Below are 42,861 nucleotides of genomic sequence, written 5' to 3'. Positions count from 1 at the left end.
TGGGCGCGGTGGGCGCGGTGGGCGCGGTGGGCGCGGTGGCCTCGGCGGGCTTCTCGGCCGGGGCGGGTGCGGCGGTCCCGGCGCTCTCGGCGGGAGCCGCGGTGGGCGCGGGAGCCGCGGACCTGGCGGCCCGGGCGCGGCGCGGCTTGGCGGGGGCGGAGTCCTCGCCACCGTCGAGCGGGAGCTGGTCGGCGGAGGCGGCCTTCCGGGAGGTCCGCTTCGCCGGGGCGCCCTGCTTCTCCTTGATGGCGGCGATGAGATCGCCCTTCCGCATCCCGGCGATGCCGGGGATGTTCAGCTCGCCAGCGAGCTGGCGCAGGTCGGCGAGGACCATTCCGGACAGTCCGCCCCGCCTCTTGGGGGCAGCACCCTCGTCCGTTGCCGGGGTGCTGACGAGATCGGTCTCGCTCACGAAGTTCCTTCCTGACCGGCCCGCGGGCGGTGCCGGGACCAGCGGATTCCACACATCACGTCCGGCTCCTCCGCCGGACAACGACGCCGGGGCGGCATGAAGAGAGCCGCCGTCGGCGAGTGCAGGGGCGGCGACCAGTGCGACGGTCGCGGGGAAGAGGCCGCTCGGTCCGGACCGGATTCCGACCACATGGGCTGCAGTGAGTGGGTTCCGGCTCGAGAGGCCACGCGGATGACGCGTGGATCGCCGTGCGAGGCCGAGGGTAGACCGTCGGCGGGCCCGCGGCAACAACACCCCCGGTCGGGCGCGGCGTGTCACGCCGGGGGACCCGCGGACGCGGCCGGTGCCGGCCCACGACCGCGACGCCGCCGGCGCCCGGGCGCCCCGGTGGCCGACGACGGTGCGGCTCAGCCGATCTCGACCTGCGCGCCGAGCGTGTCGACGGGCAGCGGGAGCGCGGTGAACCCGCTCGTGTCCACCGCCTCGGGCAGCGTTCCGCCCGAGGTCAACGCGAGGACGGTCGGTCCGGCGCCCGAGATGGCGGCGGGCACGCCGTGCGCGCGCAGCGCGTCGACGAGGTCCGCGGACTCCGGGTAGGCCGGGCGGCGGTAGCCCTGGTGCAGCCGGTCCTCCGTGGCCGCCATCAGCAGCTCGGGCCGCTGGGTGAAGGCGAGGACGGAGAGCGCGGTCCGGCTCCCGGTGAACGCCGCGTCGGGTAGCGGGACGAGCTCGGGGAGCAGGCCGCGGGTCGTCGTGGTGGAGGACTCGACCCCGGCGACGAGCGCGACCGGCGCGATGCCGGCGTGCACGTCGAGGCGGACGGCGTGGAACCGGGCGGAGGTGTTGCCCACCTGCTCCCAGGCCACCACGAACCCGCCGAGCAGGCTGGCCGCGGCGTTGTCCGCGTGCCCCTCCATCCCGGCGGTGACCTGCAGCAGCGAGTCCTGCTCGAGGGCCGGGTCGCGCCCGGACAGCACACAGGCGGCGACCGCGCCGGCCACCGCGGCGGCGGCCGAGCTGCCCAGCCCGCGCGAGTGCGGGATCGCGTTGCGGCACCGCATCCGCAGCCCGGCCGGCTCGTCGCCGAACAGCGCCCACGCCGTGCGCATGGCGCGCACCACCAGGTGCGACTCGTCACAGGGCACCTGGCCGGCGCCCTCGCCCTCGACCTCGACGTGCACGCCCGGCGCGCTCGTGCCGCAGACCTCGACGTCGTCGTACAGCCCGAGCGCGAGCCCGAGCGAGTCGAAGCCGGGGCCGAGGTTGGCCGACGACGCCGGCACCCGGACCCGCACCTCGGTCGGGCGGCCCATCAGGCCAGCTCCAGGGCCGCCGCGACGGCCGTGGGGTCGATCGGCACGATCTCGGGGGCCGGGGCGGTGGCCAGCACGCTGTCCGGGTCCTTCAGACCGTTGCCGGTGACGGTGCACACCACGAGCTGCCCGCGGTCCAGCCAGCCGTTCGCCAAGGCCTGCAGCAGCCCGGCGACGCTCGCCGCCGACGCGGGCTCCACGAACACGGCCTCGCGGGTGGAGAGCAGCCGGTGCGCGGCCAGGATCTCGTCGTCGGTGACGGCGGCGAACCGGCCGTCGGACTCCTCGCGTGCGGTCTCGGCGCCGTTCCACGAGGCGGGGGCGCCGATCCGGATCGCCGTGGCGACGGTCTCCGGGTTCTTCACCGGGGCACCGTGGACCAGCGGCGCGGCGCCCGCGGCCTGGAAGCCGAACATCCGCGGCAGCGACCCGATCAGCCCGTCGGCGTGGTAGCCGCGGTAGCCCTTCCAGTACGCGGTGATGTTGCCCGCGTTGCCCACCGGCAGGCAGTGCACGTCCGGGGCGCGGCCCAGCGCGTCGCAGATCTCGTAGGCCGCGCTGGCCTGGCCCGCGATCCGGGTCGGGTTCACCGAGTTGACCAGCGCGATCGCCGGGTAGTCCGCGGTGGTCTTGCGGGCCAGCTCGAGGCAGTCGTCGAAGTTGCCGTCGATCTGCAGGATCCGGGCCCCGTGCGCGACGGCCTGGGCCAGCTTGCCCAGCGCGATCTTGCCCCGCGGCACCAGCACCGCGCTGGTCATCCGGGCCCGGGCGGCGTAGGCGGCGGCCGAGGCCGAGGTGTTGCCGGTCGACGCGCAGAGCACGCTCTGCTTGCCCTCGGCCAGCGCCGCGGTCACGGCCATGGTCATCCCGCGGTCCTTGAAGGACCCGGTCGGGTTGAGCCCGTCGACCTTGAGGTACACCTCGCAGCCGGTGCGCTCGGACAGCACCGGTGCCGGCAGCAGCGGGGTGCCGCCCTCGGCGAGGGTGACGATCTCCCAGTCCGGCCCGACGGGCATCCGGTCGCGGTAGGCCTCGATCACGCCCGGCCAGGGGGCCAGCCGGTTCACGGCGGTGCTCACAGTCTCTCCCGTCATCGCGCGGCGTCGCCCGCCCGCGCGTTCATCCGGCCACGCCGAGGGTGCTGACCGGACGGCCCAGCCCCTCCACGCGCAGCACGCTCTCCACGGCGCGGACCACGTCGAGCCCCGCGAGCGCCTCGACCGTCGCGTGCAGCGCGGAGTCCGGCGCCCCGTGCGTCACGACGACCAGGCGCGCGGCCTGCGCCGCCTCGGCCGCACCGGTCTGCGGTACGTCCCCGTCCTCGCGCCCGCCGGTCTGGCGCACCGCGGCGATGCTCACCCCGCGCCGCGCGAACTCGCCCGCGACGGCGGACAGCACGCCCGTGCGGTCGGCGACCTCGAGGCTCACGTGGTAGCGGGTGTGCACGTCGCCGATCGGCAGCACCGGCAGGCTGGCGTAGGCCGACTCGCGCGGGCCGCGCCCGCCGCCGACCCGGTTGCGGGCCACGGCGACCAGGTCGCCCAACACCGCGCTGGCGGTCGGCGCACCCCCCGCGCCCTGGCCGTAGAACATCAGCTGGCCGGCGGCGTCCGCCTCGACGAACACGGCGTTGAACGCCTCGTTCACGCTCGCGAGCGGGTGGCTCAGCGGGATCATCGCCGGGTAGACGCGCGCGGACACGGACTCGGGCGCACCGCCGGAGCCGGGGACGCGCTCGCAGATCGCGAGCAGCTTGATCGCGCAGCCGAGCCCGCGGGCGGCGGCGATGTCGGCGGCGGTGACCCGGCGGATGCCCTCGCAGTGCACGTCGGCCGCGCTCACCCGGGTGTGGAAGGCGAGGGTGGCGAGGATCGCGGCCTTGGAGGCGGCGTCGTAGCCGTCGACGTCCGCGCTCGGGTCGGCCTCGGCGTACCCGAGCCGGGTGGCCTCTTCGAGGGCCTCCGCGTAGCCGGCGCCCGAGGCGCTCATCGCGGAGAGGATGAAGTTGGTGGTGCCGTTGACGATCCCGGCCACGCGGGTGATCCGGTCCCCGGCGAGCGACTCGCGCAGCGGGCGCAGCAGCGGGATCGCGCCGGCGACGGAGGCCTCGTAGTAGAGGTCGACGCCCGCGCCGTCCGCGGCCTCGGCCAGCGTGGCGCCGTCCTCGGCGAGCAGCGCCTTGTTCGCGGTGACCACGGACTTGCCCGACTTGATCGCCTGCAGCAGCAGCGAGCGGGCCGGCTCGATGCCGCCGACGACCTCGACGACGACGTCGACGTCCTCCCGGGTGACCAGCGCGGAGGCGTCCGTGGTGACCAGGTCCGGGTTCAGCGTGGGGTGCCGGTGCGGGCGGCGCACCGCGACCCCGGCCAGCTCGACCGGCGCGCCCACGCGGGCCGCGAGGTCCCCCGCCTGGTCCTCGAGCAGCCGGACGACCTCGGACCCCACGGTCCCGCAGCCCAGCAGCGCGACCCGGACGGGCGCGTCTGACGTCACGACGATCCTCCTGAGAGTGTGGTGCGGGCGGGGCCGGTGGCGCCGACGGCACGGCGGGCCCGGGCCCGACCGGGGATCATCCCTGCTCGGCCCCCCGCGCGACAGTCCGGGGTGCCCACCCTCACGCCCCTCGCCCGCCGGCCCTCACGGACCGACCTCGAGGCGGAAGAGGTCCTCGTCCGTCTCCCGGCGCAGGATCACCCGCGCCTGCCCCTCCCGGACCGCGACGACGGCCGGGCGGGGCAGCCGGTTGTACGCGCTGGCCATGGAGTAGCAGTAGGCGCCGGTGGCGGCCACCGCCAGCAGGTCGCCGGGTGCGAGGTCGGCCGGCAGCCAGCAGTCCCGCACCACGATGTCGCCGGACTCGCAGTGCTTGCCGACCACCCGGGACAGCGCCGGGCGCGCGCCGTCGGGCAGCGAGTCCAGCGCCGACGAGCGGGACACGAGCCGGCAGTCGTAGAGCGCGTCGTACAGGGCCGTGCGGATGTTGTCGCTCATCCCGCCGTCGACGCTGACGTACCGCCGCGAGCCGACGCCGAGCGGGACCTCCTTGAGCGTGCCGACCTCGTAGAGCGTGATGCCGCCGGGCCCGGCGACGGCCCGCCCGGGCTCCACGGCGATGGCCGGCACCTCGAGCCCCGCGGCCGCGCACTCGCGCTCGACGATCCCGCGCAGCTCCTTCGCGAGCGCCTCGACCGACAGCGGGTCCTCGTCCGGCCGGTAGGCGATGCCGATGCCGCCGCCCAGGTCGAGCGTGGTCAGGTCGGCGAGGGCGGCCGCGCCGTGCTCGCGGTGCAGGTCCGCCAGCAGCCGGACGACGCGGTGCGCCGCCACCTCGAAGCCCTCGGTCTCGAAGATCTGGCTGCCGATGTGGCTGTGCAGCCCGACGAGCCGCAGGTTGCCGGCCTTGAGCACGCGGCGGGCGGCCTCGGCGGCGTCGGAGTCGGGCCCGCCGGCGATCGAGAACCCGAACTTCTGGTCCTCGTGCGCGGTCGCGATGAACTCGTGCGTGTGCGCCTCGACGCCCACCGTCACCCGGATCATCACCGGCTGGACGACGTCCCGCTCGGCGGCCACCGCGTCGAGCCGGACGATCTCGTGGAAGGAGTCCAGCACGACCCGGCCCACGCCGTTGTCGACGGCGGCGGCCAGCTCGGCGACGGACTTGTTGTTGCCGTGCATCGCGATCCGCCCGGCCGGGAAGCCGGCCCGCAGCGCGACCGCGAGCTCGCCGCCGCTCGCGACGTCCATCGACAGGCCCTCGTCGGCGACCCAGCGCGCGATCTCGGTGCTGAGGAAGGCCTTGGCGGCGTAGTGCACGGACTCGGCCCCGAACGCGGCGGCGAACTCGGCCGCACGGGACCGGAAGTCCGCCTCGTCGATCACGAACAGCGGGGTGCCGTACCGCTCGGCCAGCTCGCGGACGTCGACGCCGGCGACCCGCAGGGCGCCGTCGGGGCCGCGGTGGGCGTTGCGCGGCCAGACGGCCGGCGCGAGGTGGTCGAGCTCGGCGGCGCCGGTCGGACGGGGGCCCGCGGTCTCCGGCGGCGCCTGGATGCCGCCGTGCAGGGGGCCGGCGGGGTGCGCTCTCACGAGGTGGTCCTCACATCCGTTCCGGTGCGCTCACGCCGAGCAGGCCCAGCCCGTTCGCGAGCACCTGCCGGGCGGCGACACACAGGGCGAGCCGGGCGCGGTGCAGCTCGGTGACCTGCTCGTCGCCCATCGGCAGGACGCGGCAGCTGTCGTAGAACTTGTGGTACGCGCTGGCCAGGGCCTCGAGGTAGCGCGCGACCCGGTGCGGCTCGCGCAGCTCCGCCGCCGCGCGCACGATCTCCGGGAACTCCCCCAGTGTACGGATCAGGTCGCCCTCGCGCGGGTGCTCGAGCAGCTCGTACTCCCTCCCCGGCTCGACGCCGAGGTCGGCGGCGTTGCGGGCCAGCGAGGCCAGCCGGGCGTGCGCGTACTGCACATAGAAGACCGGGTTGTCGTTGCTGCGCCTGACCAGCAGGTCGAGGTCGACGTCCAGCGCGGAGTCGACCGAGGAGCGGATCAGCGAGTAGCGGGCGGCGTCGACGCCCACGGCCTCGACCAGGTCCTCCATCGTGACGACCGTGCCCGCCCGCTTGCTCATCCGGACCGGCTGGCCGTCCTTGACGAGGTTGACCAGCTGGCCGATGAGCACCTCGACGACGGCGGGGTCGTCGCCGAACGCGGCCGCGGCCGCCTTGAGCCGGGCGATGTAGCCGTGGTGGTCGGCGCCGAGCATGTAGATGCACAGGTCGAAGCCGCGGGCCCGCTTGTCCCGCAGGTAGGCGAGGTCGCCCGCGATGTACGCCGGGCGGCCGTCGCTCTTGATCACCACGCGGTCCTTGTCGTCCCCGTAGTCCTTCGACCGCAGCCACCACGCGCCGTCCGCCTCGTAGAGCGCGCCGGAGTCCTTGAGCTGCTGGACGACCGCGTCCACCGCGCCGGACTCGTGGAGCGAGTTCTCGTGGAACCAGACGTCGAAGTCCGTGCCGAACTCGTGCAGGTCCTGCTTGATCTCGTCGAACATGAACCCGACGCCGACGCGGCGGAAGATCTCGTCCCGGTCCGGGGACCCCAGCGCCGCCGGCTCGGCCCGGACCACCCGCGCGGCGATGTCGGCGACGTAGGCGCCGCCGTAGCCGTTCTCCGGGGCCGGCTCGCCCTTCGCGGCCGCCACCAGGGACGCGACGAACCGGTCGATCTGCGCGCCGGCGTCGTTGAAGTAGTACTCCCGGGTGACCTTGGCGCCCCGCGCGGTGAGCACCCGGCCCAGCGCGTCGCCGACCGCGGCCCACCGGGTGCCGCCGAGGTGCAGCGGGCCGGTCGGGTTGGCGGAGACGAACTCGAGGTTCACGTTCCGCCCGGCGTACTCGTCGCCGGTGCCGTACGCCTCGCCGGCCGCGAGCAGCTCGCCCACCAGCGCGCCCTGCGCGTCCGCGGCCAACCGGAGGTTGATGAACCCGGGGCCCGCGACCTCGGCCGACGCGATCCCGGGGCGGCCCGTGAGGTCCTCGGCCAGCCAGCCCGCGAGGTCCCGCGGGGCGACGCCGGCCTTCTTCGCCGTGCGCAGTGCCACGTTGGTCGCGTAGTCGCCGTGCTCGGGGTTGCGGGGCCGCTCGACGCCGGCGTCGGCGGGCAGCGCGTCCGCGGCCAGGCCGCGCGCGGCCAGCACGTCCTGCGCGGCGACACGGACCAGGTCGGCGAGCACGTCGGGAGTCACCCCACGAGGATAGGAGGTGGCACTCGGGGGTTTCTCAGGCGGCGCTCCTAGACTGCGGGACCGCGACCACCGAGCTGAGCTCGCGAAGCGGGAGTTCTTCCCGAGCGGAGCGTGCGCAGCGCGCATCCGGCTCAGCACGGGTGAGGTCGCCCACGACCCCCGAAGCACCTGGACGGTTCATGGCCAGCGGCAAGAGCAGCAAGGCGAGCAGGAACAAGGCCCGCAACTCGGTCGTCACCCAGCGGTCGACGCCGTGGGGCCTGATCGCGGGCGTACTGGTCGTCGTGCTGTTCGCCGGCGCGATCTTCGGCTACGCGGTCTACAAGAACAACGAGAACAGCGCCGCCCAGGACGCCCTCGCCGCGTACACGCCGAGCGACACCAACCGCGACCCGTCGACGCAGATCCCCGGCGTGGTCACGGACAACTACACCGGGTCCGGCCAGGGCCACATCGCGAGCCCGACCCGGGTCGCCTACACCCACACGCCCCCGATCGGCGGGACCCACGACCAGTACTGGGCCGCGTGCACCGGGGTCGTCTACCCGACGGCGGTGCGCCAGGAGAACCTCGTGCACTCGCTCGAGCACGGCGCGGTGTGGATCGCCTACAACCCGGACCAGGTCACCGGCGCGGCGCTCGACACGCTCTCGGCCAAGGTCGACGGCCAGCCGTACACGGTGATGGCGCCCTACCCCGGCCTCGACCAGCCGATCTCGCTGCAGGCCTGGAACCACCAGCTCAAGCTGAGCGACGCGAACGACCCGCGGATCGACCAGTTCCTCACCGCGCTGCGCCGCAACCAGTACAACTACCCGGAGATCGGTGCGACCTGCCAGGCGCTCGGCCCGGGCGCGTTCGACCAGGACGCCCCGCCGCCGTTCGAGCCCACCCCGCCCGTCGCCGAGGTCGACGGCGGCACGGTCGTGACCGAGCGCGGCGCCGGCGCGACCGGCGGCACGATGGCCGACCCGACGAAACCGGGCCAGTGAGCCCCGTGGCCACGGACCTCGCCGAGCCGGACGCGGCGGCCGGGCCCGCCCGCCGCGAGCCGCGGTGGGTCCGCCCGCTCGTCGTGGTCGCGGCGGCCGTGGCGCTGCTGCTGATCGGCGGGGCGGGCGGGATGCTGGTCGGCCTGCCCGGCTCCGCGGGGACGACCACGCCGTCGGCGGACTCGGTCGACGTCGGGTTCGCGCAGGACATGACGGTGCACCACGAGCAGGCCGTCGAGATGGCCTCGTGGGCCCGGGACCACACCTCGGACCCGCAGGTCAAGCAGCTCGCCTTCGACATCGAGACCACGCAGCTGCAGCAGATCGGGCGGATGCAGGGCTGGCTGGGGCTGTGGGGCGCCCCGCCCTTCCCCACCGGCCGGCAGTACATGACCTGGATGGCCGCGGACAGCGGGCACGGGCACGGGATGTCCGACGGCGCGTCGGCCGGTGCCGCCCGGATGCCCGGCATGGCGACGGACGGGGACCTGAAGAACCTGCGGGCCTCGAGCGGCGTGCAGCTCGACACGCTGTTCCTCCAGCTGATGCTGCGCCACCACCTCGGCGGCGCGGACATGCTGCAGTACGCGGCCGGGCGGGCGGCGCTGCCGGAGGTCCGCAACCTCGCCGCGCAGGCGCTGGCGGCGCAGACCTCCGAGGCCGACCTCATGCGGCAGCTGCTCGCCGCGCGGGGAGCGCAGCCCCTCCCGCAGAACTGATCCAGGGGTGTTGTAGGGTTCCTCCTGCACGCCGCGGGAACGCGACGAGCGGGAGTCGCCCCCGTAGCTCAGGGGATAGAGCACCGCCCTCCGGAGGCGGGAGCGCAGGTTCGAATCCTGCCGGGGGCACCATCGGGACGACGGAAGCGGCTTCGGCCGCTTTTCGTGTTCTCGGGCCCGGTCGCACTCGTCGGGCGCCTCCTCCGTGCCCCGGGCCCGGTCGCACTCGCCGGGCGCCTCCTCGGTGTCCCGCACAACGGCCGCGGCGCCGCGGTGAGCGGGATGTGACACGGCGGACCGAATTCGCTGACCTGACGGCAATCCCCCGTTCCTAGCGTCGGCCCGGCGGGTCACCCCGACCCGCCCGGTTTCGGCGGCGCGACGGCACGGAGGACATGAGGCGTGGGCACACCGGATCCCGGCCCGCTCACCAGCGTTCGGACGGTCTGCTCCTACTGCGGCGTCGGCTGCGGGATGGTGCTGGACCTCGAACCCGGCCCGGACGGGGCGCCCCGGATCCGCAGGGTCCGTGGCGACGCCGACCATCCCGCCAACGCCGGCCGGCTGTGCACCAAGGGCGCGCACAGCGCCGAGATGCTCGTCGCCGACGGCCGGCTGCGCACCGCGCTGCGCCGCCCCGCGCGGGGTGCGGAGGCCGGGCCCACGCCGGTCGACGCCGCGATCACCGAGACCGCCCGCCGGCTGCGGGCGATCCTCGACGAGCACGGGCCGGACGCGTTGTCCCTCTACGTCTCCGGGCAGATGACCCTGGAGGCCCAGTACCTGGCCACCAAGCTCGCCAAGGGCTTCTGGCGCACGAAGTGGATCGAGTCCAACTCGCGGCTCTGCATGGCCAGCGCCGGCACCGGCTACAAGCAGTCCCTCGGCTCGGACGGCCCGCCCGGCTCGTACGCCGACCTCGACCACGCCGACGTCTTCCTGGTGGTCGGCGCGAACATGGCCGACTGCCACCCGATCCTCTTCCTGCGGATGATGGACCGGGTCAAGCAGGGCGCGAAGCTGATCGTCGTCGACCCGCGCCGCACGGCGACCGCCGCGAAGGCGGACCTGTTCCTGCAGCTCGTGCCCGGCACCGACCTGGCGCTGCTCAACGGCCTGCTGCACCTGCTCGTCGCGCAGGGCGCGGTCGACGAGGAGTTCGTCGCCGAGTTCACCGAGGGCTGGGAGGCGATGCCGGAGTTCCTCGCCGACTACTCCCCCGAGGCGGTCGCCGCGATCACCGGCGTGCCCGAGGCGGACCTGCGCGAGGCGGCCCGGCTGATCGGCGGCGCGGCGAACTGGACGAGCTGCTGGACGATGGGGCTCAACCAGAGCACGCACGGCACCTGGAACACGAACGCCCTGGTCAACCTGCATCTCGCCACCGGCGCGATCTGCCGCACCGGCTCGGGGCCCTTCTCGCTCACCGGCCAGCCCAACGCCATGGGCGGGCGGGAGATGGGCTACATGGGCCCCGGGCTGCCCGGCCAGCGCACCGTGCTCTCGCCCGAGGACCGGCGGTTCGTCGAGGAGCTGTGGCGGGTGCCCGAGGGGACGATCCGCGCCGACGTCGGCACCGGGACGATCGACATGTTCGCGCGGATGGCCGCGGGCGAGATCAAGGCCTGCTGGATCGTCTGCACCAACCCCGTCGCGAGCGTCGCGAACCGCGGCACGGTGCTCGACGGGCTGGCGCGCTGCGAGTTCGTGGTGACCCAGGACGTCTTCGCGGCCACCGAGACGAACGCCCACGCCGACGTCGTGCTGCCCGCGGCCATGTGGGCCGAGGTCGAGGGCGTGATGATCAACTCGGAGCGGAACCTGACGCTCCTGCGGCCCGCGGTCGCGCCCCCCGGCGAGGCGCTGCCGGACTGGCAGATCATCGCGCGGGTCGCCTGCGAGATGGGCTACGCCGAGCACTTCACCTACTCGTCGGCCGAGGAGGTCTTCGAGGAGCTCAAGGGCGCGTGGAACCCGGCCACCGGCTACGACGTCCGCGGGGTCACCTACGAGCGGCTGCGCGCCACCCCCGTCCAGTGGCCGGCCGCGCCGGGCGGGCCGGACCGCAACCCCGTGCGCTACCTCGACGAGGGGGGCAGCCGGCGTCGGCGGGGGGAGGCCCGGCCGTCCTTCGCCACGCCGTCGGGCAGGGCGCAGTTCCTCCCCCGCCCGCACCTGCCCCCGGCCGAGCTGCCCGACGACGACTTCCCGCTGGTCCTCACCACCGGCCGGCTGCAGCACCAGTGGCACACGTTGACCAAGACCGGCAAGGTCGCGGCGCTGACCAGGCTCGACCCCGGCCCGTTCGTCGAGCTCCACCCCGCGGACGCCGAGGCCGCCGGGATCGCCGACGGGGACCGGGTCGCGGTGACCTCGCGGCGCGGGCGCGCCGTGCTGCCCGCCGTGGTCACCGACCGGATGCGGCCCGGGACCTGCTGGGCGCCGTTCCACTGGAGCGACCTGTTCGGCGAGGAGCTCGCGGTCAACGCCGTGACCAACGACGCCGTCGACCCCGCCTCGCTGCAGCCCGAGCTCAAGGCGTGCGCCGTGTCGGTCGAGAAGGTCGCGTCCGCCGCGGTGAGTACGGACGGTCGCTCCGGCGACGACTCCCGCCCAGGAGGGGTCGGGGCGGCGCTCGGGCTCGACCTCACCCCGCCGGTACTGACGGGCGCCGAGCGGCGCTACCTCGCAGGCTTCCTCGCCGGGGTGGAGCGGGGCGGGGCGCCGGGCGTGCCCGTCCTGCCCGTGGGCGCACCCGTCGGCCGGGACACCGCGGCGTGGGTCAACGGCATGCTGGCCGGGACCTTCTCCCGGCTCGCCGGCGGGGAGCCGGACCCCGCCGCGGAGGACGGGCGCCCCCTGCTCGTGCTGTGGGCCTCGCAGACGGGCAACGCCGAGGGCGTCGCCTCGGCCGTCGCGGCGCGACTCACCGCAGCCGGACGCTCCCCACAGCTGCTCTCGATGGGTGACACCTGTCCGGACGCGCTGCCCCCGAACGCCGACCTCCTCGTGGTCACCAGCACGTTCGGCGACGGCGACGCCCCGGACGTGGGATCCGACTTCTGGACGGACCTCGCCGGCGACCGGCCGCCCCTGCGGGAGGTCCGGTTCGCGGTGCTCGCGCTCGGCGACCCCAGCTACTCGGAGTTCTGCGGACACGGCCGCCGGCTCGACGCGCGGCTGGCCGAGCTCGGCGGCACGCGGCTGCTCGACCGCGTGGACTGCGACCCCGACTTCGAGGGCCCGGCCGCGGCGTGGACCGACGAGGTGGTGGGCCTGCTGACCGACGGCGGCCGCCCGCGCCCACCGGCCACCACCCGCCCCGTCGCGCCGCCGGCCGCGCCACCGGCGCAGACGGCACCCGCCGCGGTCGACACCACGCTGCGGGAGGCCCGCCTGCTGAGCCTGCCCGGCTCGGCCAAGGAGGTCCGCCGGTTCACCCTCGCCGGCGACCGGGACCTCGCCTACGAGGCGGGGGACGCGCTCAGCGTCCGGCCGGTCAACCATCCCGACCTGGTCGAGGAGTGGCTGGAGCTCACGGGCCTGCCCGCCGACGAGGCCGTCACGCTGCGCGGCACCGACCTGGCGTTCGCCGAGGCGCTGGGCCGCCATCTCGACATCACCCGGATCTCCCCGGCCTTGCTCGCGTTCGTCGCCGAGCGCACCGGCGACCGGATGCTCAAGGAGCTGCTGCGGGCCGGGCACGGCACCGACCTCGCGCGCTGGACCTGGGACCGGCAGGCCCCGGACGTCCTCACCGAGTTCCCGGTCCGGGCCTCGGCGCAGGAGTGGGCGGAGGCGCTGACCCCGCTGCAGCCGCGTCAGTACTCGATCTCCTCCAGCCCGCTGACCAGTCCCGACGCCGTCTCGCTCACCGTGTCGGTGGTCCGCTTCACGAGCCGGCACGGCCGGTCGCGCCGCGGGGTGTGCTCGACCTTCCTCGCCGACGCGGCGGGCGAGGGTCCGACGCCGGTGCTGGTGAGGTCGTCGCCCCGGTTCCGGCCGCCCGCCGACCCCGCCACCCCGATGATCATGGTGGGTCCGGGCACCGGCGTGGCCCCCTTCGTCGGGTTCCTGGAGGACCGGCGGGCCCGTGGGCACACCGCACCGAACTGGCTGTTCTTCGGCGAGCAGCGGTGCACGACGGACTTCTACTACCGCGAGGAGCTGGAGGCGATGCGGGCCGACGGCACGCTCACCCGGCTCGACCTCGCCTTCTCCCGCGACCAGCGGCACAAGGTCTACGTGCAGGACCGGATGCGCGAGCACGGCGCCCAGCTCTGGCGCTGGCTCGCCGACGGCGCCCACTTCTACGTCTGCGGCGACGCGACGCGCATGGCCAAGGACGTGGACCTCGCGCTGCGGGACGTCGTCGCCGCGCACGCGGGCCTGGACGCCGACCGCACGGCGGCCTACGTGAAGCAGCTGGTCGCCGACGGCCGCTACGTGCGCGACGTGTACTGACACCGAGGGGGCACGGGCCCGACCCGCGAACGTCGACGCCGGGTCAGGGGTCTTTCACCGCGAGTTCACCTCACCCGTATGCTCGCCCCGTCCGGCCGACGGTTGGGCCGATGGGGGGACGATGACGATCGACGACGCACGCGACGCGGTCACACCGCCGCAGGGCCTCGCGGCCGCCCGGCCGGCCGCCGCGATCCCGGCCTGGCGAGGGCTGGTGGTGTTCGTGGTCCGCGAGGCCGCGGCCCACCAGATCGACGAGGCGGTGGCCGGCATCGCGCGCGGCCTGGAGATCCTCGACGTCGTCGAGCTCGACGCGGCGCAGCGCGCCGCCGCGCGGACCGGGCTGACCGGCGCCGACTGGGGTCCCGGCGGCAAGCCGGTGCCCGGGGGCGGACCGCACACCTTCGTGATCGCCTGCGACGTCGCACCGCCGGTCGGCGTGGTGCACGGCGTGCGGAGCATGGCCGAGCGGATCGACGAGGTCCGCGCGCGCACCACGCACCGGCTGCTGCACACGTTGCCGCCGCAGCAGCACTACGAGCCGCTGCACGTGTCCACGGGGCCGCAGCAGGCCCTGGACTTCCTGGAGGTCCTCGGCGACCTCGACGTCCAGGCCCGGCTGCTCCCGCGCGTCACGGCCCTCATCGAGGCCTGCTCGGTGCCCTTCCCGCTGGTGCGGATGCTGGCGCCGGACTCCCCCGGCTACCGGGCGCGGGTCGCGCTCGTCGACCACCCCGTGCACGGGCGGTCGGTGTGCAAGATCTTCCGGCCGGGCGCGCTCGAGTTCTTCCGGCGCGAGCTGAGCGCCCGCCAGGAGCTCGCCGACCTGCCGGAGGTGCCCGAGCTGCTCGAGCACGGCCCCAACTGGCTGCTCACCCCCTTCTACACGGACGTCGGCCGGCACCTCGTCCGCCCGCTCTCCGGGGTGAAGGAGATGCACCAGCTGCGCCCGGACGTCGTCCGGCAGCTGGCCCGCTTCGCCCGCGACCTGCACGAGCGCGGCAAGTTCGTGCTCGACCTCTCCCCCCACAACCTCATGTGGGACGCTCACGCGGGCCTCAAGGTGCTCGATCTCGAGTTCGTGCTCGACTACCCCGGGCCCGTGCCGCCGTTCGAGGAGTGCTGGAGCCTGCACGGGGTCCCGAGCGAGCTCCGCCGCGTCGGCGACGGCCTGCCGGACCTGATGCTGACGAAGGGGGTCGGGAACTCGGTGTTCCATCCCGCCGTGTCCGGGCTGCCGCCGGAGAGCCTGTTCTCGCCGCCCCGCCGCGGCGAGACCGTGCGCCGCACCGCCACCCAGCTCGCCTGGTACGCCGGGCTCGCCGTCGCCGGCCGCGTGCACCCCGCGATGCGTCGATGACGGCGCTCCCGCCGGAACCGCCCACGGAGCCGCTCCCGAACCCCGGACGCCCGGCCCGTTCGAGCCTCACCGCCCGGACGGTGCGCGGCTTCGCCTGGTCCTTCACGGGCTCGGTCGGGCAGGCGGTGCTGCAGATCGCGGCGACCGTCGTGCTCGCCCGGCTGCTCACCCCGGAGGAGTTCGGCTCCGTCGCGGCGGCGCTGCTCGTCGTCGGGCTCACCCAGCTGGTCACCCAGCTCGGGGTGGCGGCGGCGCTGGTGCACCGCCGCGAGCTCACCGACCGGGACGTCGCGGCCGCCTTCTGGTTCTCGGTCCTGCTCTCCGCGGTCTTCGCCGCGCTGCTCTTCCTGCTCGCCCCCGCGCTGAACGGGCTGGTGGGCCTGCCGGCGGACTCCGGGCTGCTGCGGATGCTCTCGGTCACGCTCGTGCTGGCCGGCGCCACCGCGGTGCCCACCGGGCTCCTGCAGCGGGACCTGCGGTTCCGGCCGACGGCCGTCGTCGACCTGGTCGCGGCCGGGCCGGGGATCATCGGGGTGTCCGTGGTGCTGGCCCTGCTCGGCTTCGGCGCGACCGCGCTGGCCTGGGCGGAGATCGCGGCGGCGCTGATCAAGTGCGTGGGTTACCTGGCGCTCACCCGGCCGTCGGTGGCGGTGGAGGCGCCGTCCGCCGCCTGGAGGCGGCTGCGCCCGATGCTGAACTTCGGGTCGGGGTACTCGCTCACCCAGCTCGGCAACTGGATCGCGCTCAACGCGGACAACCTCGTCGTCGCCAACGTCCTGGGCACCGGGCCGCTCGGCGTCTACACCCGGGCCTACAACCTGCTCTCCGAGCCGGCCAACGTGATCGGCGGCGCCGCGGACAAGGCGCTGTTCCCGGCGATGGCCCGGGTGCGGGACGACGGCGCCCGGCTGCGGCACGCCTACGTCCGCACGTCCTCGCTCGTCGCCCTGGTGACGGCGCCCGCCGCGGTGCTGCTGTTCGTGCTCGCGCCCGAGGTCGTGCACATCCTGCTCGGCGCGCAGTGGGACGCGGTGATCCTGCCGGTCCAGGTGTTCGCGCTGGTGCTGCTGCCCCGGACGTCGTACAAGATCAGCACCTCGTTGACGCGCGCCACCGGCGCGGTGTTCCGGGCGGCGTGGCGGCAGTGGCTCTACGCGGCCGAGGTCGTGGTGCTGTGCTCGGTCGGCGCGCGGCTGTGGGGCGTGAACGGCGTGGCGATCGGCGCCTCGGTCGCGATCCTGCTGCACTTCCTCGTGATGCTGCGGTTCTCCGCACGGGTCTCCGAGGGCCTGATGGGCGCGGTGCTGCGGATGTACGTCAAGCACGTGCCCGCGGTCGTGGCGGTGGCACTGGCGAGCTGGGCGGTGGCCGCCGCGGTGCGCCCCGTCGGGTCGGACGTGCTCACGCTGGTCGCCGCGGCCGCCGCCGGGGGCGTCGCCGCCCTGGGCGTGCTGGTGCTGCTGCGGGGCCGGTTCGCGGAGGAGCTGGCGGTCGTCGCGAACCTGCGGCGGGGAAAGAAGGTGCCGGTCCCGGCGTGATCCGGTAGGACGCACCTCATGGGTCCGAAGGCGGAGCTGCACCACTACTTCCGGCAGGGCCGCGAGGCCCTCCTGTGGAAGCTCGACGGCGTCTCCGAGTACGACGCGCGGCGCCCGCTCACACCGACCGGCACCAACCTGCTCGGGCTCGTCAAGCACACCGCGATCGTGGTGGCGGGGTACTTCGGGGTGGTGTTCGACCGGCCCTTCCCGCATCCCCTGCCGTGGGCGGAGGAGACCGCGGAGCCCAACGACGACATGTGGGCCCTGCCGGGCGAGACGCGGGCGCAGATCGTCACGCTGTTCCACGACGCGAACGCGCACGCCGACGCGACCGTCGAGGCCCTCGACCTCGACTCCCCGGGCCACGTGCCGTGGTGGTCCGGGCCCGTGACGCTGAGTCGGATCCTCGTGCACGTGGTCGCCGAGGTGCACCGGCACGCCGGCCACACCGACATCGTCCGCGAGGCGGTCGACGGCGTCGCCGGGCTGCGGGCGGACAACGCCAACCTCGCCGAGGGCGACGCCGCGTGGTGGGCGGGGTACCGGGCCCGGGTCCAGGCGGAGGCGGAGCGGTACCGCGAGGACCGACACCCGTCGGGGCTGCACGGCCCGTCGACGGGGTGTGCGACGGACACGCGGGTGTGAGGACGCGCGCCCCGAGCGGGTGCCGGGAACACGAGCGGGTGGTCGGGGTCCGGGCGGTCGACGACCGCCGACCCGCCGTCCGCAAGGGCTCCGAGCGACCGTTCCGCCCGCCCACGGATCGGCGGTCGGACGCCTCGCCCGTACGCCGATAGCAGGCTTCCGTTAACCGGTTCGCAACGACCCTGCCTGTCACCTCGCGTAGTCGGAGCACTACTTTCGCGGCCACAGCTCCAGGAGGTGACAGTCAGTGGCGCTTGCGTCGATCTTGTCCGGTATGCCCGACCTGTTGCAGCGCACGCTCGCGCAGCACAGCCCCGACCAGCACGGGTACTGCCGGGAATGTCGCGAGGCGTCGGGCATCGCGGCCGCCTGGCCGTGCGCCACCCGCGAGGTCGCCGAGGAGGCCGAGTACATCCAGCGCGGCGGGCTGCCCGGCACGCTCGGCGGCCGGCACCGCAGCAGCCGGGCCTGAGACCCGGCCGGATCGTCCGGAGCGGGACCCGGGCCCGCGCCCGCCGGAACCACCGCGTGGACGGCGAGCGCCTGTGGCCGGGCACCGGCTCCGTAAAGGACACTCCTCCGAACGGGCGGCGCACTCCCGATCATCGGCCGTGCGTTCGGAGGAGGCCCGCCCGCAACCGTCGCGAACGGCGCGCCGAACGGCACCGCACCTGTGAACGCGACCACGCGCGGACCGCCCGGCGAGACCCTCGCCACCCGAACGGCCGTTCGTCGCTCGGCCCGATCCGATCGTCTCACCAGGGGCAACCTCCCCCGCTGCGAGGAGCCGGAAGCCCCTAGCGTCGGTCTCGACCGGATCACGGAAGGGTCACGAACGACCCTGGGCGACCCCGAACGCCCGCCTCCCCGGCAGGGCCGACCCCGTCGGGACCCTCCGCGGCCCGGTCGCCGTCCGACAGCCGAACACGAGAGGTCGCAGTGGCCCGGCATCGCTCCCCACGAGGCCGCACCGCGATCCCCCACCAGCAGCCGGCGCCGAGCTCCCCACGGCGTCGTCGCGCACGGGTGGGGGACGCGGTCCGGTCGGTCCCCGGTCCCGTCCGTCACGGGTCCGCACTCGCACTCGCCGCGGGCGGCGTCGTCGCCGTCCTCGCGGCCGCGGCTCCCCTGGCGGGGTCGCTCGACGCCGCCCTCCCCACGGGTACGGCGTCCGAGGCACGGCTCGCCGCCGAGTCCGTCCCCGCGCCGGCGTCCGTTCCCGGATCCGCCTCCGCCGTCCCGGCCCCGCGCCAGGCACCCGTCGTCGAGATGACGGCGTTGGCCGACGCCGCCCGCATCGCCGGCGAGCACGCCACCGCCGAGGCCGGGCGGCAGCAGGCCGAGGCCGCCCGGGCCGCGGAGGCGGCTTCCGCGGCCGAGGACCGCGCGAAGCAGGCGCTCGCCGGCCGGACGCTGCAGGCGGGCTCCGGCAGCAGCACCTCCTGTGGGATGAGCACCGCGGGCCTCGGCGCCGTGAAGCCGTGGGTGACCGACGCCGTCGAGTTCCTGGGCTGCCGGTTCGGCGAGCCGCAGACGCTCGGCGTCGGCAGCCGCGGCAACGCCTCCGACCACCCGTCCGGCCTCGCGGCGGACTTCCTGGTGGGCAGGGCGACCGGCGACGCGATCGCGGAGTGCGCGGTGCAGAACAGGCAGGCGCTCGGCGTCTCGTACGTGATCTGGCAGCAGCAGATCAACGACGGCAGCGGCTGGCAGCCCATGGAGGACCGCGGCAGCGCCACGGCCAACCACGAGGACCACGTGCACGTCTCGTTCGAGAGGTCCGCTCCCGCCGGTCGGCCCGCGACCTGCTGACCCCGGGGCGCCGACACCGGTAGAACTGGTGGATGGGCGACGGTCTCCTCCGGCTCGAACGACAGGTCGAGCTCCGGTTCGCGGGCGACACCGTCCGCACGGGCAACCACGTGAACCTCTCGGCCGTGCACGTCGAGGGGTCCACCGTCTGGCTCGCCGGCGACGAGACCGCGACGGTCGAGCGGCTCGAGCTCGATCCCGCGCTCGCCGTCGCCGGCAAGCCGGTGAGCTTCCCGCTCGCCGAGCTGGTCCGGCTGCCCGGGCCGCCGGAGCAGGAGGCGGACGTCGAGGGTCTCGCCCGCGGCGGCGGGTTCCTCTGGGTCGTCGGCTCGCACAGCCTCAAGCGCCGGCGGGTCAAGCCCGACCACGACGCGGCCCGCGCGCTGAAACGCCTGGCGAAGGTCCGCCGCGAGGAGAACCGGTACGTCCTCGCGCGGCTGGCCGTCGAGGCCTACACCGAGGGGCCGCCCGAGCTCGTGCTGCGCACGGCCGCGGGCGTCTGCTCGGCGCTCGTCGGCGCGCGGGGCGGCGTCGGCCTGGCGGACCTGCTCGCCGACGACCCGCGGCTCGGCCCGTTCCTGCACATCCCGGGCAAGGACAACGGGTTCGACGTCGAGGGCCTGGCCGTGCACGGCGAGTCCGTCTACGTCGGCCTGCGGGGCCCGGTGCTGCGCGGCTGGGCGGTCGTGCTCGAGCTGCTCCCGCAACCGGACCCCGCGGACGACGGCCGGCTCCTCCTCGGCGCCTTCCCCGGCGGGGAGCGCTACCGCACCCACCTGCTCGACCTGGGCGGGCTCGGCGTGCGCGACCTGTGCCCGCACGGCGACGACCTGCTGGTCCTCGCCGGGCCGAGCATGGCACTCTCCGGGCCGGTGCGGCTCCACCGGTGGCGGGACGCGGCCACGTCGGACGCCCCGCTGCTCGTCCGCCGCGACCGCCTGCCGCTGCTCGGCGAGCTGCCGCACGGGCAGGGCGAGGACCACGCCGAGGGCATCGCGCTGCTGCCCGGAGCGGGGCCGCCGCGGCTGCTGGTGGTGCACGACAGCCCGGGACGGGACCGGCGGCCCACCCCGTCGTCGGTGCTCGCGGACGTCGTCGCGCTCGACGGGTGAGCCGACCGCTCGCCGCGCACGCGGGCACGCACATCTCACGGTGAGTCACCGACCCGCGATCCTTCGTGACCTCTCCGCTACATTCCTGGGCACGACGCGACGGCCCGGCTCCCCGACGGACCCGGAGACCCTCCGCCCGGTGCCCCTACACCGGCGGTCCGCCCGGGCCTCGCACCGAGAAGGCAGGACGTGTCGCGGCACCGCTCCCCCGCCGCGGGCGCGCCCGGTCGCGGGACGGTCGACGTACGCCGGCGGCTCGCGGCCACCGGCGCCGCGCCGCCCCGGACCCGTCGGCAGGCGCTGCGCCGCGGCACCACGGCCGGCGCCGTGTCCGGCGGCGCGCTGGCCGTGGTCGCGCCCGCGGCGTCGATGCTGGCGACCGGGCCCTCCGCCGCGGTGGAGTCGGCCGAGGTGGGCCTCGCCTCCTCCGACGTGGTCGACGACGAGCTGTTCGCCACGGACGGCGCCACCCTCGCCGCGAGCGTCCTCCCGGTCCGCCGCGAGGCCGACCCGCCGGGGCTCGCCGCGGCCGAGAACCTGCTGAAGTCCGCGGTGCTCAACGACGCCGCCCGCCGGGCCGAGGAGGAGCGGCTGGCCCGCGAGGCCCGCACGAACTGCGCGGTCGACCTGTCCGACCTCGGCGCGGTCAAGCCGTGGGTCCGCGACGCCGCCCGGTTCCTCTCCTGCCTCTACGACCAGCCGGACCTCATCGGCGTCGCCGGCCGCGGGCGAGTCTCCGACCACCCCACCGGCCGGGCCCTCGACCTCATGACCACCGGCGCCCACGGCGACCGCATCGCCGCCTGCGCCCTGGCCAACCGCGAGGCCCTCGGCGTCTCGTACGTGATCTGGGAGCAGCGGATCAACTACGGGGACGGCTGGGAGGCGATGGAGAACCGGGGCAACGCCACCGAGAACCACTTCGACCACGTGCACGTCTCGTTCGAGCAGGGCGCCGGCTCCGGCGATCCCGACCCCGACCTCTGCACCTGACCTCTTGATCCACCCGCCGGAGCCGTCGAAGGCCCGCGTGTTCAGTTCGCGCTGTCCGGGGTGGCGGCGTGGTGCGGGTGCCCGTGGGTGCGCCGGCCCTGCTTCATCTCGGCCTCGAAGACGTGTCGCTTACCGTCCATGAGGTCGTTGCGCATCTCGCGTTCGGTGCCCTTGAGCGGCTCGTAGTAGTTGTCGTCGAAGTCCTCGACGATCTGGAAGCTCCAGCGCCCCTGCAGGACGTTGCGCCCGACGAGCTCGCGCTGGATCCGGTCGGCCCACTCCTCCTGGCCGCAGGCGCGGAGCTTGTCCACGACGTCGTCGAGCATGGCGTCGGCCCCGCCGAGGAGCTGGTGGAACTCGTACAGCGCGCCCCGGGCCCGCTCGATCCGCTCGAGCATCTCGGAGAACTTGCCGGCGGCCTCGACCAGCTCGTCGGAGGCGCCCTCGGGGCGGGCGTGGGTCTCGTCCACGGACAGGTCGGCGGGCGCGGCCTCGTTCGTCGTGCTCATGCCCGTCGGTACCCGGGCTTTCCCGCGCCGAACCCCGGCGCCGGCGCGTGGGCCCGACCGACCGCCGTCCTGTGACGGCGGTAACATGCCGCGGGTTCTGCATCGATGGAGAACGGAGGCGCGCGATGCGTGTCGGGGTCCTGACCGGCGGGGGCGACTGTCCCGGCCTCAACGCCGTGCTGCGGGCGATCGTCCGCAAGGGCGCGGCCGCGTACGGGCACGAGTTCGTCGGCTTCCGGGACGGCTGGCGGGGGGTGCTGGAGGGCGGTGACGAGTGGGCCCGGCCGCTCGGCGTGCCGGACGTCCGCGGCCTGCTCCCCCGGGGCGGCACGATCCTCGGCTCCTCGCGCACCAACCCGTTCGCGATCGAGGACGGCGTCGCCCGGATCCGCGGCACCCTCGAGGCGCAGGGCGTCGACGCGCTGATCGCGATCGGCGGCGAGGACACCCTCGGGGTCGCGACCAAGCTGCACGACGACGGGGTGCGGGTCGTCGGCGTGCCCAAGACGATCGACAACGACCTGGGCGGCACCGACTACACGTTCGGCTTCGACACGGCGGTCTCCATCGCCATGGAGGCCATCGACCGCCTGCACACCACGGCCGAGTCGCACCACCGCGTGCTGATCGTCGAGGTCATGGGCCGGCACGCGGGCTGGATCGCGCTGCACGCGGGCATGGCCGGCGGGGCCAACGGCATCCTCATCCCCGAACAGCCCTTCGACATGGACCGCGTCGAGGCGTGGGTGGAGAGCCGCTTCCGGGACCGGTACGCGTCGATCATCGTCGTGTCCGAGGGCGCGATGCCGATCGGCGGCGCGGAGGTGCTGCAGAGCGCGCAGAAGGACGCCTTCGGCCACGCCCGGCTCGGCGGCGTCGGCGACTGGCTGGCGCACGAGATCGAGCGCCGCACCGGCAAGGAGGCGCGCACGACGGTGCTGGGGCACGTCCAGCGCGGTGGGACGCCCACGGCCCGGGACCGCTGGCTCGCCACCCGCTTCGGCCTGCACGCGATCGACGCGGTCGAGGCCGGGGAGTGGGGGATGATGACGGCGCTGCGGGGCACCGAGATCCGGATGGTCCCCCTGCTCGAGGCGACCAAGCAGCTCAAGACGGTCGACCCGGCGCTCTACGCCGAGGCGGAGGTGTTCTTCGGCTGACGTGGTCCTCGGCCGGGCTCTCCGACCGGGCGCCCCGCGGCTCCTTCATCCGGACGAAACAGTTCGGCAATCACCCGGTGCCGCGCGGGATCTAGAACTGGGGTGTCCCCAGCGCCCGCCGGATCGGAGGCCCGCCGTGCCCGAGCAGCCCGCACGTGAGCAGAGCGCCCTCCCGGCCCGGCTCGCCTGCCCCGCGGAGTGCCGGGCGGACCCCGCGCGCCGGGCCCACCACGACCGGCTGCTCGACGTCGAGACCGACCCGGACGCGCTCGTCGAGCTGTTCGAGACCGCGGTGACCTGGGCGGAGCTGGAGTACCCGGAGGAGACGACGATCCCGCCGGCGCGCTGGGTGGAGTTCGCGGAGCGGCACCGCTGGCAGGACCCGGAGCGCGCCCTGCGGATCTTCTCGCTGGCCGCCGACGCCGCGCTGCGCGGCGCCCGCACGGTCGCTCCCGTCGCCGCGTTGGGCCGGGCGGTGGGGATGGACGCGGGGATCGGGGCCGGGGACGGGATCTGCCCCACCCTCGCCCCCACCACCCCCTCCCGCCACCTCCGCGTCGCCCCCTGAGGCAGGCACGAAGTCCAGGTCCTGCTCACGAGAGCCCGGCGCCCGACTCGCGCCGCCAGAACTCCCGACTCGCGCCACCAGAACTCGCCTCGCGGGGCGACGCAGCCTTCGTCCGCGAGTCGGGGTTGGGCTCCGGTGAGATCAGCGGGGGAGGCCGGTGATCGCCGTGGTGCGGAGGTCCAGGACCTCCACCCGCTCGTCGCCCCGCGTCAACGCGAGCACCGCGGAGTCGTCGAGGGTCCCGACCACCCCGGCCGCGAGGTCCCGCCCGGCGAAGGCGGCGAGGCACTCCTCTTCCCGCCCGGCCGGGACGCACAGCAGGAACCCGAAGCTGGGGAAGCAGTTGAACCACCGCACCAGCGGCACCCCGGTGGGCGTGGGGACGGCGGCCACGTCGACCGTGACCCCCAGCCGGCCCGGCTCCAGCAGCATCGCGAGCGACCCCACGAGCCCGGCCATGCTGATGTCCTTCGCCGCCACGACCACGCCGTCCTCGGCGAGCCGGCCGAGCAGCCGGACGTCACCGGCGCTGCGCCGCCCGCGCGACTCGAAGGCGGGGAAGAAGGGGAAGTCCTCGCGCATCCGCCCGTCGAGCGCCGCGGCCACGACCAGGGACTGCCCCGGCGCCGCGCGGGTCACCGAGAGCGGCGCGGCCGTGGCCCCGACGGCGAAGGCGGAGATCGCCGGGTCGCCCTCGTGCAGCGTGAGGTGCCCGCCGACGATCGGGACGTCGTAGAGCTCCGCCGCCTCGCGCATCCCCGCCAGCGCCTTTCGCGCCAGCTCCTCCGATGCCACCACGGTGTCGACGATCCCGAGCGGGACCCCACCCATGGCCGCGACGTCGTTGACGTTCGTCAGCACGGCCGCGAACCCGGCGCCGTACGGGTCCGCGGCGACGAAGGGCGGGAACAGCGCCTCGCCGCACGCCACGACCGGACGGCCGTGCGCGGTGACGACCGCCCCGTCGTCGCCCGGGCCGCCCTGCCAGTCCGTGTCGCCCAGCACCTCGCCGACCAGCGCGATCTCGGCCTTGGCCGCGAGCCCCGGGTTGGCCAGGCAGGCCGCGGCGATCTCCGCGAGGGTCTCGGTCGCCGGGGCGCTCATCGCAGGACCACCCAGACCGCGCGCACCGGGACCTCGCCGGCGTTGCGCCAGGAGTGCCCCCGGTCCGTGGGGTAGTGCAGTACGTCCCCGGCCTCCACCTCGTACGTCTCCCCCGCGACCTCGACCGACAGCGTGCCCTCCCGGACCAGCACCAGCTCCTCGCCCGGGCGGCGCGGCCTGGTGTCGCCGCTCTCGCCCCCCGGTTCGACCACGACCTCCACCGCCGCGGCCCGCAGCGCGTCGGTGGGCGCGGCGAGCCCCTCCACCGCCACGCCGAGCGCTCCGGGCGCCCAGTCGCGCGGGGCGGGCAGCCGCTCCGTCGCCCGCACGTGCACCGCGACCGGCGGCTCGAGCCCGGTGTCGTCGACGAACGCCGACACCGGCTGCCCCAGCGCCCCGGCCAGCTTCAGCAGCGTGGTGATCGTGGGGACCATGTCGCCGCGCTCGACCTTGTGCACCGCCGCGGCCGAGACGTCCGCCCGGACCGCGAGCTGCTGCAACGACAGCCCGAGCCGGGTGCGGGCAGCGCGTACCTTCGGGCCGATCGCGTCGACGATGGGCTCCCAGGTCGCGGGGCTCGGCCGGCTCACGTTGACCATCCTAGACGGCGTCCACCTATGGTGAACACCCACAGCACCGCCGAGCCCATGATCGCCGCGTGCGACCGGGAACCGACGATTCCGATCGGTTCCCGGTCGCACGCGGCGATCTTCGAGTGGCTCGCCGGGGGCGGCTAGGAGAGGGGCAGGACCTTCACGATCCGGGCGGCGGTGCGGCCCGCGGTGCGCAGGTCGGGGCGCGGGGAGCCCGCCTCGACCCGGTGCACCGGGGCCTCCGGCGGCAGCGACGCGTGGTGCACCACCACCCCACCGGCCCCGTCGATCCCGATCCCGGTCTCCAGCGGGGAGTCGAGCGCGGCGGCGTGGGCGAGCGCGAGCACGTCCGCCTCGCGGACCTGCTCCACCCGGGTCGGCACGCCCTCCTCCTCCGCCCCCGCGCACACCTCCCGCAGCACCGCCGGGTCCGGGGACCCGCCGTGCCGCAGGACGATCGCGGGCTTCTCGGTCACGACCCCGCCACGTACGCGTCGACCAGCCCCGAGGCCACCGCGTTGCGCGGCCCCTCGCTCCCGTGGACGTTCCCGATCCCGCAGACCACGCCGTACCCGGCCAGGGCGTCGGCGATGAGGTCGGGGATCTCGAAGTCCAGCGCCGAGCCGCCGAGCAGCACCACGAAGTCGAGCATCCGCAGGCTGCCGCCGGGCGCGACCTGCCTGAGCGCCCGCACGGCGTTGACCGCGAACACCTTCCGCTTGGCCTCCCGGCGCACGCGCCGCACGTGGTCGACCGAGTGCCGGGTCGCGACGGGCGCGGGGCCCTCGGGCGTCATCGTGACGACCCGCGCGAACACGTGCGAGGGCAGCGGCTCGGCGAAGAACTGCACCGTCCCGTCCTCGTGCCGGACGTGGAAGAAGCTCTCCACCTTCGCCAGCGGGTACCGCTTGACGGCCTCCGCCTGCTCCCGGTCGTCGAGCGCGAGCTCGGAGCCGATCAGCTTGGTGACCAGCTCCCCCGCCCCGGCGACGTGCACGGCCGAGCTGACGCCGTCGCGGTCGAGCAGCGCCGCGTCGGTGGACCCGCCGCCGAGGTCGAGCACCGCGATCGGGACCGCCGTGCCCGGCGTGGTCAGCGCGCCGCGGACCGCCATCTCGCCCTCGACACCACCGATCTCGGCCCGGCAGCCCAGCGCGGCGGCGACCTCGTCGGCCACCACCTGCATCCGGCTGCGGCTGGTGCGCACCATCGCCGCCAGCGCGACGGCGTTCTCCGGCGCCACCTCGCCGGCCAGCCCGCCCCGGACCTCCTTGGGCACGAAGGTGTCGACGGCGAGCACGTCCCGGATCCGGATCTCGGCCGCCGGCTGCCCGGTCACGTCCGTCATGGTGTCGCGGACCTGCGCGAGCATCCCTCCGACGTGCGTGCCGGCCTCGCCGGTCGCGTCGTCGAGCGGCTGCACCCGGCCGAGCACCTCCATGATCGCCTCGGCGCCGGCGTCGACGTCGATCTGCAGGGTCTTGCCCGCCCCGGTGAGGGTGAGCGTGCCGACCGGGATCCGCCGGTCGGTCACGTCACCGCTGGGGGTCCGGACGACGACGGCGGACCGGTTCCCGGTCAGCGCCCGCGCCACCGGCGAGACCTGCTTGGTCTGGTCGGGGTCGAGCTCGAACACCGACGCCAGACCGTAGGAGTCCGAGAGCGTGCGGATGGTGCGGCCGGGCGGCGCGACCTCCACCGCCGCCCGCATCCCGAGCGGCACCTTCTCCACCGCGCCGACCTCGTCGACGACCGGGATCGGCGCGCGCAGCCGGTTGACGACCAGCACGGCGTCGTCGTGCGCCAGGACCGCGGCCACGATCTCCAGGCCGCGGTCCGTGGCCGCGTCGAGCTCCGTCGCGACGTCGTCGAAGTCCCAGCCCGGCCCGACGACCGCGATCGTCGGGCCGGACGCGCCGGACAGCGCGTCGATCGCCACCGTGGTGCCGACCCCGAGCCCCTCCCCGCCCGGTGTGGCGGGGTTGTGCCCGATCATCGTCGACTCGGTGATGATCGTCTCGGAGATCGTCTCCATGGCCAGCCCGGAGATGACGGGCGTGGCCTCGTTGAGCAGGACGGTCGCGACCTCGGACTCGGTGCGGCCGGCCCGGTCGAGTGCGCGCCGGACCGCCGACACCGCGCCGTCGGTGTTGTCCGGCGTGCCCTTGACCCCGGTGGTGTGCGTGAGGGCCGTGCCCAGGTACTCCACGGAGCCCCCGGACACGGCGGCCACGCACGCCTCCGTCGTCGAGTTGCCGATGTCGACGCCGACGACGAGCTTCGTGCCCGGCGCCGTCCGGCCGGCTCGCGAGCTCACCGGCGTGAGATCACCGGCTCGACCTCCACCGGCTTGCGTCCCGCCACGATGCACTCGTACTCCTTGAGGTGCAGCAGCGCGGCCTTGGCCTGCCACCGGGGCCGGGCCATCTGGTCGTTGCGGGTGGGCACCGGCGCCGGGGACTCGCCCTTGGCGTACTGGGCCGCGTTGGACCCGATCCGGCGGAACACCTCCGCGTCGAGCAGCGGCGACTGCGGGAACAGCTCCAGGTTCGACAGCCGCGGCAGGTCCCGCTGGTGGATCATCGCCGTGCCCCGGGAGAGCAGGCCGATCGAGATGCCGGAGCCGGACAGCCGCGCCCCGGTGTGCGCGACGGCCGCGAGGTCCGCGGTGTCCCACACCTTGATCACCCGCGCGTGCACGCCCTGCTCCTCGATGCCGGCCAGGATCTGCCGGATCACCTCGGCGTGCGGGACGTCGACGATGGTCTTGGTGAACGGGTCGGAGAAGGCCGGCGAGACGGCGACGACGACCTCGTCGGGCCGGGACGCCCGCTTGGCCGGACCGACCTCGTTCAGCGTGAGCGTGCGCTCGGCCTGTGTCGACGCTGTGGTGGGCGCGGACATCACGACACCTCCGTCTCGGGGTTCTCGGCGCTCGTCACGTGGCGCAGCTTCTTGAGCTGCTCCCACCGCTCGCCCTGCAGGCGGTAGCCGGAGCCCGGGCCGCCGTAGTCGTTGGCGTCGTTGATCGCCGAGAGGGGCACGAAGTCCTCGGTGAGGATCGCCGAGGTCTGCAGCAGGTCGCCGGAGACGCGCTGGCGCAGCACCGTCAGCAGGTTCTCGGCCACGTCGTGGAAGCCGCTGCGCTCGAGCGCCTTGACCAGGTCGAGGCCGGTGACCCCGCGGTCCATGACCGACTGCGCGCCCTTGAGGTCCTCGAGCACGTCCCGCTCGGGGTAGTCGCCGCTGCCGTTGGCGTAGACGGCCGCCTCGACCTCCTCGTCGGTGATCCGCGGCAGGTCGAGCTCGGCGAACACGGCCTGCAGCGCGCGGGCCGCCTTCTCCCGGACCTGCAGGATCTCCGGCTCCCGGACGTGCCGCAGACCGCCGTCGACCTGCAGGTCGCGCTGGATTGTGTTCCAGTCGTCGAAGTCCTCGGTGTCGAGGTTCGAGCCCGCGAACATGTTGTCCGCGTTGGGGACCGCCGAGTAGCCCGAGCACACGAAGTCCGTGCCCGGCAGCATCTGCGGCAGCAGGCGCGCGGTGCGCCGCATGGCCGAGTGCGAGAAGGACTGGTCGTTGCCGGAGGCGCACTCCAGGTCCATCCAGCTGGCCACCAGGTTCTCGGCGGCCACCGCGCGGATCCCGCCGGGGACCGCACCGGGGACGCCGATGCAGGAGATGGAGCCGTTCTGCAGGCCCTGCACGCCGGCGCCCTTGGCCATGAGGATGCACCGGATCTCCAGGTACAGCATGGACCGCCCCTCGGCGTTGCCCATCTGCACCTCCGAGCCGGTGCCCGAGGTGAACCGCATCTTGATCCCGCGCGAGGCGTACGCGCTGGCCAGGAAGGCCTTGGACCAGGGGGTGTCGTCGCCGTCGACGAACACGGACTCGGTGCCGTAGACCGAGATCGTCTCGGCGTAGGCGGTGATGCCGCGCATGCCGAGCTCGAGCTCGGTGGCCTCCTCCAGGGCGCACTGGGTGAGCACGCCGCCCCGGCCGACCTGGCCACCGACCTGCAGCGCGATCGCCACGAGCGGGGCGTAGCGGACCACGCCGAGGGTGGTCTCCAGCTCGGCGAACCCGCGCAGCGCGCCCTCGGCCGCGTCGGCCGCGACCTGGATCGGGTTGTCCTTGGCGCTCGTGGAGTGCGCCTGGTTGGCGGGCGTGCGGCGGGCCCGCATCTTCTGCATCGCCATCATGATCTCGACGACGTTCATCAGCTTGACGACGTCGAGGATCTTCGCCGGGGTGAGCCCGCGCCCGATCCGGGTCAGCTCGTCCCGCGAGGCCCGCGGGTCGACGAGCGCCCGCGCGATCTCGACGGACGGGATCGCGTTGACCTCCTCCGCCGTCTCCACGTCGATCGCGTGGTCGGCGATGAAGGTGTCCATGAAGTCGAAGTCGGCGCGGGCGCGCCCGTCGAGCTCGACGATCCGCCCGTCCTCGACCCGCACGCTCGGCGCCGGGTCGAAGTCCGACTCCATGGCGACGAGGCCCTTCTCGGGCCACTCCTCCACGAACCCGTCGAGGTTGACGGGCCGGTCCTCCAGAACCTCGGTCCGCTTGGACCGGCGGTTCTCCGTCGTCGTCATCAGTCCTCCTCCTCGCGGGCCAGCAGGTCGCGGCGCTCGTAGACCTCGGCGGCCTCACGGACCAGGGCACCGCACACGGTGGCCTGGTACTTGCTCTCCAGGTTCTCGGCGATCTGCAGCAGCTGCGCCTTGCTCGAGGCGCGCGGGCGCAGCGCGTTGTACATCGCCAGGACCTCGGCGTCGGGTACCGCGGTGAGCTCGGCCGCGCGCCGGAAGTTCGCGGCGAGCTGCCGGCGGTGCACCGACTCGGCGAGGGTGGCCTGCAGCTGGAGCGTCTCGGGGGCGATCCGCAGGTCGTCGGCGACGATCTCGCCGGCGACGACGGCGTTCATCGTCAGCGCGGAGATCGGCTTGCCGGTCGGGGTGCGCAGCAGGTCCTGACGGTTGACCGAGAGCGGGTAGTCGGCGGCCCCGAGGTCGGGGCCGGACCCGGTAGCTGGAGCGGACACGCGCATCACCTCTCGTCGTTCGCCGGGACGCGGGCCGCGGGGCACGGTCGACCGACCGCGGCACCCGCGCCGCCCACCCACCGTTGCGCAGGTGCGCAGGTAGCGGGAACCCCTCCGCGCACCGGGCACCCGAACGGCGCCTCTCCTGCCGGTGAGGTCACGAGACACCCGCGCTGAGCAGGCCCGCGAGCACCGCGCCGAGGAGCGGGCCGACGATCGGCACCCAGGCGTAGCCCCACTCGGCGCTGCCCTTGCCCCTGATCGGCAGCAGGGCGTAGGCCAGCCGGGGGCCCAGGTCGCGGGCCGGGTTGATCGCGTAGCCCGTGGGCCCGCCGAGCGAACAGCCGATGCCGATGACGACGAAGGCGACCGCCGCGTACCCCAGCGCGCCGTTGCCGAACTGGGGCACCCCCGCGCCGTCGGGCGCCTGGGCCGCCGGGTTGCTGAGGATCCAGAAGACGAGCACAAAGGTCGCGACGACCTCGGTGACGACGTTCCAGCCGGACCGCGCGACGACGGGGCCGGTGCAGAAGATCCCTCGGGTGTCGCGGTTGCCCTCGGCGTCCTCCTCGACGTTCTTGTCGAAGTTCGCCTTGTAGGCGAGCCAGCCGACGCAGGCGCCGACGAACGCGCCCACGAGCTGCCCGACCAGGTAGAAGGGGACCATCGACCACGGCGTCGAGCCGGCCACCGCGAGGCCGATCGTCACCGCCGGGTTCAGGTGCGCCCCGGAGGGCTCGGCGATGCTCGCGCCCGCGAAGACGGCGAAGCCCCAGCCGAAGGTGATCATCAGCCAACCGCCGCCCGTGCCGAGCGTCGGGCGCAGCACCACGTTGGCCACCACGCCGACACCCAGGAGGATGAGCACCGCCGTGCCCAGGCCCTCCCACAAGATGATCGATCCCGCTGTCATGCGGACCTCCCTGTCCCGGCCGCCCTGCGCGGCCCGGCGATACGGTCCACAGTGCTGGCCGGGTGACGGAAGAGGTTGAGGCGCAACGGCCGACGAAGTCTCACCCTCAGCGGGGGTTCCTCCTCACCGCGCGGCGAGGGGGAACCTGACCCAAGGCGGAGCTGTCGGCGGCGGCGCCCGTCCGGTTGGCTGGAGGGGCCCCGCCGGAGCGGCGGGGCCGCGGTACGAGAGCGCGAGAGAGGACCCGACGATGAGTGGTGGCCTGACCTACGCCGAGGCGCAGAAGGCGATCGAGGCCGGCCTGGCGAAGGCCGACGAGATCGGCCAGCCGATGAACATCGCCGTCGTCGACGCGGGCGGCCACCTGCTGGCCTTCGCCCGCCAGGACGGCGCGATCCGGGCGAGCATCGACATCTCCCAGCGCAAGGCGCGCACGTCGATCCTGATGAACCTGCCCACGGGCGACCTCCTCCCGCTCGTGCAGCCCGGCCAGGAGCTCTACGGCCTCGAGCAGCTCTCCGGCGGCATGGTCGCCTTCGGCGGCGGCCTCCCGGTGCACCGCAACGGCGAGCTGGTCGGCGCGGTCGGGGTGAGCGCGGGATCGGTGGACCAGGACACCCAGGTGGCGCAGGCCGCGGTCGACGCGCTCACCTGACGCACCACGGATCCCCGACGCCGCGTTCGAGCCCTCCTGCGCGCGTCAGGGAACCACGATGCGCTCACGAGGCACGAGCTCGGGCGTCACGGATCCGGAGTGCGGCCCGGCCGCGCACGTGCGTCACGCGGCCGGCGGCCCGTCGGCACGCCGGCCGCGTGGGTCCTAGACGATCCCCTGACGGGTCGCGGTGTAGACGATCTCCGTGCGGCGGCGGACGTCGAGCTTGTCCCGCAGGTTCCGGACGTGGAACTTCACGGTCGCCTCGCTGATCACCAGCTCGGTGGCGATCTCCCGGTTGGACATGCCCGTGGCCAGCAGCTTGAGCACCTGGTTCTCGCGCTCGGTGAGCAGCGGGCCGCGCGGGGCGGACGGCGCCGCGGGCTCCCGCGGGTCGCGCAGCGCGTCCATCATCATCGTGGTGATCCGCGAGTCGAACACCGCGTCGCCGCGCAGCAGGGTGCGGACGGCGGCCACGATGTCCGCGGTGTCGGCGCCCTTGCGCAGGTAGCCGTGCACCCCGAGGCGGACGGTGCGGAGCATCGTCTCGCGGTCGCGGCAGGCCGTCAGCACGAGGATCCGGGTGCCCCGGTGGCGCTGCAGCAGCGCACGGGCCACGTCGATGCCGGCCGAGTCCCCGCGGCCGAGGTCCACGTCGAGGAGCACGACGTCCGGGCGCAGCCGGTCCGCCGCGACGAGCGCGTCGCGCGGGGTGGCGGCCTCGCCGACGATGCGCAGGTCGGGCTCGGCGGCGAACAGCTGGCGCAGGCCGAGGCGGACGATGCCCTCGCCGTCGACGACCAGGATCCGGCCGGTGCGGACGGTGGCGAACGGGGAGTCCCCGCGGCCGGTGTCCGAGGCCCCGGCGACCGTGGGGATGCGCGTGGGCTGGGCCGGGCGCGCGTCGAGGACCCTGATATCGGCGAGTTCTGCGGTCATCGCTGAGCCTTTCGAACGTCGACGGGTCGTTGTCGCGGCGACGGTAAGGTGAGTCACGTTGCCCGTTCGTTGCACGCTCACGCTGCCCGCTCGGACAGGCGCAACCTCGCCTTGCTGATCCGGGTGGGGGTGAACGATGATGGGTGCCGGAAGCACGCGGACAGTCGGGGAGCCGATGCCAGTCGACGGGGTGGTCGAGCGCGAGCCTGGGTCCGGTCTGTCCGCCTCCCCGTCGCGCCCCGCCCACGCCATCGACGAGCTGTTCGAGGCGGTGCTCGACGACACGGGGGACGCGACCGTCCGCCGGCTGGTCTCCGAGTCGTGGGAGCGCAGCCTCGCCGCCGCGATCGACCCCGCCACGGCGCTGCCCCCGTTCCGGTTCGACCCGTCCGAGAGCGCCGCCCGGCTGGCCGCGCACCCGCTGCACAACGTCATGCCGCTGCTGCGCAGCAACCTCGTCAGCATCGCCGAGGAGGCGATGCACGTCGTCGTGGTCACGGACGAGCAGGGCATCGTGCTGTGGCGCGAGGGCGCCAACGCGGTCCTGCGGCCCGCGGACCGGGTGGGCCTGGTGGAGGGTTCCTGCTGGTCGGAGGAGGCCATCGGGACCAACGCGATGGGCACGACCCTCGCCGTCGGCCAGCCCGTGCAGATCCACTCCACCGAGCACCTCGTGCGGGCCGTGCACGCGTGGACGTGCGTGGCCGCGCCCGTCCGGGACCCGGACACCGGCCGGATCGTCGGGGCCATCGACATCACCGGCCCGCGGCGCACGATCCACCCCGCCATGCTCGCGCTGGTCGGGGCCACCGCACAGCTCGCCGAGAACCAGATGCGGATGCAGCTGGCGATCGCGGACGAGCGGCTCCGGGCGCGCAACCAGCCGCACCTGCTGAGCCTGCGCGGCACCCCCGGGGCCCTGGTCACGCCCACCGGCCGGATCATCGCCGGCGAGCCGTTCGGCGAGTGGCCCGAGCGCGTGGACCTGGAGCAGATCGCCGCCGGGGCCGACCGGGTCCGGCTGGCCGACGGGCGGGAGATGCACGTCGAGCCGCTGGCCGAGGGTTACCTGCTGCGCGCTGCCCGGCGCCGCGGCCGCGCCACCACCGTCGAGGCGCCCCGGCACGCGCTGTCGTTGCGGTTCCTCGGCGACGGCAGCCCCACCGTGGTGCTCGACGGCGAGAGCCACGCGCTCACCCTGCGCCCGGCCGAGATCCTCACCGCGCTCGCGCTGCATCCCGAGGGTCTCACCGCCGAGCGGCTCGCCTTCCTCCTCTACGGCGAGGACGGCAACCAGACCACCGTCCGCGGCGAGATCCACCGGCTGCGGGCGCTGATCGGCACGGACGTGCTCAAGACCCGCCCGTACCGGCTCGACGCGGTGGTCGACACGGACTTCGGCACGGTCCGCCGGGCGCTGCGCGACGGCCGGATCGGCGACGCGCTGCGGGCCTGCGCGGGACCGCTGCTCCCCCGGTCCGACGCGCCGGAGGTCCGCGGGGCCCGGGACGAGCTGGAGGTCGGGCTGCGCCGGGCCGTCCTGGAGTCGGACGACGTCGAGCTCGTCCACGCCTACGCCACGCACCGCCTGGGCCGGGACGACCTCGAGGCGCACGAGCTGCTCGTCGACATGCTGCCCGCCGGGGACCCGCGGCGTGCGGTCGCCGAGTCCCGGGCCGCGCGCCTGCTGGCGGAGTAGCGCCGACCGAGCGAGCGGCGCGTCCGCTCAGCAGGTGTGCGCGAGGGCGCCGTTCGTGCGGGTGAGCTCCGCGTAGATCCCGGCGTGGACCTCCGCCGAGCGCTCCCAGGTGAACCGCCCCGCCGTGCGCCGACCTTCCGCGGCGAGTGACGTCCGCAGGTCCGGCTCCGTGATCACCCGTCGCAACGCGCCGGCCAGGGCCTCCTCGTCGCCGACGGCCGGCAGGAGCGCGTCGACCCCGTCCGTGAGGTGTTCGCGGAAGACGGGCAGATCGCTCGCGACGACCGGCAGCCCGAGCGCCATCGCCTCGATCGCGACGAGCCCGAAGCCCTCGGCGGTCGACGGGTAGCAGAGTGCTCCGCCGTCCGCGGCGGCGGCGTACCACCCGGCCAACTCGGCGTCCGTGAGCGTGCCGAGCTCGACCACGTCCCGGCCGAGCTCCAGCCCCAGCTCCGGCAGCTCCGCGAGCGCGGCCTCGCGGTACGGCGCGAAGTCCTGGAACGAGTGCCCGCCGACGACGGCCAGCACCGGGTCGAGCCCCTCGCGGCGCAGCCTGCCGAGCGCGCGGAAGGCGTGCACCGTGCCCTTGCGCGGCTCGATCCCACCCACCGCGAGCAGGAGGGGACGCCCGTCGGTCCGCCGCGGCACGGGCGCCGGGTCCGCGAACCGGCGCCGGTCCACGCCGTTGGGCACGGCCGTCGTGGCGACCCCGAAGTCCCGGGCGAGGAGGGCGCGCCACTGCTCCGACACCACGAGCACCCGGTCCGGTTCGGTGATCGCGCGCCGCTGGCACTCCACGAGGACCGGGGTGGTGAAGTCGTCGACGTGGTGGGCGGTGCGCAGTACGGCCACGGGGGCGCCGGTGCGGGCGCGCGCCTCGAGGGCGGCGCGGGCGGCGATGCAGTCCTGCGCGTGCAGGAGGTCGAACTCCCCGATGCGCGCGGCCAGCGCGGCCGCCAGCCGCTCGATGCCGTCGAGGGTCCGCTCGGTGAGCGTGGTCCCCTCGCGCCGTGGCCCCGGCACGATCGCGTGCGGCAGGTCGACGGACCGGTAGAGCCCCTTCGTCGGGTCGCCGAGCGCGAACAGGTGCACCGGCAGGCCGCTGCGGTGCAGCGCCTCCCCCAGCCCCAGCGTGTGGACGTGCCCGCCGCGCGGCGACGTCGAGTGGGTCAGCAGGGCGACCCGCGTGACCCCGGACCCACTCGCGTTGACGATGTTGCGCACGCGTCCACCATAGTGGATTCTCTGATGGGAGACGACCGTGTCCGATAGTGGAGGAGCTCACGCATGACCGTGACCGACGAGCGCAGCCCCGGCGAGGTCGTCGAGGCCCCCACGGGCGACACGGCCGCGCTGATCATGGAGCTGCAGAGTGTCGGGCTGCGGGTCGAGACCGAGCTGGAGACCTCCCGCAGGGGCGGCGCCGGCCCGTCGGACTCCGGGATGCTGTGGATCGAGGGCGTCCCCGTCACCGTCCCGCCGAGCACCACCTCCCCCTACTCCCTGCGCGCCGAGGACGAGGGTCAGGGGATCTACCGGGACGGCGTGAAGGTCGCGTCGGCCTCCGGGACACGGCGCCCGCGCTTCTACGACCTCGAGACCGCCGACGGGATCCCGTACCACCGGATCGCGCTGCTGCACCTCGACTCGCTCGCGTCGACCGTGGTGCAGGCGTGCAACTACTGGGGCAACTCCGACCAGTGCGGGTTCTGCGGCATCGGCGTGTCGCTCGCGGCCGGCGCGACGATCGCGAAGAAGACACCCGAGATGCTGGCCGAGGTCGCCGTCGCCGCCCGGGACCTCGACGGCGCCGTCGACGCCACGCTGACCACCGGCTCGTCGGTCGCGCCCGACCGCGGTGCGCTGTACGTCGCGCGCTGCGGGCAGGCGGTGAAGGAGGCCGCGGGCCTGCCCGTGGAGGTGCAGTTCGAGCCACCACGCTCGCTCGACGTGCTGCACGAGGTGCACGACACGGGAGTCGACTCGGTCGGCATCCACGTCGAGTCGTTCGACCCGGCCGTGCTGGCCCGCGTGGCGCCCGGCAAGTTCCGCACCGGCGTCGACACCTACTTCCGCACCTGGGAGCGGGCGGTGCAGCTGTTCGGCGAGGGCCGGGTGTCCACCTACGTGATCCTCGGCATGGGCGAGGACCCGGACCTGACCGTGGAGATGTGCCGGCGCGCGGTCGACATCGGCGTCTACCCCTTCGTCGTGCCGCTGCGGCCGGTCGCGGGCTCGCTCATGGCGGACGTGCCGGCGCCGGCCCGCGAGTACACCGAGCCGATCTACCGCAAGGTCGCCGGGTTCCTCGCCGAACGCGGGCTGGGTGCCGACACCGCCGTGGCCGGGTGCGCGCGCTGCCAGGCCTGCTCCTCGCTCAACCTGGTCCAGCAGTCGGGCGGGGCGACGCCGTGCGGCTCCGGCGGGGCCGGCGCCGGTGCGCCGCTGCTGCAGATCGGGAAGCGCCCGGGCGCGTGACGGCGGTGCTGCCCGTGCGGGTCGCGGGCCCGTCCGGCCCGACGTCGGGTCGTGTGGCGCGGCCGGCCCGGATCCGGCCCGTGCGGCCGGTCAACGTGCTGGTCGGCGTCGATCCCGTCGTGTGCCGACCGGCCGCGGACCCGGCGGCGCGGGCCGCGCACCACGCGATCCGGCACGCGGTGTTCGTGGAGGAGCAGGGCGTGTTCGCCGACTCCGACCTCGATCCGCGCGACGCCGGTGGCCCCCGTGACACCGGGGTCGTCCACGTCCTGGCCACCCACCTCGGCCGCCCGGCCGGCACGGTCCGCCTCTACCCGACCGGCCGCCCCGGCGAGTGGATCGGCGACCGCCTCGCCGTCCTCCCCGAGTTCCGCTCCGCCGCGATCGGCGGCCCGCTCGTCCGCTTCGCCGTCGAGACCGCCGCGGCGCGCGACGGGGTCCTGATGCGCGCCCACGTCCAACTGCCCAACGAGCGCTTCTTCCACCGGCTCGGCTGGACCACCGACGGGCCGGCCGAGACGTACGTCGGCCACCCGCACCTCCCGATGAGCATCGCCCTCTCCGGCCCGACGACGCCCTGGCTCGCGGGACCGGGGCGGGTGGCCTGAGGCCGTCGCGCGGCGGGCGGGCTCGACCGCGAGCCGGCGTGCGGCGGCGCACCTGCCGACCATGATCGCCACCGTGGACCGCTGGTTGCCGGATGTGGCGGGGTTCGGTCACGAACGACGATCATCAGTCTCGCCTCGATCTCGCCCTCCTCCACAGGCGGGGGTTATAAGTGGGGTTATAACCCCACCCAGGGAGCACCCCGTGCCGAAGATCAACGTCTATCTGCCCGACGACCTGGCCGCCGCCGTGAAGGAGGCCGGCATCCCGGTGTCGTCGGTGTGCCAGCAGGCCCTGGCGGAGGCGGTCGCGGCGGCCGGTGGCGCTCCCCCTGCCGGAGGAGCGGACATGACCGGAACGCCGGGCTGGAACAGGTTCACCGCACGGGCGCGGACCGCGGTGCGGGCCGCGCTGCAGGAGGACCGGCCGAGCACGGTCGACCTGCTCGCGGCGGTCGTCGAGGAGGGCGGGAACCTCGCGCTGACGGTGCTGGCGACCCTCGACGTCGAGCCGCCGGACGTGCTCGCCGAGGCCCGCGGGCTCGGCGAGGGCACCGACCTGGCGGCCGCGCTCGAACGGGCCACGACCGAGGCGCTGCGGCTGGAGCACAACTACATCGGCTGCGAGCACCTGCTGCTCGGGCTGGCCGCCGGGCCGGAGGACGACGCCGTCGTCCGGGCACTGCTGTCCACGGGTGCCGATCTCGAGAAGCTCCGCCTCGCGGTGGGCTCCGCGGTCGCGGGCGTGGCGTTCACACGGAGCCAGCAGGCGGCGTCGGGACTGTCCGCGCCGGTGCGGACGATCCTCGAGGACATCCGCGCGCGCCTGACCCGCCTGGAGCGCGGCACCGCCTCCTGAGCCTCGCGCGGCCGACGCGCATGATCACTGCTTGCGACCGGCCCGCCGTCACAATCGTCGGCAATCGGTCGCGAGCGGTGATCACGAGCTCGCCGGACAGCAGTGCGAGGGACAGCTGCTACTCCACCGTCACGGACTTCGCGAGGTTGCGCGGGCGGTCGACGTCGCGCTCCAGCGCCACCGCGGCGTGGTAGGCGAGGAGCTGGAGCGGAACCGACATCAGGATCGAGTCGAGCTCGGGCTCGCTGCGCGGTAGCACGACGGTGCGGTCCGCGAGATCGGCGGGGAGCTCGCGGTGCGCCAGCGCGATCACCGGCCCCTTGCGGGCACGGATCTCGGCGAGCGTCGAGACGTTCTTCTCGTACAGGTCGTCGTCCGGCACGCAGGCGACGGTGGGCAGCTCCGGGCTGACCAGGGCGAGCGGGCCGTGCTTGAGCTCGGCGCTGGCGTAGGCCTCCGCGTGGACGTAGGAGACCTCCTTGAGCTTCTGCGCGCCCTCCTTGGCCACCGGCCAGCCGCGCCGGCGGCCGATGAACAGCACGCTGTGGTGCTGCGCGACCTCACGGGCGACCGCCTCGATCGTGCCGGTGCGCTTCTCGGTGTCGAGGATCTCCTCGATCTGGCCGGGCAGGGCGACGAGGCCGTCGAGGATCCGGCGGCCCTCGGTCGGCGCGAGGTCGCGCATGCGGCCCAGGTGCACGGCGAGCAGCGCGAACGCCACGACCGTCGAGGTGAAGGACTTGGTCGCCGCGACCGACATCTCCGGGCCGGCGTGGATGTAGATGCCGCCGTCGACCTGGCGCGCGATCGTCGACCCGACGACGTTGACGATGCCGATCACCCGGCCGCCCTTGCGCTGCAGCTCCTGCACCGCGGCGAGGGTGTCGACGGTCTCGCCGGACTGGCTGACCGCGACGTACAGGGTGTCCGGCTCGACGACCGGGTTGCGGTACCGGAACTCCGACGCCGACTCCGACGTCGCGGGCATCCGGGCCAGGTCCTCGATCAGCTGGGCGCCGAGGTCGCCGGCATAGCAGGCGGAGCCGCAGCCGAGGATCTTGACGCGGCGGAACTCGCGCGCCTCGCGCACGGTCAGGTTGAGCCCGCCGAGGTGCGCGGTGTTGAAGCGCTCGTCGATGCGCCCGCGGATCGCCCGCTCGATCGAGCGCGGCTGCTCGCCGATCTCCTTGACCAGGAAGTGCGCGTGGTCGCCGATCTCGGCGCCGACGACGTCCCAGTCCACCTCCGACGGGGTCTTGGCGGTGGAGCGGGCGTCGAGGGTGAAGGTCCGGTAGCCGCCGGCGGTGATGGTGGCGAGCTCGCCGTCGTCGAGGTAGACGACCTGGCGGGTGTGCCCGACCAGCGCCGCGACGTCGCTCGCGACGAACATCTCCTTCTCGCCGATGCCGAGCAGCACCGGCGAGCCGTTGCGGGCGACGACGATCCGGTCGGGGTGCTCGGTGTCCACGACGGCGATCCCGTACGCGCCGACGGCCTGGCGCAGCGCGATGCAGACGGCCTGCTCGAGGTCCTCCGCCCCGCCGGTCGCGAAGGCCGCGGCGACGAGGTGCGCGACGGTCTCGGTGTCCGTCTGCGAGACGAACTCGACGCCGTCGGCCTGCAGCTTCGCGCGCAGCTCCTCGGCGTTCTCGATGATCCCGTTGTGCACCACGGCGATCCGGTTCGCGGTGTCGACGTGCGGGTGCGCGTTCACGACGGAGGGCTCACCGTGCGTGGCCCAGCGGGTGTGCCCGATGCCCGGGGCGCCCTTGAACCGCGCGGGCAGCTCCGCCTGCAGGTCGGCGACCCGGCCGCTGACCTTGCGCACCTTCAGCTGGCCGCGCTGGATCACGGCGATGCCGGCCGAGTCGTAGCCGCGGTACTCGAGCCGGTTGAGGCCCTCGATCAGGATGGGGGCGGCGTCCTGCGCGCCCACGTACCCCACGATGCCGCACATCGGTGTTCCTCCTCGCTTCTCGCCGGCGCTGCTCGGTGCTGGTGCTCGCTCCGCGAGCTCCGCTCAGCCGTACACCAGCCGCCGGAGCTGACGCGCGGACAGCGGCGGGGGCGCCACGCGTCGCGCGTCGAGCTCGTCCCGGATCACGGTGAAGATCCGGTCGTTGCGGAGCCCGCGGGTGCGGAGCTCGGCGTGCCGCCGCCGCACGAAGTCCTCGGTCGGCTCCGCGAAGTAGGCGAGCACCTCGTCGACGACGCGGGCGGCCTCGCCCGGGTCGAGCGCGGTGCTGCGGACCAGGTGGGCCACCAGGTCCGGGTGCGGGCCGGCGTACGCATCGGGGTGCGTCGAGCGGTCCGGGGCGGCGTGCACGGACGGAACTGTGCCCGATCGACCCCGGAACTCCAAATTCCTGCCCGATTTCGGGCAAGAAACGAGGGGAATGCGTACGGACGGCGTAGCAGGGCTCACCCACAGTGGGAATCGGACGGCGAGGGGCCGCCCGTTACGCCCGACGCGCCCGCGCCCGGGCACCCCGGTCGAGGGGCGCGTTCGGGCGAGCGGGCGGTCCGGCAGAGCGCGTCAGGCCGAGCGGGCGGCCGAGAGGTCCTCGATCTCCGCGTCGGCCGCGGGCTCCAGCTCCCCCGCGCGCCACAGCGCGGCGTACCGACCGTCGGCCGCGAGCAGCTCGGCGTGCGGCCCCTCCTCGACGATCCGGCCGCCGTGCAGCACGACGATCCGGTCCGACGCCGCCGCGGTGGCCAGCCGGTGCGCCACGACGAACGCGGTGCGGCGCGCGGTCAGCCGGTCGCCCGCCGCGAGCACGGCAGCCTCGGTGGCCGGGTCGAGCGCCGCGGTGGCCTCGTCGAAGATCAGCAGGTCCGGGTCGACGAGCTCGGCGCGGGCGAGCGCGACGAGCTGGCGCTGCCCCGCGGACAGCCCCTGCCCGCGCTCGCCCACCGGGGTCCGGAAGCCGCCGGGCAGGGCCCGGATCATCTCCAGCGCCCCGACGGCCCGCGCCGCAGCCTCGGTCTCCGCCTGCGTCGCGTCGGGGCGGCCGTAGGCGATGTTGGCCGCGACGTCCCCGGTGAACAGGTGCGGCTCCTGCGGCACGAACCCGAGCCGGCGGCGGTAGCCCTCGAGCGGGTAGCGCCGCACGTCGACGCCGTCGACCAGCAGCTCGCCCTCGCCGACGTCGTAGAACCGGGCGAGCAGCTTCACCATCGTGGACTTGCCCGCGCCCGTGGCCCCGACCAGCGCGACCGTCTCGCCGGGGCGCACGCGCAGGTCCACGTCGGCGAGCGCCGGCTGCTCCACGCCCGGGTAGCGGAAGGTGATCCCGCGCAGCTCCACCTCGCCGCGCAGCCGCTCCGGGACCGCGGCCGCCGCGGACTCCGGCGCGGCCGGCACCGAGGTCGGGGTGCGCAGCAGGTCCGCGATCCGCAGCAGCCCGATGCGGGCCTGCTGGTAGCCGTCGAACACCTGGGACAGCTGCTGCACCGGCGAGAAGAACAGGCCGAGGTAGAGCAGGAACGCGGTGAGCACGCCGGGCGTGAGGTCGCCCGCGGCCACCCGCGCGGCGCCGACGCCGAGCACCGCCGCCTGGGCGACGTCCGACAGGAAGGCGACGCCCGGGAAGTAGGTCGCGATGTAGCGCTGCGCCCGCATGCGGGTGCGCCGGTAGGCGTCGCTGCGGGCGCCGAACGCCTCCGCGCTGCGCTCCTCGCGGACGAACGCCTGCGCCACCCGCACCCCGGTGACGTTCTCCTGCATGTCCGCGTTCACCACGCTGACCCGTTCGCGCGCCTCCGCGTACGCCCGCGAGGACAGCCGCCGGAACACCACGGTGGCCACCGCCAGGACCGGCAGCACCGCGAGCGCCACCAGGGCGAGCTCCGCGTCCGTGACCAGCAGCGCGACGGCGACGCCGAGCAGGGTGAGCAGGCTGACGACGGCCTGGGCGAGCCCGGTCTGCAGGAACGTCGACAGGGCGTCGACGTCCGTGGTCATCCGGGTCATGATCCGCCCGGAGAGCTCGCGCTCGTAGTAGTCCAGCCCGAGCCGCTGCAGGTGGGCGTAGCTGCGGGTGCGCAGCAGGTAGAGCAGGCTCTCCCCGGCGCGCGCGGTGACCACGGTCTGCGCGGCCACCACCAGCGCGTCGGCCAGCACGATCCCGATCCCGATCAGGGTCGCGACCAGCAGGACCCGCGTGGACCCCGCCGTGATCCCGCCGTCGACGGCGAACCGGGCGACCGACGGGAAGGCCAGCGTGGCCAGCGCGTCGAGCGCGACGAGGGACATCCCGAGGGCGAGGGTCCACCGGACGGGCGCGAGCAGGCGGGCGAGCCGGAAGCCCGGGTCCGGCGCGGTGGGGTCGACCCCGCCGAGCCGCGGCGTCTCGGTGGCGGGTTTCAGCTTCGCGACGGCCTCGAGCAGCTCCGGGGTCGCGGCGATCCCGCCGACCATGCCGGAGGTGCCGGGACCGGTGCGCGGCGGCGCACCGCCGCCGGGAGCCNGGGGCGGGGGGGGGGGCGCCCCCCCCCCGCCGGGAGCCGTGCCCGCCTGCGCCGCCGCGGCCCGCACCGCCCGGTCCGACTCCGTCTCGGCGGTGGCGACCTCCGGCCACAGCCCGGGCGTGACGCCGCCGGCCGGCACGGCCACGGCCGGCGCGG

At 74.8% G+C, this 42,861-nt stretch carries 37 protein-coding genes and 1 tRNA gene; 18 read left to right on the top strand and 20 right to left on the bottom strand.

Annotated features, from left to right (window positions below; genetic code table 11):
• The 6 genes from ACFQH9_RS15545 to argS form a co-directional block, all read right to left on the bottom strand.
• Nucleotides 1-412, bottom strand: a 412-nt coding sequence (locus tag ACFQH9_RS15545; protein ID WP_379566813.1) for a Rho termination factor N-terminal domain-containing protein, incomplete at its 3' end; no start/stop codon positions are given.
• A gap of 407 nt (nt 413-819) precedes the next feature.
• Nucleotides 820-1,725: a homoserine kinase gene (gene thrB, locus ACFQH9_RS15540; protein ID WP_379566812.1), complete on the bottom strand. Its 906-nt coding sequence runs from the start codon at nt 1,723-1,725 to the stop codon at nt 820-822.
• Nucleotides 1,725-2,741, bottom strand: a complete 1,017-nt coding sequence (gene thrC, locus ACFQH9_RS15535; protein ID WP_379566816.1) for a threonine synthase — start codon at nt 2,739-2,741, stop codon at nt 1,725-1,727. The genes thrB and thrC overlap by 1 nt, the downstream gene beginning before the upstream one ends.
• 103 nt (nt 2,742-2,844) lie before the next feature.
• Nucleotides 2,845-4,221 (bottom strand): homoserine dehydrogenase, encoded by a 1,377-nt coding sequence (locus ACFQH9_RS15530; RefSeq protein WP_379566811.1) that lies wholly within the window; start codon nt 4,219-4,221, stop codon nt 2,845-2,847.
• A gap of 144 nt (nt 4,222-4,365) precedes the next feature.
• Nucleotides 4,366-5,814: a diaminopimelate decarboxylase gene (gene lysA, locus ACFQH9_RS15525; protein ID WP_379566810.1), complete on the bottom strand. Its 1,449-nt coding sequence runs from the start codon at nt 5,812-5,814 to the stop codon at nt 4,366-4,368.
• Between the two features lie 10 nt (nt 5,815-5,824).
• On the bottom strand, nt 5,825-7,468 hold the full coding sequence (gene argS / locus ACFQH9_RS15520; RefSeq protein ID WP_379566809.1) for an arginine--tRNA ligase: 1,644 nt from the start codon (nt 7,466-7,468) through the stop codon (nt 5,825-5,827).
• 179 nt (nt 7,469-7,647) lie between these two features.
• On the opposite strand from argS, the gene ACFQH9_RS15515 reads away from it, so the two are divergent.
• The 11 genes from ACFQH9_RS15515 to ACFQH9_RS15465 all read left to right on the top strand — a co-directional run bounded on the left by ACFQH9_RS15515 (nt 7,648) and on the right by ACFQH9_RS15465 (nt 21,106).
• Nucleotides 7,648-8,460 carry a DUF3105 domain-containing protein gene (locus ACFQH9_RS15515; RefSeq protein ID WP_379566808.1) on the top strand — a complete coding sequence of 271 codons (813 nt, stop codon included), beginning with the start codon at nt 7,648-7,650 and terminating at the stop codon, nt 8,458-8,460.
• A gap of 5 nt (nt 8,461-8,465) precedes the next feature.
• Entirely contained in the window at nt 8,466-9,179 is a 714-nt protein-coding gene (locus tag ACFQH9_RS15510) for a DUF305 domain-containing protein (RefSeq protein WP_379566807.1), read from the top strand.
• Nucleotides 9,180-9,236: 57 nt separating this feature from the next.
• A tRNA-Arg gene (locus ACFQH9_RS15505) sits at nt 9,237-9,311 on the top strand.
• Nucleotides 9,312-9,581: 270 nt separating this feature from the next.
• Nucleotides 9,582-13,643 (top strand): molybdopterin-dependent oxidoreductase, encoded by a 4,062-nt coding sequence (locus ACFQH9_RS15500; protein WP_379566806.1) that lies wholly within the window; start codon nt 9,582-9,584, stop codon nt 13,641-13,643.
• 121 nt (nt 13,644-13,764) lie between these two features.
• Nucleotides 13,765-15,003 (top strand): hypothetical protein, encoded by a 1,239-nt coding sequence (locus tag ACFQH9_RS15495; RefSeq protein WP_379566805.1) that lies wholly within the window; start codon nt 13,765-13,767, stop codon nt 15,001-15,003.
• Nucleotides 15,000-16,541, top strand: a complete 1,542-nt coding sequence (locus tag ACFQH9_RS15490) for a lipopolysaccharide biosynthesis protein (RefSeq protein ID WP_379566804.1) — start codon at nt 15,000-15,002, stop codon at nt 16,539-16,541. The genes ACFQH9_RS15495 and ACFQH9_RS15490 overlap by 4 nt, the downstream gene beginning before the upstream one ends.
• 18 nt (nt 16,542-16,559) lie before the next feature.
• Nucleotides 16,560-17,189, top strand: coding sequence for a DinB family protein (locus ACFQH9_RS15485; RefSeq protein WP_379566801.1), 630 nt, complete (start codon nt 16,560-16,562; stop codon nt 17,187-17,189).
• A gap of 274 nt (nt 17,190-17,463) precedes the next feature.
• Nucleotides 17,464-17,661 (top strand): hypothetical protein, encoded by a 198-nt coding sequence (locus tag ACFQH9_RS15480; protein WP_379566800.1) that lies wholly within the window; start codon nt 17,464-17,466, stop codon nt 17,659-17,661.
• Nucleotides 17,662-18,458: 797 nt separating this feature from the next.
• Nucleotides 18,459-19,001: a VldE C-terminal domain-containing protein gene (locus ACFQH9_RS15475; protein WP_379566799.1), complete on the top strand. Its 543-nt coding sequence runs from the start codon at nt 18,459-18,461 to the stop codon at nt 18,999-19,001.
• A gap of 32 nt (nt 19,002-19,033) precedes the next feature.
• On the top strand, nt 19,034-20,113 hold the full coding sequence (locus ACFQH9_RS15470; protein WP_379566798.1) for a DUF3616 domain-containing protein: 1,080 nt from the start codon (nt 19,034-19,036) through the stop codon (nt 20,111-20,113).
• Nucleotides 20,114-20,302: 189 nt separating this feature from the next.
• Complete coding sequence (locus ACFQH9_RS15465) at nt 20,303-21,106, top strand: VldE C-terminal domain-containing protein (protein WP_379566797.1); 804 nt, start codon at nt 20,303-20,305, stop codon at nt 21,104-21,106.
• 41 nt (nt 21,107-21,147) lie between these two features.
• Here the strand turns inward: ACFQH9_RS15465 and ACFQH9_RS15460 are convergent, their stop codons facing one another.
• Nucleotides 21,148-21,615, bottom strand: coding sequence for a hypothetical protein (locus ACFQH9_RS15460; protein WP_379566796.1), 468 nt, complete (start codon nt 21,613-21,615; stop codon nt 21,148-21,150).
• Nucleotides 21,616-21,740: 125 nt separating this feature from the next.
• Here ACFQH9_RS15460 and ACFQH9_RS15455 point away from each other — a divergent pair, with 125 nt between their 5' ends.
• Nucleotides 21,741-22,775 carry a 6-phosphofructokinase gene (locus ACFQH9_RS15455; RefSeq protein WP_379566795.1) on the top strand — a complete coding sequence of 345 codons (1,035 nt, stop codon included), beginning with the start codon at nt 21,741-21,743 and terminating at the stop codon, nt 22,773-22,775.
• Between the two features lie 136 nt (nt 22,776-22,911).
• Nucleotides 22,912-23,343 (top strand): hypothetical protein, encoded by a 432-nt coding sequence (locus ACFQH9_RS15450; protein WP_379566794.1) that lies wholly within the window; start codon nt 22,912-22,914, stop codon nt 23,341-23,343.
• Between the two features lie 141 nt (nt 23,344-23,484).
• Here the strand turns inward: ACFQH9_RS15450 and ACFQH9_RS15445 are convergent, their stop codons facing one another.
• The 8 genes from ACFQH9_RS15445 to ACFQH9_RS15410 form a co-directional block, all read right to left on the bottom strand.
• A complete protein-coding gene (locus ACFQH9_RS15445; RefSeq protein ID WP_379566793.1) occupies nt 23,485-24,447 on the bottom strand; it encodes an AIR synthase related protein in 963 nt (320 codons plus the stop codon).
• Nucleotides 24,444-25,037: a helix-turn-helix domain-containing protein gene (locus tag ACFQH9_RS15440; protein ID WP_379566792.1), complete on the bottom strand. Its 594-nt coding sequence runs from the start codon at nt 25,035-25,037 to the stop codon at nt 24,444-24,446. The genes ACFQH9_RS15445 and ACFQH9_RS15440 overlap by 4 nt, the downstream gene beginning before the upstream one ends.
• A gap of 143 nt (nt 25,038-25,180) precedes the next feature.
• The gene (locus tag ACFQH9_RS15435; RefSeq protein WP_379566791.1) at nt 25,181-25,516 is read right to left on the bottom strand and encodes a glycerol dehydratase reactivase beta/small subunit family protein; all 336 of its coding nucleotides are present in this window, start codon (nt 25,514-25,516) and stop codon (nt 25,181-25,183) included.
• Nucleotides 25,513-27,357 (bottom strand): diol dehydratase reactivase subunit alpha, encoded by a 1,845-nt coding sequence (locus ACFQH9_RS15430; RefSeq protein WP_379566790.1) that lies wholly within the window; start codon nt 27,355-27,357, stop codon nt 25,513-25,515. Before ACFQH9_RS15430 ends, ACFQH9_RS15435 begins: the two co-directional genes overlap by 4 nt.
• A complete protein-coding gene (locus ACFQH9_RS15425; protein WP_379566789.1) occupies nt 27,354-27,944 on the bottom strand; it encodes a propanediol/glycerol family dehydratase medium subunit in 591 nt (196 codons plus the stop codon). The genes ACFQH9_RS15430 and ACFQH9_RS15425 overlap by 4 nt, the downstream gene beginning before the upstream one ends.
• Nucleotides 27,944-29,638, bottom strand: coding sequence for a propanediol/glycerol family dehydratase large subunit (locus ACFQH9_RS15420; protein ID WP_379566788.1), 1,695 nt, complete (start codon nt 29,636-29,638; stop codon nt 27,944-27,946). Before ACFQH9_RS15420 ends, ACFQH9_RS15425 begins: the two co-directional genes overlap by 1 nt.
• A complete protein-coding gene (locus ACFQH9_RS15415) occupies nt 29,638-30,087 on the bottom strand; it encodes a diol dehydratase small subunit (protein WP_379566787.1) in 450 nt (149 codons plus the stop codon). The genes ACFQH9_RS15420 and ACFQH9_RS15415 overlap by 1 nt, the downstream gene beginning before the upstream one ends.
• A 157-nt stretch (nt 30,088-30,244) precedes the next feature.
• Entirely contained in the window at nt 30,245-31,000 is a 756-nt protein-coding gene (locus ACFQH9_RS15410) for an MIP/aquaporin family protein (protein ID WP_379566786.1), read from the bottom strand.
• Between the two features lie 250 nt (nt 31,001-31,250).
• Here ACFQH9_RS15410 and ACFQH9_RS15405 point away from each other — a divergent pair, with 250 nt between their 5' ends.
• The gene (locus tag ACFQH9_RS15405) at nt 31,251-31,655 is read left to right on the top strand and encodes a GlcG/HbpS family heme-binding protein (RefSeq protein WP_379566785.1); all 405 of its coding nucleotides are present in this window, start codon (nt 31,251-31,253) and stop codon (nt 31,653-31,655) included.
• Nucleotides 31,656-31,820: 165 nt separating this feature from the next.
• Here the strand turns inward: ACFQH9_RS15405 and ACFQH9_RS15400 are convergent, their stop codons facing one another.
• Entirely contained in the window at nt 31,821-32,594 is a 774-nt protein-coding gene (locus ACFQH9_RS15400; protein WP_379566784.1) for a LuxR C-terminal-related transcriptional regulator, read from the bottom strand.
• A 175-nt stretch (nt 32,595-32,769) separates the two neighbouring features.
• Between ACFQH9_RS15400 and ACFQH9_RS15395 the strand changes: the two genes are divergently transcribed.
• Complete coding sequence (locus ACFQH9_RS15395; protein ID WP_379566783.1) at nt 32,770-34,293, top strand: helix-turn-helix domain-containing protein; 1,524 nt, start codon at nt 32,770-32,772, stop codon at nt 34,291-34,293.
• Nucleotides 34,294-34,320: 27 nt separating this feature from the next.
• Here ACFQH9_RS15395 and ACFQH9_RS15390 read toward each other — a convergent pair whose 3' ends face one another.
• Nucleotides 34,321-35,517, bottom strand: a complete 1,197-nt coding sequence (locus tag ACFQH9_RS15390; RefSeq protein ID WP_379566782.1) for an MSMEG_0565 family glycosyltransferase — start codon at nt 35,515-35,517, stop codon at nt 34,321-34,323.
• Between the two features lie 63 nt (nt 35,518-35,580).
• Here ACFQH9_RS15390 and ACFQH9_RS15385 point away from each other — a divergent pair, with 63 nt between their 5' ends.
• From ACFQH9_RS15385 to ACFQH9_RS15375, 3 genes are all read left to right on the top strand, one after another.
• Nucleotides 35,581-36,771, top strand: a complete 1,191-nt coding sequence (locus ACFQH9_RS15385; protein ID WP_379566781.1) for an MSMEG_0568 family radical SAM protein — start codon at nt 35,581-35,583, stop codon at nt 36,769-36,771.
• Between the two features lie 80 nt (nt 36,772-36,851).
• Entirely contained in the window at nt 36,852-37,379 is a 528-nt protein-coding gene (locus ACFQH9_RS15380; RefSeq protein ID WP_379566780.1) for an MSMEG_0567/Sll0786 family nitrogen starvation N-acetyltransferase, read from the top strand.
• Between the two features lie 202 nt (nt 37,380-37,581).
• Nucleotides 37,582-38,235, top strand: coding sequence for a Clp protease N-terminal domain-containing protein (locus ACFQH9_RS15375; RefSeq protein ID WP_379566779.1), 654 nt, complete (start codon nt 37,582-37,584; stop codon nt 38,233-38,235).
• Between the two features lie 118 nt (nt 38,236-38,353).
• Here the strand turns inward: ACFQH9_RS15375 and glmS are convergent, their stop codons facing one another.
• From glmS to ACFQH9_RS15360, 3 genes are all read right to left on the bottom strand, one after another.
• A complete protein-coding gene (gene glmS, locus ACFQH9_RS15370) occupies nt 38,354-40,192 on the bottom strand; it encodes a glutamine--fructose-6-phosphate transaminase (isomerizing) (RefSeq protein WP_379566778.1) in 1,839 nt (612 codons plus the stop codon).
• Nucleotides 40,193-40,255: 63 nt separating this feature from the next.
• The gene (locus ACFQH9_RS15365) at nt 40,256-40,561 is read right to left on the bottom strand and encodes a hypothetical protein (protein ID WP_379566777.1); all 306 of its coding nucleotides are present in this window, start codon (nt 40,559-40,561) and stop codon (nt 40,256-40,258) included.
• A 210-nt stretch (nt 40,562-40,771) separates the two neighbouring features.
• A partial coding sequence (locus ACFQH9_RS15360) for an ABC transporter ATP-binding protein (RefSeq protein ID WP_379566776.1) occupies nt 40,772-42,861 on the bottom strand: 2,090 nt, incomplete at its 5' end.

Origin of the sequence: Pseudonocardia lutea (genome assembly GCF_042658055.1) — a bacterium.
GTDB classification, from domain to species: domain Bacteria; phylum Actinomycetota; class Actinomycetes; order Mycobacteriales; family Pseudonocardiaceae; genus Pseudonocardia; species Pseudonocardia lutea.
Note: the sequence above shows the minus strand (reverse complement) of the source record. Positions and strands in the feature narration are given on the sequence as shown.

Excerpts from the sequence above, each read along its gene's own strand:
- ACFQH9_RS15490 (WP_379566804.1), top strand. The coding sequence starts at position 15,000 with ATGACGGCGCTCCCGCCGGAACCGCCCACGGAGCCGCTCCCGAACCCC.
- ACFQH9_RS15485 (WP_379566801.1), top strand. The coding sequence starts at position 16,560 with ATGGGTCCGAAGGCGGAGCTGCACCACTACTTCCGGCAGGGCCGCGAG.
- ACFQH9_RS15495 (WP_379566805.1), top strand. The coding sequence starts at position 13,765 with ATGACGATCGACGACGCACGCGACGCGGTCACACCGCCGCAGGGCCTC.
- ACFQH9_RS15445 (WP_379566793.1), bottom strand. The coding sequence starts at position 24,447 with ATGAGCGCCCCGGCGACCGAGACCCTCGCGGAGATCGCCGCGGCCTGC.
- ACFQH9_RS15405 (WP_379566785.1), top strand. The coding sequence starts at position 31,251 with ATGAGTGGTGGCCTGACCTACGCCGAGGCGCAGAAGGCGATCGAGGCC.
- ACFQH9_RS15400 (WP_379566784.1), bottom strand. The coding sequence starts at position 32,594 with ATGACCGCAGAACTCGCCGATATCAGGGTCCTCGACGCGCGCCCGGCC.
- ACFQH9_RS15515 (WP_379566808.1), top strand. The coding sequence starts at position 7,648 with ATGGCCAGCGGCAAGAGCAGCAAGGCGAGCAGGAACAAGGCCCGCAAC.
- ACFQH9_RS15460 (WP_379566796.1), bottom strand. The coding sequence starts at position 21,615 with ATGAGCACGACGAACGAGGCCGCGCCCGCCGACCTGTCCGTGGACGAG.
- ACFQH9_RS15420 (WP_379566788.1), bottom strand. The coding sequence starts at position 29,638 with ATGACGACGACGGAGAACCGCCGGTCCAAGCGGACCGAGGTTCTGGAG.
- ACFQH9_RS15385 (WP_379566781.1), top strand. The coding sequence starts at position 35,581 with ATGACCGTGACCGACGAGCGCAGCCCCGGCGAGGTCGTCGAGGCCCCC.
- glmS (WP_379566778.1), bottom strand. The coding sequence starts at position 40,192 with ATGTGCGGCATCGTGGGGTACGTGGGCGCGCAGGACGCCGCCCCCATC.
- ACFQH9_RS15475 (WP_379566799.1), top strand. The coding sequence starts at position 18,459 with ATGACGGCGTTGGCCGACGCCGCCCGCATCGCCGGCGAGCACGCCACC.
- ACFQH9_RS15480 (WP_379566800.1), top strand. The coding sequence starts at position 17,464 with ATGCCCGACCTGTTGCAGCGCACGCTCGCGCAGCACAGCCCCGACCAG.
- ACFQH9_RS15470 (WP_379566798.1), top strand. The coding sequence starts at position 19,034 with ATGGGCGACGGTCTCCTCCGGCTCGAACGACAGGTCGAGCTCCGGTTC.
- ACFQH9_RS15455 (WP_379566795.1), top strand. The coding sequence starts at position 21,741 with ATGCGTGTCGGGGTCCTGACCGGCGGGGGCGACTGTCCCGGCCTCAAC.
- ACFQH9_RS15410 (WP_379566786.1), bottom strand. The coding sequence starts at position 31,000 with ATGACAGCGGGATCGATCATCTTGTGGGAGGGCCTGGGCACGGCGGTG.
- thrC (WP_379566816.1), bottom strand. The coding sequence starts at position 2,741 with ATGCCCGTCGGGCCGGACTGGGAGATCGTCACCCTCGCCGAGGGCGGC.
- thrB (WP_379566812.1), bottom strand. The coding sequence starts at position 1,725 with ATGGGCCGCCCGACCGAGGTGCGGGTCCGGGTGCCGGCGTCGTCGGCC.
- ACFQH9_RS15425 (WP_379566789.1), bottom strand. The coding sequence starts at position 27,944 with ATGTCCGCGCCCACCACAGCGTCGACACAGGCCGAGCGCACGCTCACG.
- ACFQH9_RS15395 (WP_379566783.1), top strand. The coding sequence starts at position 32,770 with ATGCCAGTCGACGGGGTGGTCGAGCGCGAGCCTGGGTCCGGTCTGTCC.